This window comes from Nostoc sp. NMS8 (assembly GCF_017115045.1).
Taxonomy (GTDB): domain Bacteria; phylum Cyanobacteriota; class Cyanobacteriia; order Cyanobacteriales; family Nostocaceae; genus Nostoc.
Map to the genome: position 1 here is coordinate 1 of NZ_JABXKK010000042.1, position 53,357 is coordinate 53,357.

General features: G+C 42.2%; 49 protein-coding genes, 1 pseudogene and 1 CRISPR repeat array. Of the genes and pseudogenes, 29 read left to right on the forward strand and 21 right to left on the reverse strand.

Annotated features, from left to right (window positions below; translation table 11 throughout):
- The first annotated feature begins 179 nt into the window (after window positions 1-179).
- The 4 genes from HWQ39_RS07125 (at window position 180) to HWQ39_RS07140 (ending at window position 5,641) form a co-directional block, all read left to right on the forward strand.
- Entirely contained in the window at window positions 180-2,126 is a 1,947-nt protein-coding gene (locus tag HWQ39_RS07125; protein ID WP_292842995.1) for a hypothetical protein, read from the forward strand.
- A gap of 53 nt (window positions 2,127-2,179) precedes the next feature.
- Entirely contained in the window at window positions 2,180-3,322 is a 1,143-nt protein-coding gene (cofH, locus tag HWQ39_RS07130) for a 7,8-didemethyl-8-hydroxy-5-deazariboflavin synthase subunit CofH (protein WP_292842997.1), read from the forward strand.
- A 220-nt stretch (window positions 3,323-3,542) separates the two neighbouring features.
- Window positions 3,543-4,229 (forward strand): response regulator transcription factor, encoded by a 687-nt coding sequence (locus HWQ39_RS07135; protein WP_292842999.1) that lies wholly within the window; start codon window positions 3,543-3,545, stop codon window positions 4,227-4,229.
- Window positions 4,230-4,408: 179 nt separating this feature from the next.
- On the forward strand, window positions 4,409-5,641 hold the full coding sequence (locus HWQ39_RS07140; RefSeq protein WP_292843001.1) for a cell wall metabolism sensor histidine kinase WalK: 1,233 nt from the start codon (window positions 4,409-4,411) through the stop codon (window positions 5,639-5,641).
- A 23-nt stretch (window positions 5,642-5,664) separates the two neighbouring features.
- On the opposite strand, the gene HWQ39_RS07145 is transcribed toward HWQ39_RS07140, so the two are convergent.
- Window positions 5,665-6,150, reverse strand: a complete 486-nt coding sequence (locus HWQ39_RS07145) for a PepSY domain-containing protein (protein ID WP_292843003.1) — start codon at window positions 6,148-6,150, stop codon at window positions 5,665-5,667.
- A 303-nt stretch (window positions 6,151-6,453) separates the two neighbouring features.
- Here HWQ39_RS07145 and HWQ39_RS07150 point away from each other — a divergent pair, with 303 nt between their 5' ends.
- From HWQ39_RS07150 to HWQ39_RS07170, 5 genes are all read left to right on the forward strand, one after another.
- Window positions 6,454-7,221: a hypothetical protein gene (locus tag HWQ39_RS07150; RefSeq protein ID WP_292843005.1), complete on the forward strand. Its 768-nt coding sequence runs from the start codon at window positions 6,454-6,456 to the stop codon at window positions 7,219-7,221.
- Window positions 7,222-7,292: 71 nt separating this feature from the next.
- Window positions 7,293-8,036, forward strand: a complete 744-nt coding sequence (locus HWQ39_RS07155; protein WP_292843007.1) for a hypothetical protein — start codon at window positions 7,293-7,295, stop codon at window positions 8,034-8,036.
- A gap of 31 nt (window positions 8,037-8,067) precedes the next feature.
- The gene (locus tag HWQ39_RS07160) at window positions 8,068-8,748 is read left to right on the forward strand and encodes a phosphatase PAP2 family protein (RefSeq protein WP_292843009.1); all 681 of its coding nucleotides are present in this window, start codon (window positions 8,068-8,070) and stop codon (window positions 8,746-8,748) included.
- Between the two features lie 253 nt (window positions 8,749-9,001).
- Entirely contained in the window at window positions 9,002-9,400 is a 399-nt protein-coding gene (gene psb27 / locus HWQ39_RS07165; protein WP_292843011.1) for a photosystem II protein Psb27, read from the forward strand.
- 702 nt (window positions 9,401-10,102) lie between these two features.
- A complete protein-coding gene (locus tag HWQ39_RS07170) occupies window positions 10,103-11,599 on the forward strand; it encodes a family 10 glycosylhydrolase (RefSeq protein ID WP_292843085.1) in 1,497 nt (498 codons plus the stop codon).
- 110 nt (window positions 11,600-11,709) lie between these two features.
- Here the strand turns inward: HWQ39_RS07170 and HWQ39_RS07175 are convergent, their stop codons facing one another.
- The 4 genes from HWQ39_RS07175 to HWQ39_RS07190 form a co-directional block, all read right to left on the reverse strand.
- Entirely contained in the window at window positions 11,710-12,336 is a 627-nt protein-coding gene (locus HWQ39_RS07175; protein ID WP_292843013.1) for a hypothetical protein, read from the reverse strand.
- Window positions 12,337-12,405: 69 nt separating this feature from the next.
- Window positions 12,406-13,002: a molybdenum cofactor guanylyltransferase gene (locus HWQ39_RS07180; RefSeq protein ID WP_292843015.1), complete on the reverse strand. Its 597-nt coding sequence runs from the start codon at window positions 13,000-13,002 to the stop codon at window positions 12,406-12,408.
- Window positions 13,003-13,123: 121 nt separating this feature from the next.
- On the reverse strand, window positions 13,124-15,181 hold the full coding sequence (locus HWQ39_RS07185) for a thioredoxin domain-containing protein (protein ID WP_292843017.1): 2,058 nt from the start codon (window positions 15,179-15,181) through the stop codon (window positions 13,124-13,126).
- 252 nt (window positions 15,182-15,433) lie between these two features.
- Entirely contained in the window at window positions 15,434-15,589 is a 156-nt protein-coding gene (locus HWQ39_RS07190) for a hypothetical protein (protein WP_292843019.1), read from the reverse strand.
- 523 nt (window positions 15,590-16,112) lie between these two features.
- Between HWQ39_RS07190 and clpP the strand changes: the two genes are divergently transcribed.
- A complete protein-coding gene (gene clpP, locus HWQ39_RS07195) occupies window positions 16,113-16,724 on the forward strand; it encodes an ATP-dependent Clp endopeptidase proteolytic subunit ClpP (RefSeq protein ID WP_292843021.1) in 612 nt (203 codons plus the stop codon).
- Window positions 16,725-16,865: 141 nt separating this feature from the next.
- Here clpP and HWQ39_RS07200 read toward each other — a convergent pair.
- Window positions 16,866-17,067, reverse strand: a pseudogene (locus HWQ39_RS07200) (hypothetical protein); the annotation flags it as partial.
- 97 nt (window positions 17,068-17,164) lie between these two features.
- Complete coding sequence (locus HWQ39_RS07205) at window positions 17,165-18,052, reverse strand: hypothetical protein (RefSeq protein WP_292843023.1); 888 nt, start codon at window positions 18,050-18,052, stop codon at window positions 17,165-17,167.
- Between the two features lie 1,269 nt (window positions 18,053-19,321).
- Between HWQ39_RS07205 and HWQ39_RS07210 the strand changes: the two genes are divergently transcribed.
- The 3 genes from HWQ39_RS07210 to HWQ39_RS07220 all read left to right on the forward strand — a co-directional run bounded on the left by HWQ39_RS07210 (window position 19,322) and on the right by HWQ39_RS07220 (window position 23,183).
- Entirely contained in the window at window positions 19,322-21,679 is a 2,358-nt protein-coding gene (locus HWQ39_RS07210; RefSeq protein ID WP_292843025.1) for a ribonuclease R family protein, read from the forward strand.
- 17 nt (window positions 21,680-21,696) lie between these two features.
- Window positions 21,697-22,317: a flavin prenyltransferase UbiX gene (locus HWQ39_RS07215; protein WP_179065018.1), complete on the forward strand. Its 621-nt coding sequence runs from the start codon at window positions 21,697-21,699 to the stop codon at window positions 22,315-22,317.
- A 167-nt stretch (window positions 22,318-22,484) separates the two neighbouring features.
- The gene (locus HWQ39_RS07220; RefSeq protein ID WP_292843028.1) at window positions 22,485-23,183 is read left to right on the forward strand and encodes a LapA family protein; all 699 of its coding nucleotides are present in this window, start codon (window positions 22,485-22,487) and stop codon (window positions 23,181-23,183) included.
- Window positions 23,184-23,202: 19 nt separating this feature from the next.
- Here HWQ39_RS07220 and HWQ39_RS07225 read toward each other — a convergent pair whose 3' ends face one another.
- A complete protein-coding gene (locus tag HWQ39_RS07225) occupies window positions 23,203-23,397 on the reverse strand; it encodes a hypothetical protein (protein WP_179065016.1) in 195 nt (64 codons plus the stop codon).
- Window positions 23,398-24,125: 728 nt separating this feature from the next.
- Complete coding sequence (locus tag HWQ39_RS07230) at window positions 24,126-24,467, reverse strand: DUF433 domain-containing protein (RefSeq protein ID WP_292843031.1); 342 nt, start codon at window positions 24,465-24,467, stop codon at window positions 24,126-24,128.
- Between the two features lie 172 nt (window positions 24,468-24,639).
- Here HWQ39_RS07230 and HWQ39_RS07235 point away from each other — a divergent pair, with 172 nt between their 5' ends.
- From HWQ39_RS07235 to HWQ39_RS07245, 3 genes are read left to right on the forward strand one after another with little or no spacing between them, the layout of a single operon-like run.
- A complete protein-coding gene (locus HWQ39_RS07235; RefSeq protein WP_292843033.1) occupies window positions 24,640-25,185 on the forward strand; it encodes a shikimate kinase in 546 nt (181 codons plus the stop codon).
- Window positions 25,186-25,224: 39 nt separating this feature from the next.
- Window positions 25,225-25,641 carry a XisH family protein gene (locus tag HWQ39_RS07240; protein WP_292843035.1) on the forward strand — a complete coding sequence of 139 codons (417 nt, stop codon included), beginning with the start codon at window positions 25,225-25,227 and terminating at the stop codon, window positions 25,639-25,641.
- Window positions 25,629-25,964 (forward strand): XisI protein, encoded by a 336-nt coding sequence (locus HWQ39_RS07245; protein ID WP_292843037.1) that lies wholly within the window; start codon window positions 25,629-25,631, stop codon window positions 25,962-25,964. Before HWQ39_RS07240 ends, HWQ39_RS07245 begins: the two co-directional genes overlap by 13 nt.
- A gap of 103 nt (window positions 25,965-26,067) precedes the next feature.
- On the opposite strand, the gene HWQ39_RS07250 is transcribed toward HWQ39_RS07245, so the two are convergent.
- Window positions 26,068-26,670, reverse strand: a complete 603-nt coding sequence (locus tag HWQ39_RS07250; protein ID WP_292843039.1) for a Uma2 family endonuclease — start codon at window positions 26,668-26,670, stop codon at window positions 26,068-26,070.
- Window positions 26,671-27,211: 541 nt separating this feature from the next.
- On the opposite strand from HWQ39_RS07250, the gene argB reads away from it, so the two are divergent.
- The gene (gene argB, locus HWQ39_RS07255) at window positions 27,212-28,108 is read left to right on the forward strand and encodes an acetylglutamate kinase (protein ID WP_292843041.1); all 897 of its coding nucleotides are present in this window, start codon (window positions 27,212-27,214) and stop codon (window positions 28,106-28,108) included.
- A gap of 164 nt (window positions 28,109-28,272) precedes the next feature.
- On the opposite strand, the gene HWQ39_RS07260 is transcribed toward argB, so the two are convergent.
- A complete protein-coding gene (locus HWQ39_RS07260; RefSeq protein WP_292843043.1) occupies window positions 28,273-28,683 on the reverse strand; it encodes a hypothetical protein in 411 nt (136 codons plus the stop codon).
- 171 nt (window positions 28,684-28,854) lie between these two features.
- Between HWQ39_RS07260 and HWQ39_RS07265 the strand changes: the two genes are divergently transcribed.
- The 3 genes from HWQ39_RS07265 to pyrE all read left to right on the forward strand — a co-directional run bounded on the left by HWQ39_RS07265 (window position 28,855) and on the right by pyrE (window position 30,927).
- Window positions 28,855-29,397, forward strand: a complete 543-nt coding sequence (locus HWQ39_RS07265) for a tetratricopeptide repeat protein (protein WP_292843045.1) — start codon at window positions 28,855-28,857, stop codon at window positions 29,395-29,397.
- Window positions 29,398-29,423: 26 nt separating this feature from the next.
- Complete coding sequence (locus tag HWQ39_RS07270) at window positions 29,424-30,311, forward strand: DUF3153 domain-containing protein (RefSeq protein WP_292843047.1); 888 nt, start codon at window positions 29,424-29,426, stop codon at window positions 30,309-30,311.
- 82 nt (window positions 30,312-30,393) lie between these two features.
- Window positions 30,394-30,927 carry an orotate phosphoribosyltransferase gene (gene pyrE, locus HWQ39_RS07275; RefSeq protein ID WP_292843049.1) on the forward strand — a complete coding sequence of 178 codons (534 nt, stop codon included), beginning with the start codon at window positions 30,394-30,396 and terminating at the stop codon, window positions 30,925-30,927.
- Between the two features lie 224 nt (window positions 30,928-31,151).
- Here the strand turns inward: pyrE and HWQ39_RS07280 are convergent, their stop codons facing one another.
- From HWQ39_RS07280 to HWQ39_RS07290, 3 genes are all read right to left on the reverse strand, one after another.
- A complete protein-coding gene (locus tag HWQ39_RS07280; protein WP_292843051.1) occupies window positions 31,152-32,036 on the reverse strand; it encodes a hypothetical protein in 885 nt (294 codons plus the stop codon).
- 70 nt (window positions 32,037-32,106) lie between these two features.
- The gene (locus HWQ39_RS07285; RefSeq protein ID WP_292843053.1) at window positions 32,107-32,700 is read right to left on the reverse strand and encodes a DUF1517 domain-containing protein; all 594 of its coding nucleotides are present in this window, start codon (window positions 32,698-32,700) and stop codon (window positions 32,107-32,109) included.
- Window positions 32,701-32,764: 64 nt separating this feature from the next.
- Window positions 32,765-34,330, reverse strand: a complete 1,566-nt coding sequence (locus tag HWQ39_RS07290; protein WP_292843087.1) for a pentapeptide repeat-containing protein — start codon at window positions 34,328-34,330, stop codon at window positions 32,765-32,767.
- Window positions 34,331-34,399: 69 nt separating this feature from the next.
- Between HWQ39_RS07290 and HWQ39_RS07295 the strand changes: the two genes are divergently transcribed.
- From HWQ39_RS07295 to HWQ39_RS07310, 4 genes are all read left to right on the forward strand, one after another.
- Window positions 34,400-35,239, forward strand: a complete 840-nt coding sequence (locus tag HWQ39_RS07295) for a prephenate/arogenate dehydrogenase (protein WP_292843055.1) — start codon at window positions 34,400-34,402, stop codon at window positions 35,237-35,239.
- A gap of 332 nt (window positions 35,240-35,571) precedes the next feature.
- A complete protein-coding gene (locus tag HWQ39_RS07300; RefSeq protein ID WP_292843057.1) occupies window positions 35,572-35,862 on the forward strand; it encodes a hypothetical protein in 291 nt (96 codons plus the stop codon).
- A 489-nt stretch (window positions 35,863-36,351) separates the two neighbouring features.
- A CRISPR array of direct repeats spans window positions 36,352-36,823; the repeat unit is 37 nt; unit sequence ATTGCAATTCATCAAAATCCCTATTAGGGATTGAAAC.
- A gap of 184 nt (window positions 36,824-37,007) precedes the next feature.
- Complete coding sequence (locus HWQ39_RS07305) at window positions 37,008-37,895, forward strand: NAD(P)-dependent oxidoreductase (RefSeq protein ID WP_292843059.1); 888 nt, start codon at window positions 37,008-37,010, stop codon at window positions 37,893-37,895.
- Between the two features lie 39 nt (window positions 37,896-37,934).
- Window positions 37,935-38,600, forward strand: coding sequence for an O-methyltransferase (locus tag HWQ39_RS07310; RefSeq protein ID WP_292843061.1), 666 nt, complete (start codon window positions 37,935-37,937; stop codon window positions 38,598-38,600).
- A gap of 177 nt (window positions 38,601-38,777) precedes the next feature.
- Here HWQ39_RS07310 and HWQ39_RS07315 read toward each other — a convergent pair whose 3' ends face one another.
- Window positions 38,778-39,863, reverse strand: coding sequence for an AI-2E family transporter (locus HWQ39_RS07315; RefSeq protein WP_292843063.1), 1,086 nt, complete (start codon window positions 39,861-39,863; stop codon window positions 38,778-38,780).
- A 135-nt stretch (window positions 39,864-39,998) separates the two neighbouring features.
- Here HWQ39_RS07315 and pdxH point away from each other — a divergent pair, with 135 nt between their 5' ends.
- Window positions 39,999-40,643, forward strand: a complete 645-nt coding sequence (pdxH, locus tag HWQ39_RS07320; protein WP_292843065.1) for a pyridoxamine 5'-phosphate oxidase — start codon at window positions 39,999-40,001, stop codon at window positions 40,641-40,643.
- Between the two features lie 5 nt (window positions 40,644-40,648).
- Here pdxH and HWQ39_RS07325 read toward each other — a convergent pair whose 3' ends face one another.
- The 5 genes from HWQ39_RS07325 to HWQ39_RS07345 all read right to left on the reverse strand — a co-directional run bounded on the left by HWQ39_RS07325 (window position 40,649) and on the right by HWQ39_RS07345 (window position 45,181).
- Window positions 40,649-40,897 (reverse strand): hypothetical protein, encoded by a 249-nt coding sequence (locus HWQ39_RS07325; protein WP_292843067.1) that lies wholly within the window; start codon window positions 40,895-40,897, stop codon window positions 40,649-40,651.
- Window positions 40,898-40,918: 21 nt separating this feature from the next.
- Window positions 40,919-42,487, reverse strand: coding sequence for a hypothetical protein (locus HWQ39_RS07330; protein ID WP_292843069.1), 1,569 nt, complete (start codon window positions 42,485-42,487; stop codon window positions 40,919-40,921).
- A gap of 228 nt (window positions 42,488-42,715) precedes the next feature.
- Window positions 42,716-43,333: an FMN-dependent NADH-azoreductase gene (locus HWQ39_RS07335; RefSeq protein ID WP_292843071.1), complete on the reverse strand. Its 618-nt coding sequence runs from the start codon at window positions 43,331-43,333 to the stop codon at window positions 42,716-42,718.
- A 250-nt stretch (window positions 43,334-43,583) separates the two neighbouring features.
- Window positions 43,584-44,357, reverse strand: coding sequence for a hypothetical protein (locus HWQ39_RS07340; protein ID WP_292843073.1), 774 nt, complete (start codon window positions 44,355-44,357; stop codon window positions 43,584-43,586).
- A 416-nt stretch (window positions 44,358-44,773) separates the two neighbouring features.
- On the reverse strand, window positions 44,774-45,181 hold the full coding sequence (locus HWQ39_RS07345) for a hypothetical protein (RefSeq protein ID WP_292843089.1): 408 nt from the start codon (window positions 45,179-45,181) through the stop codon (window positions 44,774-44,776).
- A 67-nt stretch (window positions 45,182-45,248) separates the two neighbouring features.
- On the opposite strand from HWQ39_RS07345, the gene HWQ39_RS07350 reads away from it, so the two are divergent.
- From HWQ39_RS07350 to HWQ39_RS07360, 3 genes are all read left to right on the forward strand, one after another.
- The gene (locus HWQ39_RS07350) at window positions 45,249-45,914 is read left to right on the forward strand and encodes a class I SAM-dependent methyltransferase (protein WP_292843075.1); all 666 of its coding nucleotides are present in this window, start codon (window positions 45,249-45,251) and stop codon (window positions 45,912-45,914) included.
- A gap of 342 nt (window positions 45,915-46,256) precedes the next feature.
- The gene (locus HWQ39_RS07355; protein ID WP_292843077.1) at window positions 46,257-47,339 is read left to right on the forward strand and encodes a sulfonate ABC transporter substrate-binding protein; all 1,083 of its coding nucleotides are present in this window, start codon (window positions 46,257-46,259) and stop codon (window positions 47,337-47,339) included.
- A gap of 1,262 nt (window positions 47,340-48,601) precedes the next feature.
- Window positions 48,602-50,647 (forward strand): bifunctional metallophosphatase/5'-nucleotidase, encoded by a 2,046-nt coding sequence (locus HWQ39_RS07360; RefSeq protein ID WP_292843079.1) that lies wholly within the window; start codon window positions 48,602-48,604, stop codon window positions 50,645-50,647.
- Window positions 50,648-50,857: 210 nt separating this feature from the next.
- On the opposite strand, the gene HWQ39_RS07365 is transcribed toward HWQ39_RS07360, so the two are convergent.
- Window positions 50,858-52,183 carry a DUF58 domain-containing protein gene (locus HWQ39_RS07365; protein WP_292843081.1) on the reverse strand — a complete coding sequence of 442 codons (1,326 nt, stop codon included), beginning with the start codon at window positions 52,181-52,183 and terminating at the stop codon, window positions 50,858-50,860.
- A 48-nt stretch (window positions 52,184-52,231) separates the two neighbouring features.
- Between HWQ39_RS07365 and HWQ39_RS07370 the strand changes: the two genes are divergently transcribed.
- A complete protein-coding gene (locus HWQ39_RS07370) occupies window positions 52,232-53,245 on the forward strand; it encodes an NAD(P)-dependent alcohol dehydrogenase (protein WP_292843083.1) in 1,014 nt (337 codons plus the stop codon).
- Window positions 53,246-53,357 lie beyond the last annotated feature (112 nt).

Consider the following 53,357-nt stretch of genomic DNA (forward strand, 5'->3'; position numbering starts at 1 on the left):
TCATGTCCGGTTCTGAAGACCAACGGGTTGGGTGACCGATTCGTTGAGTTTAATTTCCGTATGCAGGCAAGATATACGTGAGGGATTACCAAGAAAGAATATTACCACTATGGAGTGGACATCTTGTCTACTCTTAGTTATTATGAGCGGCGAGACGCTCATCCCACAATAAAAATTGGATGTTTATAATCTTACCTCTCATTTCTTTAATTACTATTTTTTTGTTAATTAATAAAAATTCTCGTGATTGGCGCGAATCGCTGATAGTAGCCTTTACTTACTGGGGAGTTTTGCTTACTGTCATCACAGAAATTTTGAGTTTTCTTAAATTAATTACTTTTGGTGGGGTATTAGTAACTTGGGTATTAATATGTATAATATTAATTTCTATATATCTGCGGTTAAATTCTCAAAAAACTCAGATTTTAGAGCCAAACAACTTTTTTCAAGTAAATGAAAATATTAAAATCTCATCAGTTATAAAATTCTTACTATCTGGCGTGGGTTTTGTTGTAACGACAGTTGGATTAATTGCAATTATCGCACCACCCAATAACTGGGATTCTATGGACTATCACATGAGTCGTGTTGCTCATTGGATAGAAAATCATAGTGTTGCTCATTATCCAACAAGTTATACTCCACAGCTATATCAAAACCCTTGGTCAGAATTTGTAATTTTACATTTTCAAATTCTCAGTGGTGGTGACTACTTTGCTAACTTAGTTCAATGGTTCAGTATGATTGGCTGTATTATTGGAGTGTCATTAATTGCCAAACAACTCGGAGCAGATTTACGAGGTCAGGTTTTATCTGCGGTTATAACTGCAACAATTCCTATGGGAATTTTGCAAGCGTCTGGTACTCAAAATGATTATGTAATTGCCTATTGGGTAGTGTGTCTTGCCTACTATTTGCTATCAACTATCGAAGCCAAAAATAGCAATATTTGGACGAGTTCATTCAATATTGGCAGTAGCACCGGATTAGCTATTTTGAGTAAGGCAACTGCTTATTTTTATGTCTTTCCCTTCTTAGTTTGGTTTGGCTTATACCAAATTAAACGTTTGCGTTGGCAAGTATGGAAGCCTGCTTTGATGGTAGGAAGTATATCTTTATTACTTAATATTAACCACTATTTACGTAATTATAATTTATTTGCTTCACCTCTTGGTGAACCAGGTGAATATAAAAATGAATTACACGGTATTAATATACTTTTTTCTAATGTTATCAGAAATCTGGCATTGCATATAGGCACACCGATTGGTTTATGGAATGGAATAGCAAATAAACTAATTAAAATCATACATACATTGATCGGTGTAGATATTAGCGACCCCCGGATAACTTTTTCCAAAACATTTTTTGTACCAGGAGGTTGGTCAACAATTGGGATATCTGGTAATGAAAACGGTGCTGGTAATTTTGTACATCTAGCATTATTAATTACATGTATCACTATTTTAATTGCGCGAAAATCCATCCGTAAAGACAGTTATCTAGTTGCTTATTTTCTTGCTACCATATTTACATTTTTGATGTTTTGCTACTTAGTCAAATGGCAAGCTTGGAATAGTCGTCTTCATTTAACTTTTTTCGTACTAATTTCTCCCTTTTTAGGGATTATTTTATCTAAGCTGAAAAAGCAAAAAATAGCAGTTTTTTTAGTGACATTTTTGCTCATATCATCTTTGCCGTGGCTATTTTTTAATCGATATAGACCTATCATTGATAGCAACAATATATTCCAAACCAGCAGAATTGAGCAGTATTTCAGTAATAGACCATACCTCAAAGGTACTTACACAGGAGCCGTTGAGTTTTTAAATTCAAAAAAATGCTCTAATATTGGGCTATTAATGGGAAATGATCCTTGGGAATACCCTTTGTGGGTACTTTTACAGCAAAATAATCAAGAAGTAGTTAAAATTCAACACGTTAATGTCACTAATATTTCGGCAACTTTAGAAAAAGAAGATTCCTATAAAGATTTTCAGCCTTGTGGGATTATTGCAATGGAAACTAAAAAAAGTAAACAAAATAAATCTTTAGAGGTTAATTTTAAAGGTAAAACTTATACTCGCTCTTGGGATTCTCCAGAACTTGGTGTATTTATTAAGTAGAATTTGATTTCCAAGATTATAAAATTAAGGTTTAGTGAGAAAATAATAAAATAATGCTGACAAAAACTGTTGTTGAAAAAATTCTGGAACATGCCTTGATGGGGTACGACTTATCTCCCGAAGAGGGAGTAGTATTATTACAACAAACTGACCCAGAGGCGATCGCAGCAATACGTACTACATCCGACACACTCCGCCACACTCAAGCAGGCGATACTGTCACCTACATAATTAATCGTAATATCAACTTTACTAATATTTGTGAGCAGCACTGTAGTTTTTGTGCTTTCCGTCGAGATGATGGTGATGTCGGTGCATACTGGTTAGATTCGGCACAAATTTTGGAAAAAGCGACAGATGCAGTGCGACGGGGTGCGACGGAAATCTGTATGCAGGGTGGGTTAAATCCACAAGCGCAAATAAATGGTAAATCTTTGCCCTACTATCTCAAGGTAGTGGAAACCATCAAACAGGAATTTCCCCAGATACATCTGCACGCTTTCTCTCCCCAAGAAGTTCAATTTATCGCCAGACTTGACGGACTCGAATATGCTGATGTGATTATTGCTTTGCGCGATGCCGGAGTTAATTCAATGCCGGGAACAGCAGCAGAAGTATTAGACGATGAAGTTAGGCGGATACTGTGTCCAGAGAAGATTGATACAGCCACTTGGCTAGAAATTGTCAGCACCGCTCACAAATTAGGACTGCATACTACTAGTACTATGTTATCTGGGCATATTGAAACCCACGAACAGCAAATCGGACATTTAGAAAAATTGCGATCGCTCCAAAAAACCGCCATCAATCAGGGATATCCAGCAAGGATTACCGAGTTTATTCTATTACCCTTCGTAGGTCAAGAAGCCCCCAAATCTTTACGTCGCCGTGTCGGACGCGATCAACCAGTTTTAACCGATGCATTGCTATTAGGAGCTGTAGCGCGAATTTACTTAGGTAATTGGATTCCCAACCATCAGCAGAGTTGGGTAAAACTGGGGCTTGCAGGTGCGACAGAAGCCTTAGTTTGGGGTTGCAACGATATCGGTGGCACATTGATGGAGGAGCATATTACCACAATGGCAGGTGCTTTGGGTGGTACATGCATGGAAGTGGAAACTTTAGAAACTGCGATCGCTTCTTTAGGACGACCTTACCAACAACGAGATACCCTATATCAGAAAATTAGGAATTAGGAAAAAAATTTCTTTTCAATCTCCTTACTCTGCGTCTCTGTGGTTAAATAAATTACTTTTAAACCGCAGATTCCCAGACAGATCAGAGATAAAAAATAGATTTTACGAGTCAGCTTAAAAGAGCTAATCTTCAATATTTAAGCGATTTAATCTTAAGCTTGTAGGTAAGATAATCCTTGCTCAGTGTTAGCAAGCTCTAATAATTTAGAGGTGGAGCACTATGAGAATTTTGATAGTAGAAGATGACGATCGCATTGCCAAGCCATTAGCTGAATTTTTAAGAAGACAACACCATATTGTGGATATAACAACCGATGGGTTGGTAGCTTGGGAATGGTCACAATCAGCATTATATGAGCTAATCTTATTAGATTTAATGCTTCCTAAATTAGATGGAATAACTCTATGTAAACGTTTACGCGCTGCTTCATCTAATATTATGATTTTAATGCTGACGGCACGAGATACAACAGGCGATAAAATTATCGGACTTGATGCTGGTGCGGATGATTACTTAGTGAAGCCATTTGAATTAAAAGAGTTAGCAGCACGCATTAGGGCTTTAGCTCGAAGAACTCCAGAGATTCGTCCCCAGATATTAATCCACGGTGATTTGCAACTAGATCCAGCAACTCAACAGGTTACTTATGCAGGAAGCATCATATCATTAACTCCTAAAGAATATATGATATTAGAATATTTTTTCAGAAACCCAAATCAAGTTATCACTCGTTCGGCAATTCTTGATAAATTGTGGGATTTTGATAAATCTTCGGGAGAAGGAAGTATTAAAACTCATATTACAAATTTGCGGAATAAACTTAGAGCATCTGGAAGTTCCGAAGATTTGATTGAAAATATCTATGGCATTGGTTATCGTCTAGGACATACAGCAGATTGCAAGTAAGTGAGGTACAGCAGGACTGATTCATCAAACATAAAGAGTTTCTTTCTAACTCCTGCCTCCTGCCTCAAAACCCGTAACTTTGTACCTCATGTAAATGAAAACTGCTGTAAGTAAACTAACTTAAGATAAATATAATGCTAGTCATTTCTTAAAATAAAAATTTTACAGCGATAAATAATGTGTTTCAAAGAATCAGATATCGTTTGTTGTTGTCTTACTTAGTTGTGTCTGCATCGCTGCTGGGAATATTTGCGATCGCAGTCCGATTTGCTTTCACTCGCAGCTTGACTGAACAAATCACAGATAAACTCATAGCAATAGGAAAAGGTGCTGCTGCAAATGTCGAGTTGGAAAAAGGTCGCCTGACAGTTGAAAGTGACTTTCGTCCACAAGACTTAATTGCTTCTCATCAAGCTTTGCAGTGGTTTGATACTCAAGGAAATTTGATTACCCAACAGGGAAAAAATGTTTTAACTTTACCTTTTTTACCAAACAAAATAGTACAATTTCAGACTGGTAAAATCCCTATCCAAGCAGTAAATGTACCAATTATTGCTAGCGATAATGGTGAGCTAGTTGGGTATGTGAGGGTAAGTCAATCTTTAGAAGAATTTGATGAAACCCTTCAAAAATTGGATTGGGGATTGAGTGGTGGGATTATTATAACTTTGGTTCTGAGTGGTATTGGCGGAATTTTACTAACTCATCAAGCAATGCAACCCATTGAAGAGAGTTTTGAAAGACTCAAACAATTTACTGCTGATGCTTCCCACGAACTACGCAGTCCGTTAATGGCTATCAAAATTAATGCTGAGTTACCGCTGGAATATCCAGAAGAAATAAGCCCAAAAGATGCAGAAAAATTTCAGGCGATCGCCAACGCTACCAACCAAATGACTCGCCTCACAGAAGATTTACTGATGTTAGCACGCACTGATAGAGTTTCCAATCAAAATAGGGATACTCTCAATTTAACGTCAATATTAGAGAACCTAATCCAACTGTATAAACCTCAAGCTGAAGCCAAACAAATTAACTTTAAATTTCAATTAATTGCTAATCTTCAGCTAATAGGTGATTCAAGTCACTTAACGCGACTGTTTACTAATTTAATTGAAAACGCAATCTACTATACACGATCAGGAGGCGTAGTAGAAATTAAAACCAGTCGTATCGGTTCCCACCTTTATATCAACGTGCAAGATACAGGTATGGGAATTGCACCAGAGAATATCAATAAGGTTTTTGAGCGTTTTTGGCGAGCAGATCAATCTCGTTCTTATTGGTTAGGTGGTTCTGGTTTAGGACTAGCGATCGCTCAAGCGATCGCCCAAAATCACGGTGGATTAATTAGTGTTATGAGTCAATTAGGAGTTGGTAGTTGTTTTACTGTGCGTTTACCAACTTCTTAACAATTTGATTTTAAGTTCCCTACTTACTTACCATCATCATTTGTTTCGCGATCGCCATCACTAGTTTCTTTAACTTGAATACTACTCTTGGGACGAGTAACTTCATTTTTCTCATCTTGTTGATTGGCATTTTCAGCGTAGAGAACTTTGCTATTACCAGCATCGACCTTAACATCTTGCTGACCAATTTCTACAGAATAAACTAAGTTGCCATCTTCATTTTCGAGTTTGACACTTTTTGCCTTACCTCCCACAGATACTTCAACTGCTTGTTGTGCTTGTTGGGCTGTAATTTTAGCTAGGGGTTGCAGTTTTGCCGCTTCTTGTGCATCGTCGTTTGTTTCACCGTCACCATCGCTAGCTTCAGCAACTTTAGTAGCAAGATGATGGTGAGGCACAATTGCTACGAAAGATTGTGGTTGTTTTGCAGAAACAACTCTCGACAATCCAGCCAATCCCAAAGTACCAACAAAAGCTGCTGCCAAAATAATTTTTGTTGAAGTCTTCATACTTGTAAAATCCCTTGAAGTTTGGGTTTGTATTTCCACAATAGGTAATAAAAGTCAAGAAATAGTCAAGATTGGGTTGAATTCAACAAATTTAATATCAACTGGTGAAATTAATTTTTAATGAGATATTTCAGTTATTCCTAGTGCCTATATTAGGAAAAAATTACTTTTTCAATGAAATCTTGACTATTTCTTGACTTTTGCTGTGTAAAGTACAATCATTCAGCAATTTCTGACAAGACAGGTAACTTTAAGATGTGATGTAATCTCACTTATATGGAAAAATCATGAAGGAAAAAGATTATGAATAAAATTTTAAATAGGGTTCCAGAGGTTACAATTTACTTCTGGATTATTAAGGTTTTGGCAACCACAGTAGGTGAAACCGCAGCAGATTTTCTGTCAGCAACCCTGAACCTTGGTTTAGGCATTACATCTTACATTATGAGCGGTGTGTTACTGATTGCGCTGTTGAATCAGTTTAAGCTTAAACGTTATGTTCCAGCAAGTTTCTGGTTTGTGGTTGTTTTGATAAGTATCGTTGGCACACTGATCACTGATAGATTAGTAGACGAGCTTGGAGTTAGTTTGGTAACAACTACTGTAATTCTTAGTGTTTCCTTGTTGGCAGTTTTTGCGCTCTGGTATTTAAACGAAAAGACATTAGCCATGCACTCCATCAATATAGCTAAAAGAGAGCTTTTTCATTGGGTAGCTGTTTTGTTTACCTTTGCTTTGGGCACTGCAACAGGAGACCTATTAGCAGAGTATTTACGGCTGGGCTATGCACAATCAGCGCTGATATTTGGCGCTTCAATTGCAATTATAGCGAGCGCTTATTATTACTTGTGGATGAATGCAGTTTTGGCATTCTGGTTAGCTTACATCTTGACTCGTCCACTTGGAGCTTCTATAGGTGATTTACTATCCCAATCTCCTACAAATGGTGGTTTTGGTTTTGGTACTGTCGGAACCAGTATACTTTTTCTTTCTATAATCGTCAGCCTAGTTATTTACTTAAGCCTTAAGCACAAAAAATTAGCTTTACAGCCAATTGACCGACAAGACTAATTAGCGTCTAGTTAATTTAATGTCATGAGTGTTAAAAACGATGACTTACTATTTTTTATTGTGAAAAATAAATGAACAAAGTTGCAAAAGTTACAATTTTTTTCTGGATCATGAAGATCATCGCCACGACGCTCGGCGAGACGGCAGGTGACTTCATCTCAATGACTCTTGGGCTGGGATATTACATAGGCTTTGCCGTAACGTTCGCCATTCTGGCTATTCTCCTATTTTTTCAAATTCAATCCGACAGATATCGTCCAGCCCTTTACTGGGCGGCCATCATTGCAACAACTACAGCCGGAACCGAAGTTTCAGACTTGATGGATCGATCTTTCGGGCTGGGCTATGCAGTGGGATCGCTTATTCTGGTAGCTGGTCTGTTGAGTGTTCTTGCTATTTGGTACTACCGAGATCGGGACCTTAGCGTTTATCCGATCATAAGGAAAGACGCAGAGACTACCTATTGGCTGGCCATTGTATTCTCCAACAGTTTGGGAACGGCCTTTGGTGACTTTCTGACAAGCAACTTGGGACTGAGCTATATCCAGGGCGCATTCGTGACGGCCAGCGTCATTGGTGTTGTCATAGCCCTTCACTACATAACAAAGTTGAGTGATATTTTCCTATTCTGGCTCGCGTTCATCTTCACGCGACCCTTCGGAGCGACCTTCGGAGATTTTTTGACAAAACCAGTCAAAAATGGTGGTCTATCACTGCCAAGGGGTTATGCTTCGGCGATCGCCTTTATTCTACTAGCAGTTGTGTTATTCTTTTCCGTGCGAAAGGAGAAAAAAGTGCGTCACCCAATTGAGTGATGCTTTTAAGCATAATGAATAAAATTAAAGTATGCTCCGACAAATTTCTAATTTCTGGTTGCGTCATATACATCCTCGTTTGGCTCCCTTAATTGCCACAATTGGTATTGTTGGACTTGCCAGTTGTCTCCTCATCCTTTTTGTTTTAGCAAAACTGGCTGAAGAGGTTTTGGAGCAAGAAGCTTTTGCATTTGATACTATTTTTCTATTATGGCTACATCAGTTCGCCAATCCAAATTTAGATAATTTAATGCTGTTTATTACAAATCTTGGCAATCCTAATACAGTGGTTATAGTTGTAGGCGTTAATGTCTTGTTACTTTGGTGGCGACGTTACCAAGAAGAAGCGAAAGTTTTTGTACTTGCTTGTCTAGGAGGGTTAATTTTAAATACAGGGCTAAAGTTGTTTTTTTCTAAACATCGCCCAGAACTATGGCATCAATTGATTTCTGAAAAATCTTTTAGTTTTCCTAGTGGTCACGCACTAGGTTCTATGGTACTTTATGGTTTTATCGCTCACGAATTGGCAAATCACTATCCTCATTTTGCCAAAATTATTTATAGTTTGACAGTTATTTTAATTGCTGCTATTGGTATCAGCCGCTTATATTTAGGAGTCCATTGGCCCACAGACATAATTGCAGGTTATGGAGTCGGTTTTTTGTGGCTGATGATATGTATTACGATACTTAAATTGCAAAGATTGAGGTAGAAAAAGCTACTTGCTTAAATCCGATCAGCCTCTAATTCTATAACTTCGTAGAGAAGACATCGCCATGATAATTGTCCAATTAGATTTTTAATAACCCGATTTTTGTGCCCAAGATGCTTGTAGAGCGCCTTTTATGCTATAAAACAGCCCTCTGCTTACTCCCATATTCTCCACTCCTCACTGAATTGATCCCCAAGTTACCAATCCAAGATAGGATGGACGTTGATTTACGTATTCTTTTACTTAATGCATTATGAAACGCTATTGGTCGCGTTTGCTTGCGCTGGTTTTGGTTGTATCTATCGGCTTAATGGGTTGTTCTGGTAGTCCAGATAGTTTGACTGGGGATTATCGTCAAGACACCTTGGCTGTGGTCAATATTATGAGACAAGCTTTGGATCTTTCACAAGATTCGCCAGACAAAGCAGCAGTTCAAACAGAAGCGCGTCAAAAAATTAATGACTTTTCCGCTCGCTACCAGCGAGTTAACTCTGTTTCTGGTCTTGGTTCCTTTACAACCATACGAACAGCCCTCAATTCCCTAGCTGGACACTACAGTTCTTACCCAAATCGTCCTGTACCCGAAAAACTCAAAAATCGTCTAGAGAAGGAGTTAGAGCAGGTAGAGACGGCGCTGAAGCGTGGTGGTTAGCTATTAACTATTGCTTATTCCATCATCAATAGCCAAGAGTCAAAATTTTTGACTCTTGGCTATTATTGTCGAATTTATATAAACCTGAGCTTTTAATTTTTAACTATGTTAACGTGAGTCTCTGTTGGAGGCGCACCTTAATCATTGGTGTCAACTTAACATGAAAACAAGTCTAGAACTAGCTTTCAGATTGCCTCGTTCCCAGTCGGAGACTGGGAATGCTCGTCGTTGAGGCTCCGCCTCTCGAACTTGCGGCAGAGCCGCTTTTGAATTGCATTTCCAGCCGGAGGCTATAAACGAGGTTTTAAAGGAGTTTCAGCTTAAGTTGACACCAATGCACGTTAATATAAGCCGATGCATTGGTATCAAAGTATATTGCCAAATTTAATTCACTACGAATTAACGAAATACTGTATCTATGTAAAAAATATTACTATTTTTGTCAGATTTTCTCTAACTAAGGTAGGAGCAGAATCTAGCCAATAGTAGACTAAACTTGCCCTGTATTCAGGTATTCTCTAGCACCATTTATACGTTTATGTGTTTATAAAAGAATACGGCAACAGAAATATGTTCTTGGGAGTCTTAAAAAAATAGGTTTCAGAACCCTTGCTAGTTAAGTGTGTAATTATATACACATTTTCAATAGTTTTCTGATTTGGGATTGATTTGAAGTTTGAATTTGTTCATCTACTGCTAGGTATGTCTAACCGTCCCTTGAACTTTATAAGATCGATATTATTTTGGCGGCGCTTATTCGCTGTTGTTTTCACTAGTAGTTCGTTGCTTTCCAACTTTGGGAGCGAACCAGCAAGGGCGCAAGTGAGTGAGTATTGCCAGTTATCATCAGCGGCAGTGCAAGAAAAAGAAAGCTTACGTTTGTCAGCCCTTAAAGGCAATGAAAATGCTCAAACGCGTTACCAAAATATGCTACAAGAGCAGGCACAGAAATTACAGGAGTGCCGGACTCGGACTTGGCCGCAAGTTCAAGCTATTTGGTTGCGCTTGTATCCTTGTGACATTCAGCCAGGAACAATCGATCAGATTATGGATCGGATTGTGAATCGTGGCTATAACCAAGTTTATGTAGAAGTATTTTACGACGGGCAGGTTTTATTACCAGCAAAAGCTAATCCGACAGTTTGGCCTGCCGTGATTCGCACTCCAGGGGCAGAAAACACTGATATACTCGCCACAGCAATTAAAAAAGGTCGGCAACGTGGTTTGAAAGTCTACGCCTGGATGTTTACCACAAATTTCGGCTATACTTACGCCCAGCGTCCAGATAGAGAAAGTGCGATCGCTCGTAATGGCAAAGGTCAAACGAGTTTATATGTTGTAGACAACGGCTCTCAAGTATTTATCGACCCCTACAACTTGCAAGCAAAACGCGACTACTATCAATTGGTACAAGAAATTTTGCGTCGTCGTCCAGATGGCTTGTTATTAGACTATGTGCGTTATCCTCGACAAGCTGGAAGTGATTCCATCGCCACTAAAGTTTCAGATTTATGGCTATTTACTCCTGCAACCCAAGAAGCTTTATTTAAACGGGCACAAAATTACAAAGGGCTGGAGTTGATTCGCCGCTTTTTGAGTAAGGGATTTGTCACTGGTGGAGATATAACCGAAGTCGATAAACTTTATCCCCAGGAAGGAGAACCCCTCTGGCAAGGACGCCCTCTTCCACCAGAAAAATCAATCCTGCCTGCAACCGATAGACAGCCGCTTTTACAATGGGAGTTGTGGCAGCTTGCCGTTGCCCACGCCATGCAAGGAATTCTAGATTTTGTCACCATCGCTAGTTACCCAGCAAAGCAGCAAGGTATTTCCACAGGAGTGGTATTTTTCCCAGATGGCAACCAAACTGTAGGACAAGGGTATGACTCCCGCTTGCAACCTTGGGATCGGTTCCCCACTACATTAGAGTGGCATCCGATGGCTTATGGAAATTGCGGTGATGTTAGTTGTATTGTGTCGCAAGTGCAGCGGGTTTTGAGTATGGCAAAACCAGGTACACAGATTATCCCAGCTTTAGCTGGGAAATGGGGAGAATCCATCAGTAATCGTCCATCCCTAGAAGTACAAATGCAGGCACTCCGAAAATTTGCCCCCCAACTTAAGGGAGTGAGCCATTTTGCTTATTCTTGGCAATATCCTGAGAGTGATAGCGATCGCAAATTCTGCCGAGTTAAGTAGACTTATTGTAGAAGTAATGAAGAGTGCTGAGTGTTGAGTAGCGAGTGCTGAGTATGGTTAAAAGGGGATTGAATTTCCCTTTCAACTTCTCAAATCACACGCAGTCATAATTACGTATAGTGTGCCGCGAGTCGTTGGAATGCCGACGGTGCTGGATTATCTGCGAGGTGCTGGCGGATCACCTCAGCACACGCACCTGGGCTTAACAACGAGGTATCAACTTCCAGGTCATAGATGCCAGGGATGTGGACTTCACGTTGCCATAACTGAACCGGATGTGGTATCGGGGAGTCGGCTGTACTTCCCACCTTCCACCCCGTTTTTTGTCGTCGTTCCATAATAATCTCGATGGGGCAGCGAACACCTACAAACAAAACCGGCAATCCGTTCAAACGTCGGGCACTATCAGCCAGAATGCCCCGCTCCATTGCGTAGGCATCATGGTGTCCGACATCAACCACAACATTCAGACCCAAACGACTATGGGCGGCGATGGACTCATACATAGCGCTGTACAGAATGGGAACCACGGGTTCAATATCCTGGCGTTCTCCCCCTGGACGCAGACCGATCCCAGGCAGGTATCGTGGGGGAGTCATTTGCATAAACCTATCGACACCCAAGTTCATCCATAGACCATCAAATGTCTCCTGGATAACTGCGACAATGCTTGATTTACCCGATCGCGGGACACCATTCAGGATGATAATCTGTCCTAGTTCCCGTGTCTGCCCCATAATCGCTCCTCGCGTTCTTGATAATTCCAGTTCATATAGTTAGCACGATTCAATCCCCAGTCCGCAAACTCAACTTAAAGCTAAGTCTTCTGGTGTATTACAGTTAAACAGCATTTCGGGTTCTGCCAAGGGCAAAACTTCTACCGGATATTGCCGCAACCACTGCTGAAACGATCGCCCCCCTTGGTTGATAAACTCTAAAAGTTGTGGCAAACAACGGCGGCGATAGAAACCACACAGAGGTTCCCAACCTTTGGGATGATGAGTTAAAGCTGCGATCGCATTATCTCCTACATCATCAAGTCTAGTTACCCATTCTTGCAACACCTCAACCCGCAATCTCGGTAAATCGCAAGCTAGCGACAGCACCCATTCTGTCTGTACTTGCTCTAATCCTTGAGCAAATCCAACTAAAGGCCCGTGGGCGAGGGATTCGCCAGATAAAGGTACTTCTCGGATAAATTGACAACCAGGTAAAAGCAAATCTTGATAGCGTTCTGGCCAGGGAGTGACAATATAAATAGTATCTGCACAACCTTTGGCGATCGCACAAACTCGTTGCAACAACGGCACTCCTTGAATGGGAATCAAGGCTTTGTCTTGACCCATGCGAGAACTTTTACCGCCAGCTAATACAATTGCGGTTAATTCGCTTCGGTTCTTCATAGTTATACATCGAATTTAGTTCTAAGGACTAAGTGCAGAATTTTGTAAGTTCGTAGCGAATTCCCTTAAAAAAACTCTGCGTACCTCTGCGCTTTCCTCTGCGTCCCTCTGCGTTTAAAAATCATCCTCTATTCTGACTTTTCTCTACTTGCTGCCATAAATGCTCTAAACTTTCTGCTGGTGCAAGGCACTTCAAACCTTGACAAACTAATCCAACGCTTCCCTCTGGTAAATCAGATATGATGGCAAACACAGCCGCCGGCAGAAACTTGGGGATCAGCGAGTTTATTTGCTCAGTTGTACTGCGAATCAAGGTAGAGTTACGATACCAATCTAAAGCTGTAAATAAACTAGGACAAGCTTGGGGAGCGCGATGCATTACGCTCTTAAAAGCTTTTAAACCAAGTTCCGCTAAATCTAAATAATCTAGATTATCGGTGAGTAGGGCGAGACGGACAAGGTTAGCGATCGCAACTCCATTAGCTGATGGTGTCGCATTATCTGCGTAACTACGTTCTCTGACAATTAAATCTTGACTAAAATCGCGTGATGTGTTACTATAACCACCTAATTCTACACTCCAGAGAAATTCGTTGAATTGATCTTGGATAGCGATCGCATTTTCTAACCATTGCTCCTGCTCAGGGTTGGAAGCTTGTAAATCAAGCAGAGCTTTAATAAACAAAGCGTAATCTTCAGACTGAGCTAAAACACTTGGTTCTCCTTGATAGTTGAGTCGCTGAAAACGCCCATCTACAAATTGATTTTCCAAGATAAAATTCGCTGCTCGTGCTGCTAATTCCAGATACAAAGGTTCTTGGAAAACGCCAGCAGCCTTAGCCAGACCGGAAATCATCAAGCTATTCCAGGCGACAATCATCTTCGTATCTGTCACCGAAGGAATGCGACCCGACCAATTAGTGGTTTTTGCTTCCTGGTTGTTACGAGCAGGGGGAAAAGTTTCTAGTGACTCAGAACTAACACCATAACGAGCGGTAAACAGCTTACTAAGCGAAGTTTCTAGCGTTGCACTCAGTTTGCCAGAATTCCTTCTTTGCAAAACATTACGTCCTTCAAAGTTGCCGCTAGAGGTAACAGTAAATTGCTGTTGTAATTCCGTTAATTCTTCAGGTGTTAACAGTTGTTGTAATTCGCTGTAACTCCAAACATAAAAAGCTCCTTCTTCTGGTTCTACTGCCGTGGGTTGGGTGAAGCTATCGGCATCTTGAGAAGCATAGAAGTAACCTTCAGGCGCAGTCATTTCCCGCTTTAGCCATTGTACAGTACCAGCGATCGCCCTTTCAAAGGCTGGCTCTTGTACTCCGGCACTCCATAAAGAAGCCAGATACTCCACAATCTGTCCATTGTCGTAGAGCATCTTTTCAAAATGCGGTACTGTCCAAGTTGGGTCAACAGTATAGCGATGAAAACCACCGCCTACATGGTCATAAATACCTCCCAGGGCTAAGTCTAGTCCTCGCTGGGTACAAACTTGCTTGCCATCATAGCGAGATTCAAAATTAAATCGAGTTCCCCGCAGTGCTAATTCTGTGTAGGGAATCATCGGAAAGCTATTGCCAGATTGACTAGGAGTAATTATGCCTGTACTAGTTTCCCAACCTTGGCGGAGTAATTCATGGTCTTCAAGCTCATCTGTTGTACCGTCTTGCAACACCGCAGACGTGAGCAGAGACTCAACAATCAAGGCTTTGCGTTGCTGTAAATCTGCTTTTTCTGTATCGTAATAACGGCGAAGAGCTTGCAAGACTTGCAAAAATCCCGGACGACCATAGCGCGGGTCTACAGGGAAATAAGTACCAGCGTAAAACGGCACTAAATCTTCTGGAGAAAGAAAAATATTTAAAGGCCAACCACCTTGACCGCTCATCATCTGCAAAGCCTGCATATAGATGCTATCAAGGTCAGGTCTTTCTTCCCTGTCTACTTTGATGGGAAGATAATTGGCATTCATGTAGTCAGCGATCGCAATATCAGAAAAAGCCTCGCCTTCCATGACAGTACACCAGTGACAACTAGAATAGCCAATGGAGAGAAAAATCGGTTTATTTTGCGCCCTTGCAGTTGCAAGTGCTTCGTCACACCAAGGCCACCAATCAATGGGGTTTTCGGCGTGTTTACGGAGATAGAGGCTCTTAGCTTCAGCAAGGCGATTAGTCATGATCAAACGCAAATAGTTGCCTTCTTTGCTCAGTCTAGCCTGTTCCCAAGGGTGTTAGCCTAGACGGCTATCTACATAAGCAAGAAACCCTTGAGTTAGAAGGTAGCACTGGTTTTGATATCGCCTAAGTAAGTTTATGCAAAAAATTACAGGTTTGTAGTCAGCCAGCACTGACTACAAGGCAATAATCATTTAGATAACTGGGTTTATTTGCGCCGACTTACTTACACCTGTGCAACTTATGAAACATTCTTATTGAAAAGATCGCAACAGCAAGCTAACAATATTTGGTGGCGTTTCTTGCATAGGTGATGCTGTCTTTGTCTGAATCAAAGTATTTGGGCTAAGTCCTGCTATCAGATGGAGCAAGAAGGTGATGAGGGCGGCTTGTATAAGTTTTTCTAGCATGGCACGTCTCTCTCTGAGTGGATAGCATTTTCAATTAGGACTAGTTATTCTAAATACACCTCGTACTATCGACTTACCGAATCTAACAAAAATAACTTGATAATTGCGGAGGGAAATCCTAAAAAAATGTTTAAAATGTTACCGAAAATTAACATAATTCCCTAAGCAAGTCGGGTAGTAATGGCGCTCCGGGACTAGGGACTGGGGACTAGGAAGAGTTTTTTCTCTAGGAGACGCTACGCGAACAAAACTTGGGTAGTGGTCTGAATCCCCGAACAATTTTCCCAGTCCCCAGTCCCTAATCCACAGCCCCTTTTTAAATCGGGATATCTTCTTAGACAGCTTTTGCCGCTAAAAAGTGCCCTTAAAAGTTGAATCCATTGCAAAATGTGCTTTTACTCCCTCGTTGGATAAGGCAGAATGGGAAAGATTTACTTTTATCTACCTGGGAATAGTAGAGATAAACCCCAGTTTCGTGCCGCCACCGATAAAATGTATTTAAAGTAGCCACAAACACGCTTCCATGATTCCTATCGTTATTGAACAATCGGGTCGAGGTGAACGCGCCTTTGACATCTACTCACGGCTGTTACGTGAGCGCATCATCTTTTTGGGACAACAAGTTGATAACAATATTGCCAACTTGATTGTTGCCCAACTGCTGTATTTGGATGCTGAAGACCCGGAGAAAGACATTTATATGTACATCAATTCTCCCGGTGGTTCGGTGACGGCTGGTATGGGCATTTTTGACACTATGAAACATATTCGCCCTGATGTCTGTACAATTTGTACCGGATTGGCGGCGAGTATGGGCGCTTTCCTCCTCAGCGCGGGTGCTAAGGGTAAGCGGATGAGTCTACCCCATTCTCGGATTATGATTCATCAACCTCTAGGCGGCGCTCAAGGACAGGCGACTGATATTGAAATTCAGGCGCGGGAAATTTTGTACCACAAGAAGCGGCTAAACGACTATTTAGCTGACCATACAGGTCAACCAATTGAGCGGATTGCTGAAGATACTGAACGTGACTTTTTCATGTCGCCAGAGGAAGCCAGGGAATACGGTTTGATTGACCAAGTGATTGACCGTCACGCCGCCGGTAGCCGTCCAGCCGTTGCGGTTCTTAATTAATAGTCACGATTGTAAATGATGATTTACCACTTTAAATTCTCTTAAACCACAAAAATAACCCCTCTTTACTTATGAAGAGGGGTTATTTTGGGAATGGATGGTCTGCTCAAGTACTTAATACCGATTTGGACAAATGAATAACTAAAATCCCGCTATTGGGTTTGGCTGAGATTGTAAGTATTTGAGGAATTCATGTAATTCTTCTTCAGTAAGCAAAGTACGCGATCGCTTACCGTAGACTTTAATCAGATGTTCTCGTCCCTGTTCTGGTGTCCAGTTTAAACGCTGAAGTTCGACATCTGTTTTAGCATTGAGCAATTACTTCAGAAAAATTCACAGTTTCCATAGCTTCGTTACTGTTTCAAGAGCCTATGTTATTAGTCATTAGTCCTTACAAATGACTAATGACCAATGACAAATGACAAATGACAAATGACTAATCAAAATCCCGCTATTGGGTCTGGCTGCGATTGTAAGTATTTGAGGAATCCGTGTAATTCTTCTTCAGTAAGCAAAGTACGCCCTCGCTTACCGTAGGTTTTAATCAGATGCTCCCGTCCCTGGTCTGGTGTCCAGTTTAAACGCTGAAGTTCGACATCTGTTTTGGCAATTACATCTGATAAATCCACAGGTTCAGCTTTCTTGTTTCTCTTTCCTTTCCCTGATGGGGTGGCGACATTTTCTTGAGGGCTGTAACTCCGGGGTGTAAATGGTGTGACATTATTGGCAGAAATTGCTGGAAAGGTTTGATTTTCTAACTGGTTATCAAAGGTTATTTCCAAGCTTTCAACTGGAGGATCAAATTCTAGCTCCTGGTTGGCAGTCACAGGAAAGTTTTGACTTAAATTCTGGCTATAGGTATCGTCATTTAGGGGCGCAGCATTGCTGTATCCATACTGTTCGTTACTGCTTGTTACTACTTCTGGTTTGATGTTCAGTCCTTTGGAGGGCGGCGTAGATATTTCTTTGTCGCTGACTGCTGACCACTGATTACTAACAAACTCCTCATCTTTTACAGAGGAATAGGCAGCAGGCTCATTTAATCCTACTTTGGTATTCAAGGAAGGGTTTTGCTGCGCTGGGGAAACTGGATTTGAGGTAAATGCCACTGATTCCTGTAGCGCATTATTAATACCCAAAACTATCAACGCCCTGGTTCTGGCTTGGTCTTCTGCTGCTTCTACTGTTTCGGCTGCTGCCATACCCGTAGCACGGGTTACGCCTTCAATTTGCACGCTTGCCCGAACAATATATTTTCCTTGAAAAATTTGCACTAATTCAGAAATCAGACTACCTTTGGGATACAAGCTCTGGAATTGAGCCAACATAATACTGCTACCAATCTAAAGGGGAATGGGGACTGGGGACTAGGGACTAGGAGTTTTCCAAGGGAGCAATGCTCTAACAGTGAGGTTGAGAAGCAGGGGAGGCAGGGGAGGCAAGGGAGAGAAATAAATAAGTGTATTTAGGATTATTCGGGTCGTAAAAAATACTAAAATTTTCTCTTCACTTCCCCTGCTCCCCGTGCCTCCCCTGCTCTTTTCACGATGATCTCACTTTTTTGCGTTGCTCCCTTTTCCAATGTCCAATGCCCAGTCTCTTTTAAAGTAATATTCTTGCTTTGCCTTGTGTCCTAATTGTAGCAGTAGGTGTTTTTTGACGAAACTTTTGGCTAGTGCTAACTTGTCTGGGTAGTCTTGCTTGCAATGCTATACTGATTACCCAAGTCGATATCTAGAACTATTTTCTGGAAGTGCGCTCTAAATCTACAATAATGGAGATAAGGTTCACCCTCGCTGCTTATTAAGCTGCTCACCTAATTGTTACCGATTCTACATGTGGGAAAATTGGGTTCACCGGCAGTTCCTCCTAGTTAAACATCAGAGTCTAATGGCGTAAAATTACCTTCACTCTAGACAATTAAACACTTGTAGTTTCCACGCCACTTGACGGCAGTTGCTCCACTTGGGGAGACCCCAAGACCGCACTGCCTCCTCCACTTGGGGAGACCCCAGACGCTCGCAGACTCGCTATCGGTTTTAGCGTCTCCCCTTCTCCCAAAGGAGAGGCTAACGCCAAGGGAGAAGACCTCCGGGTTCGGCAGTCCCCCAGACGCTCGGTCTGACGCTCGATGACTCGCTATCGCTGCGCCATCGCGCTTCGCGTCTCCCCTTGGGAGAAGACGGGGGCTGCCTCACCGCAGTGGCTCACCTGCATAGCGCTTTTGGGCAGCATGGATTCTCTAAACCCAGCTTCTCAAAAACCCGTCGCGTAATTACCTAGCGGGGCTAAATTCTAATCAGGCGTGCAATCTTAAGTTTGGTTTAGGTGAAGGGACTTGAATGCAGGGAAATTCTGAGAGCATCTTGCAGTGAGAAGTTCGTAGACACCCAGAGTTGTCCGTGGGTCGGCTTCCTTTGCTCGAAACTGTGGGAGTATTTTCCCGCTTTTGCTAGGTCGGGCTTCCTTCTCTTAGAACTTAGGAAGTCTTGCTTCAGGGCAATTAGTTTCAACTTATTTCTGTAAGCCGTGAGGGTATACAGGAAAGAACCAGATTAAACAACAAATGATGTTTTGACCAAAGGTCGGTTCACTGCATGGAATTTTCAATCGCTACACTCCTTGCCAATTTCACCGATGATAAATTGGTAGCTCGGAAGGTTTTAGAAAAGAAGCTTGGCTGTGAAGATGAAAAAAGTTTACAAAAACTTCACATTGCCTTAGATGTTCTCGAAAAAATCGGTATTTTAGTGAAGGAACGGGGCAAGTACCGCCGTGTCTCAGAAGAGGGAATAATCGAGGCAAAACTCCGTTGTTCTAGTAAGGGCTTTTGCTTTGCTATTCAAGATGTAGAAGGCGCTGAGGATATTTACATCCGCGAAAGTCATCTGAGTAATGCTTGGAATGGCGATCGCGTTTTGGTAAGAGTTCTCAAAGAAGGCAGTCGCCGTCGCTCTCCTGAAGGGGAAGTAAAGCTGATTCTGGAACGTTCTAACCACACGTTACTGGCACGAATTAAGCAGGTGGAAACAGGTTTCCGGGCTGTGCCTTTAGACGATCGATTGCTGTTTGAACTCAAGATCCAACCTAACGAGGCAAAGTTAGAAGAAGCGATCGATCACCTGGTTCATGTGGAAGTTTTGCGTTATCCGTTGGCACAATATCCTCCCCTCGGTCGAGTCGTGCAAATCCTCGGTAGCGATGCCGAAGCTGCTGCTGATATAGATTTAGTTACGTGCAAACACGACCTTTCCCGGACTTTTCCAGATAATGTCGTTGAAGCAGCCGCCAGGTTGCCCAAAAAGCTGCTGAAAGCAGACCTGAAAAATCGGCTAGATTTACGTAATTTGTTTACTCTCACCATTGAAGGAGTAAATGGCGGCGACACCAAATTTATCGAAAACGCTTTTAGTTTAGAAAAAAACTTAGCCGGAAATTGGCTTTTAGGCGTTCACATCACTGATGTTTCTCACTATGTCCAACCTGATGAACCCCTAGATAGAGAAGCACTCAAACGCGGTAAATCAGTGTATTTGGGAGAATTGGTGTTGCCAATCTTGCCCCCAACGGTGGCAGAACGCTGTTCTTTAGTACCTGGGAGCGATCGCTTAACCATCTCTTTTTTAATTACCATTGATCCCAAATCGGGAGAAGTGTTGGAGTGGGAAATTCAACCCAGTGTAATCAATGTAGAGACTGCACTAAGTACTGAACTTGCTCAAGCAATTCTTACAGGTGAATCTCAAGATGAATCTCCCCAGGTTTCCCAAATACTGCAAGACCTCCAAGGCTTGCAAACAGCTGTGAAACAAGTGCGGTTAACTCGTGGTAGCCTTCAGTTAAATCTACCGCCTAGCCAAAACGCCTATTATGATGAGGGGATTTTAGGCACTGTGGTGGTGAATGATTTACCAGTGCGATCGCTACTCACGGAGTTGGTACTGTTAGTTAACCAACTATTTGCAACTCACTTAAATGCCCTTGGGGTTCCTGCTATCTGGCGAGTCCAAGGCACTCCTGATGTTGAAGATGTCCAAGAAATGCTGAAATTGGCAGTCAATTTAGGCGTTGACCTCACACTAGATCCAGAAGTTGATATCCAACCCTTAGATTACCAACATTTGACCACAGCTTTTGCCGAATCTCCCTCTGAGCAAGTTCTTACCTACTTATTACAAGATACACTTAAACCGTCTGCGTACAGCACCACCAAAGGATCTCACTTTGGTCTGGCACTACCGCAATATGTCCACTTTAGCGCTCCCTTGCGGCGTTACCCAGATTTGCTGATGCAGAGAGTGTATTACACCCTACTCGAAAACGGGCGCGATCGCCGCAATACCCGTGTGAGAGAACGTGTCAACCTGCGCCACTCCTCCAGCCACGAGGAAATTAACTGGAACGTTTTACCCCCAGAATTGCAACAAGAATTGCAAAGCGATTTGACTAGGGTAATTGTCCAAATCAACGACCGAGAAAAAGAAGTCCAAGAAGCTGAAGCTGATTTAGCCGGACTGCAAAAAGCCCAACTGATGAAGCAACGCATCGGTCAGGTATTTCAAGGCGTGATTACTGGGGTGCAATCCTACGGTTTCTTTGTGGAAATTGAAGTACCAGCCGCCGAGGTCGAGTCCAGCAGTAATCCGGGTGTGCCTTTGCGGGTAGAAGGATTGGTACACGTGAGTTCCCTCAAAGATGATTGGTATGAATATCGCGCCAGACAACAAGCACTTTTTGGTCGCAAAAATCGCGCTTCTTATCGATTAGGCGATCGCGTCGCCGTGCAAGTTAAGAGTGTCGATTACTACCGTCAGCAAATCGATTTGGTAACGGTTGGCAGCGATGGCGTAGCTAAAAATCTAACTGCCAATGATTCCAATGAAGAGCTTTCAGACCTCTATTTACCAAATGACATTGAGCCTGATGACCTAGATTCTTACTCTGATGATGAGTAAAATTAACTACGTTTTACGTGTCAAATAACACTAAGCCTTTAATTTTAGGCGTATCGGGCGCATCTGGCCTGATTTACGCTGTTCGCGCGATCAAATTTTTGCTAGAAGCGGAGTATAGCATTGAATTGGTCGCCTCTAAATCAACTTACATGGTTTGGCAGTCAGAACAGGAAATTCGGATGCCACCAGAACCAACCGGGCAAGAACAATTCTGGCGAGAGCAAGCTGGTGTTGCACTTGCGGGTAAACTACGCTGTCATCCTTGGAGCGATGTTGGAGCCGGGATTGCTAGTGGTTCCTTTGCCACTCTGGGGATGATGATTATTCCATGCAGCATGAGTACAGTGGCAAAACTAGCAGTTGGCTTGAGTTCCGATTTACTAGAACGGGCTGCGGATGTCCAACTCAAAGAAGGGCGAAAGCTGGTCATTGTCCCGCGTGAAACCCCTTTTAGCCTCATCCACCTACGTAACTTAACTTCTTTAGCAGAAGTTGGAGTTAGAGTTGTCCCCGCTATTCCCGCCTGGTATCACAATCCCCAAACCATCGAGGATTTAGTTGATTTTGTAGTTGCCCGTGCTTTAGATCAACTAGATATTGACTGTATCCCAATTCAGCGGTGGCAAGGTCGTCGCTAACGTCCTGAATGGATTCTATTGTAAATTTCACAATAGTCCTAAAAAGGTAATGATAGAGATGGCTGATAGTGTCAGTAGTCAGTGAACAGTAATTAGCGAAGAGTAATCAGACTGATAACTGACAACTGACAACTGACCACTGATAATTGACAACTGACAAAATTGCTATGGCTGTAATTCGCTTAATTCTATTGGTGGCAGTACTGGGAGGACTCACGCTGTTGTTAGTCCAAAATTTCTCACCTGCCCTATCGCTAGTATTTTTGGGCGCGCGAACTCAACCATTACCACTAGCGATATGGATTTTGTTCAGTACTACCACTGGTGCTTTCACATCTATATTGATTGCTACCTTATTCAAATTATCGAATTATTTTCCGGGAGGACAACGCCAAACCCCTAACAGGGCAACCGCCGCTTCAACTCGTACCAAGGCAACCCGGAGAGAAGAACCGACATCTCGTCCTGCCAGTCCTCCACCACCAGCTAGTAAAAAAGAAGAGCCTAGCAGTGAGGTATTTGATGATTGGGAGACAAATAGTAGTGGAGATGATTGGAACTTTGATGAAAATTCCGAGGAAGCGCCTACCCCTAATCCTCAAGCTCAACAGCCTAGAGATTCAACAACTTACGAACGTCAATCAGAAGCCAAAAGTACTTCTCGGTCTGGTTCAGTTTACTCCTATAGCTACCGCGAGCCAAAAAATACAGCTGCGGGAAAAACTGAATCAATTTACGATGCTGATTATCGGGTAATCATCCCCCCTCATCAGCCGCCGGCTACCAATCAAGCGGATGATGATGATTGGGAATTTTTTGAAGATGATGATGATTTTGAGGATGATGGTAAACGCCCCCGTCGGTGAGATATAGCAGGCTACATCTCTACTTAATGCCACACCGCTCTCTAGACTCCTGCTTGACCTTACCAGTCATGGCAGCTTCCTGCAAAGTCATGAAAGCATTAAAATCTTCCAGGTCATATCGGGTAGTCAACAGTTGTCGTAGTTGATCTTCAGCTTCCAGTGTCAAATAGCCAGTTGCTAAAGCTCTTTCTACAACGTCACGAATTCGAGTCATGGTTGACACCTCATTCATACTATATTTATTCATTCAGGCTTATTGGGGTGAAATATGCAGTAGTCTTTGTGTCGAAACTTCAATTTTGTAAGTTGTTTTAGAGCGATCGCAGCAAATAAGTCATGGTTTACACCTTTATCAAAAACATTTAATTGAGCAAGGCTTGTTATAACTGAACTTTTAGAAAAACCATACTGTCCTTTTAGAAACACAGTATTGTGTATACTTAAAATTATCCACCAGAGAAAAAACCCTGATTATTTAGATAGACAGATATTGTTTGGATAAAGTTTCAAACAAGCTACGTTAATTTTTTTGTTAAGTATCGCGATCGCTATCCAGCAATTACCAAGTTACCTCAGGAAATTTACTATATTCTTTACTAAATCATCATTTATTACTTATGAAAATTTCACAGAAGAATGGTTAATTTTTTGTACGAGTTACTTTAAATACATTAATAGCAGTAATAACAGCAGTTAATTCCGATCAAATAAGAGGTGAATTTGTATTATTTAAAAATAATTGAAAGTTATAAAAGTTATACGTAAATTTGATATCCGCAAAGGAAAAAGCCTTGAGATACGTTGAAAATAAATTTCTCAGAGGTTTAGTTTATGGTTGTATTCCTGCGGAAATTGCTAATGTCGCAGTTGAAAATCGTAGTAGCAATACTATGTAGAGTTATCTTTTGAATTGATTATATAATACGCGTAGGTATGACATTTTCATCTAAGTGGGATCGAATTTTTTGTATTATTTCGATTCTTTAGTTTTTCTTGCAGAATCGAAGGAGTTTGAGCCTGTACTTCTCTGATGAAGGCTTCTCTTTCTGCAATTTCTTGCCTGATATCATTTTGATGATCGTGGTAATAAGCTAGAGTAGCATAGACATCAGCTAAAGTGATACTGGGATAATGATCAACGATTTCGTCAGGGGAAAGTCCCATCCCTTCATGCCAAATCACAATATCTTGCACTCTAATTCGGTGTCCAGCAATGCGCGGTTTACCCCCGCACACACCTAGAGTAATTTCGATGTGTTCTGAGATTACTGGTATCTTAGACATCTTATCGAGAAACACTCCTATAAGAACAAATTATATTCTAATTATCAGCTTATTAGCGATCGCTTTTTCAGTCGCAGCTTAAGCCAGGCATTGCTTGAATACGCACGTATGAGTCGTTAAGTCTATAATTTGAAACTGTGACTCAAAACTCATAATTGGAGCGAATCGACTGGTGAGCAGCTTATTACAAGGAGTCAACCTGTACTTAATTGGGATTATGGGCGTTGGTAAGACGACAGTAGGGCGCTTACTAGCAAAGGAATTGGGTTATGGATTTGTGGATACCGATGATGTCATTGCCCAAGCGACAGGTAAATCTATCAATCAGTTATTTGCCCAAGTTGGTGAAGCAGAGTTTCGGCAGTTAGAAAGCGACGTACTTTCACAAATTTGTGCTTTTACAAAGTTGACTATAGCAACTGGTGGGGGAATTGTTCTGCGGCGAGAAAACTGGGGTTACTTGCACCACGGTTTGATAGTGTGGCTAGATGCGCCAGTGGATATAATTTACAACCGTTTAGCTGAGGATACCACAAGACCACTGCTACAAGACGTTGATCCTCAAGGTAAATTGCGATCGCTCCTCGAACAACGAACACCACTTTATTCTCAAGCCGATTTGCACATCATTGAGCGAGAAGGAGATAAACCTGAAGATGTTGCCAAGCGAATACTTGAGGGAATTCCTAGCATCCTGAAAACACAAGTTTCTCATTAATGGGGAATATCAAATTTAAAAAGGATATTTTTACTAACTGTGTCTGCAAAAGATATTTTTCATGAATCAGTTAAAAAAGCTTTGCAAAAAGAACAATGGATCATTACAAGCGATCCATTAAAGTTTAAATTTGGGGAAGTCAACTTCCAAATTGATTTAGGTGCTGAGAAAATAATTGCCGCAGAAAAAGGAAATGAAAAAATAGCAATTGAAATAAAAAGTTTTTTAAATCCCTCCGCAATTACAGATTTTTACTCCGCTTTGGGACAATTCCTTAGTTACCGTATAGCATTAGCAGGACATGAACCAGAGCGAGTATTATATTTAGCAGTTCCATTGGATACTTACAAAATATTTTTTCAACTTGAATTTACTAAAACTGCGATAAAACAGTATCAGGTGTTGTTAATTGTTTATGATCCGGAAAATGAGGTGATTGTACAGTGGATAAACTAGCAAAATATCAAGAGTACGTTAAAACATTGTTGACAAACTATGCCAGTGATGATGTCTCGGATAACAATGTAGAAGTCCAACTGATTTTAGACACAGAACGCAATCATTATCAATGGATGAATGTCGGTTGGCAAGGATTTAATCGTATTTATCGATGCGTGATCCATTTTGATATTAAAGATGGCAAAATCTGGCTGCAACAGAACTTAACCGATCGCAATCCAGCAGAGGAATTAGTGATGATGGGAGTAGCACGAGAGGATATTGTCTTGGGTTTACAAGCTCCATACAAGCGTCAGTATACAGATTATGGCGTAGCGTAGTGCGATCGCTCCTCTAACAACGAAGATCACTTTACTCTCAGCGAATACTTGAAGCAATTCCTAATGTTCTCAAAACACAAGTTTCTCATTAAGAATACTTAAGTTACCAAATTTTGCCCATCCGTAAGATAAACCCTGGTAATTCTGGATTACCCGTAACTGCTTCGGGATTTTCCAAAACTTCAACTTCTTGATTCGGACGGTAAATGTAGACTTTTCGATTCTGCCGATCAATTAACCAGCCTAGTGATGCACCGTTATCGATGTACTCCTGCATTTTCTCTTGTAATTTTATTAGGCGGTCGCTGGAAGAACGTAACTCAATCACAAAGCTGGGACAAATTGGTGCAAATGAGGCTTTTTGTGCATCTGTTAAGGTATTCCAACGCTCCAGTTCAATCCAAGAAGCATCAGGGGAACGCATCGCTCCATTGGGTAGCGTAAAACCTGTACTGGAGTCAAAGCCTATGCCAGTGCCATCTTGTTCAGTCCAATACCCAAGCTGTGCAGCAATGTTAAAGTTACGGTTGCCCGTATCTGAGAAAGCTGGTGGCATAATGATGACTTCCCCATTAGCAGTGCGCTCGATTCGCAAATCTCCATTGGCTTGGCAGAATTCGTAGAACTGCTCATTTGTCATCTGCACAAGAGAGGGGAAATTTACCGTTAGGGGTGTGCTTTCAGTTTGAATTAGCAGCGTGGTCATTTTCATTCCCTAGCTTCAGCCGAATGATTTCAATTTTAGAGGTTTGAAGGAGCGATCGCTTGCTTGTTATGTCGGGTAATCTGGCAACAGTGATTTATTTAGTATTAGTTATTCCCAACACTACCATCAGGCATAATAGTTGTACTGAAATATTGCTCCTTCCAGATTTGCACCATCTAAACTTGATATTGCAAGTCTTCAGGCATAACTTTTAATTCTTCAATTAGCCGCAGGGTAATCGGTGTATCCATATATATCTTGATAATTTTCGATTCGGCTTGCTAGTCTTTCTTTTATGGTGGTAAAATCGCAATTCCTTGTAGGTTAGGTGGAACGGAGTGTAACCCAACATTAAGCAGTTTATTTATAATGTTGGGTTCCGCTAACGCTATACCTAATCTTGTATCTTAAAAATAAGTTTTTGTAAGTGATACTTATACAAAAAGCTTATTTTGCTCTCGGCAGCCATGAGACATTGTTACAGGTTACAAAGTCTTCTACACTGACTGAAATAGGTTTTAACTCTTAACGGCGGCTCCTCATGACGGACAACGATTCTGAATACATCAGGCAAACTGAAGCTACTCGTGTGCGTGTACTAAGCGAAGCACTACCTTATATTCAACAATTCGCCGGTCGCACTGTTGTTGTCAAATATGGTGGCGCAGCGATGAAAGATAGCGCACTCAAAGACAAAGTTATCCGCGACATTGTATTCTTATCCTGCGTCGGTTTGCGTCCGATTGTAGTTCACGGCGGTGGCCCAGAAATTAACAGTTGGTTAGATAAGCTGGGCATCGAACCACAATTTAAAAATGGTCTGCGAGTCACTGATGCCGCCACAATGGATGTGGTGGAAATGGTTTTAGTTGGTCGAGTTAACAAAGAAATTGTCGCGCTAATTAACCAAGCTGGTGGATTAGCTGTAGGGCTTTGCGGTAAAGACGGTAATCTATTTACAGCCCGTCCCCAAGGTCAAGAAGGCATCGGTTTTGTGGGGGAAGTCAGTAATGTGAATATCAAGATTTTGGACACCCTTGCTAGCAATGGCTATATTCCGGTGGTGTCCAGCGTCGCCGCAGATGAGACGGGGCAAGCCTATAACATTAACGCCGATACTGTAGCCGGAGAAATCGCTGCTGCGTTAGGTGCAGAAAAGTTAATTTTACTGACCGATACCAGTGGAATTTTAAAAGATTACAAAGACCAATCTACTTTGATTCCGAAAGTAGATATCCGCGAAGCCCGCGAGTTGATTACCAATGGTATTGTTAGCGGTGGGATGATTCCCAAAGTGAGTTGTTGTGTACGATCGCTTGCTCAAGGAGTCCGTGCAGCACACATCATTGATGGTCGCATTCCCCACGCCCTATTACTAGAAATCTTTACCGATGTTGGGATTGGGACAATGATTCTCGGTTCGCAGTTTGCTTCCTAGAGGAAGAGATGCAGGGGAGGCAGAGGGAGTAGGGGGAACAGAGGGAGGTGAATATTAAAGACTCGTCCACGAGTAAAAAACGAATTTTAATTTAGACCAAATTACAGTTACAAATCATTTCCCCTGCCCCCTGCTCCCTGCCCCCTGCCCCTGCTCCCTGCCTCCTAACGCGGATAGGTAATAATAACCCGCGATCGCCCGCCACTAAATGGTGTACGACGCCATGAATTATTGATAATCACCGGATTAACTATGGTTGAGTCTCGAATTGACGGATTAACCAGAGTTGGATTAATTAGGGTGGAATTTCTCACATTTTGCCTGACTTGGGGATAGGAATAATCGCGGAAATGATTGCGTTGTGGGATTAATCCTGTTGCTGGGTCTACAGGCATAGGTGTGGGAATCGGGCTACCATAAATAAAGGAACCGACAGATGGCGACCGCCTGACTCCATAACCGCCATCAATCACGATCGCACGCTGGGCAGAAGCCGGAGCAATAGTTACACCCATCACTGCTAAAGTCATACCTGCTAAGAGCCAATTCAGTTGCGAATGCTTGATTTTCAACATAATTTTGCTCACCTGCATAAGATACCGGAATTTTTAATTAGAAAATAGTCGCAGCTACTTAGTTAAAATTTTAGAAGTTTATCCACTTTCAGATTGCCAGCTTTTAAAAAGATTCCAAAAAGATTGCTGATATTGGCAAAATTAAAATAGTGCTGATTTTTTATAGAAAACGTGAGTACAGAAAGTTTAGAAATTGCTCAAACCCTCTACGAGACTGGGAAATTTGCCTTTGAAAATGGGCAATACCGCGAAGCTGTAGAAAATTTAGAAAAGGCCAGTGCCCTGTTAGCTCGTAATTCTCGCCTTGGGGGCGAAGTAGAAATTCATCTGGTGACAGCTTATGAAGCGGCTGGACGCACAGATGATGCGATCGCTCTTTGCGAAAGACTCAAACGCCATCCCCATTTTGAAATCGGCAAACAAGCGCGGCAGATGCTTTACATCTTAAAAGCACCGAAGCTGAAAAGACCCAGCGAATGGATGACCCAAATTCCCGATTTAGGCGCATTATCTGATAATGAACTCAAAATTTCTATCGCTGCTAAACCTACTAAATCTTCTGTCCAGCAAAAGCCTAAACCTACGGAGCCAGAATTTGTTGACCTTAGTCAGGTCAATACCAGAGATAATCGCTTTATCTGGGTGGCGCTGATTGCTATCGGTTTAACCATCTCGTACTTGCTTTGGTTGAATTTTTCAGGAACCCCTAGCTGATAACATGTTGACTTTTGGGGAGATTTATGGTTTCAAATTCTTCAATTTTTGGAAAGATTTTCTTGTGGTTAATCAGACCATTCCGTTTTATATTTACACTGAATGGTCGAAATCGGATGAACCGCGTCTTTCCCATGCGAAATCCTATTCTATGGCTAGTGCTATTAACTTCACTGTTACTGACTGGTTGTGTTAAGTACGATGTGGGGCTTAACTTTGATAATTCAAATAGTGGTGAACTAGTACAGCATATTAAATTGGGAGAACGGCTAACCAGTTTTAGCGGCGATTCTGTATATGAATGGTTGAATAGCATAGAGCGCCGCGCCCGTCAACTAGAAGGAAAAACGCAGCGAGTTTCCCAAGAAGAAATCATTGTCACAATTCCTTTTAGTAGTGGTAGGGAATTGCAAGAAAAGTTCAACGAATTTTTTAACCCCCGTGCAAATCAACCCTCTGAGTCTGTGCAGAGCGAATCTGACTCAGAACTGCCGAAAATTGAATCAAACGTCCTCTTGGAGGAAAACAATTTTTTACTTTTAGTTAGAAATCGGTTAATTTATGATTTAGATTTGCGATCGCTCTCTCTAATTGCCAGTAAAGGTAACGTTCTGGCTAATGCTGGTTCAATTCTTGACTTAGAATTTAGCTTGAAGACTCCTTGGGGAGCCAAGAATATTCAACTCACTGAAACTGCAATTGAGCCAGAAAAAAATGGCAATCAATTAGTATGGAAACTCCAGCCTGGTGAGCTAAACCATATAGAAGCTATTTTCTGGCTTCCTAGCCCCCTTGGTATTGGTGGGTTGTTAATTATCCTGTTTGTATCGGGAGGATTGTACTTGAGATACAATTTCATGCCAGATCCCAGAATTCAGTTTCCTCCCAAAGCAGCAGCAATTCAAGAACAGTAGACTATTCATCTGTTGAATATTATCATTTAAGCCGATGAATAATGCATCGGCTTTTTTATACTTTATCCAGCTTTTTGTAAAAATGAGTTACAGCGAATTAGCCAAAGAAATTGTTCGTACTTCCTATTTGAAAGGCGAGTTTCGGTTACGTTCTGGTCAGGTATCTTCCCATTACTTTGATAAATACCAGTTTGAATCTAATCCTTTGTTACTGAAGCGGCTAGCTAAAGAAATGGTAAAAAAGATTCCCCCAGATACAGAAATTCTAGCAGGATTGGAATTAGGGGGAGTTCCTTTAGCGACAGCAATTTCATTAGAAATTGAATTACCAGTTGTCTTTGTTCGGAAAACAAAAAAAGAATATGGAACTGAAAAAATAGCAGAAGGAATTAATATTCAAGGAAAAAAGTTGTGTATTATTGAAGATGTTATTACAACAGGTGGTCAAGTTATAAATAGTACTGAAGCGCTACGTAATGAGGGTGCGATCGTGGACTTCGTAATTTGCGTAATCTGGCGCGGAAGTACACAAGACAATACTCTCGAAAAAGCTGGTATTCAAAAACTTGCTCTGTTTGATATGGAACAACTTTCAGTGTGGATGGAACTGTCTTAGAGAACTCCAAGAAATAAATTATCCAATATTGTGGGGTGGGCATCTTGCCCAGCATATAAGCTGGGCAAGATGCCCACCCCACAGGAGTTAATTGGATATTTTTTATTTGGAAGTTCCTAAGCAGATTAAAAAACCCTTGATTTTGCATTATTTAGTCCACGGAGGTGGACTTTGCTTGTGTAGCCGCGACTTCTAGTCGCCCGACTTATTAAGCTTAGAATTTCCTAACGGCGTCTGCTGCCAAAACCAGTTGAACGACGAGGGGCTGTACTACGCCCACTACCAAAGCCACTACCAGAATTGCGTCTGGTAGTGCTGGAGTTACCAGAAGGTCTTAAGTTACTGCCGCCAAAACCAGAACCAGAAGGACGGTTATTACCTGTAGTGCTACGCGGTGTATTGCGTACATTTGAATTTCCAGGATATGACCTTCTAATTGTCCCTGTATTACGGAACGCAGTACGGTTTGTTACGGCTGCGGGTGGCGCGTTGTAGCGAGTTTGGTAGTTTTGAACTGCTTGGCCATAGCTTCCGCCATATCCACCGAAGCCACTTAATCCTTGTCCTGATTGATAGACAGGGGGTACATAATACTGGGGTCTAAACAACAGACTACCAATTGCCTGACCCGCCAAGCTACCAGCCACAGACCCCGCAAAGGGTGCCCAGAAACTATTTTCTCGACGGACTACAGTCGTCTCTTGTTGTCCTGTTTGGGGATTGGTTTTATTTTCGGTAACGTTGTGGACGTACTCAAGTTTAAAGTCTTCCGTTAGATATAAAATCGGTTGTCCTTTTTCTACCTTCAGATAGGTTTTCTTACCCTGCTTTATTTCATCATCAGTTAACCGTGCCATTTGCAAATTTTCGGTTGAAAATGTCGGTGGCTTATTGTTAAGTAAAAACAAGCTGTACTCACCGCTTGCATCATCATAAGTAGCTTGTTGTATTTGATACTGTCCGTCACTCAGCTTAGTGGTATTAGAAGTTTGGTTAACGTTCTTAGCTGGAGGAGTAGTTTGATTTTCGCCACCACAGGCGACAGTTGTGATACACAAACTCAGAGCTAAAAAAACGGCTGTAAATTTACGTACTATGGTCATGATCATTGGATTATTGTCCTACCTCTGAGCTTAACAATTTCTCGATGTGAGTAGTAAGTACGGACTACCCAACAGATTACAAAGGAATCAATTCGGGATAATATTGCAACAGTTGATCGCTAGTGAGTTCATCGCCTAACTGTGCTGGCGAGAAATGCACCTGGATTGCCTGGAGCTTATGTTTATAGTGTAGGTTGATTAAGGCTTTCAAAGCTTCCTTGAGTGCCTGAACGTTAGAAAGGTCAGTTTCCAACTCTGGTACTTCTCCTTCATAAGCTACTGTAAGCATCACAATGACATTACGGGTTACAGGTATTGATAAAGGTTCATTCAATCCAGAGTCAGAATTGTAATTGGGTTCACTGAGATATCTTTGGGCAGAGTCAGTAAATAATTCATTGACATAATCACCCGCCTCGCCTTCACTCCAAAACACATCACCTTCGTTAGCAGCAGAAAGCCAATATTCATCATATTGCAGCAGGGTTTGGCTAATTTCTGCTAATCCTTCTCCCAAAACTTCTAAGTCACCATCGACATCGATCGCATCTCGCCCAGCACTATTTAATACTCCCAAAATTGGCGCTACTTCGCCTCCCCCTAAGTGCAGAAATAGGCGGAATACTACATAGCGGGTTCGACCGATCATTTTATTAAAAATGTTACTCATTTTCTTTTTCCATGTTTTTTTTCATTAGTCATGAGTCATTGGTCATTAGTTTAATACCCCATAACTAATGACTAATATAGTGAAATCCTTTAATGAAATCTATCACCATGTCTAAAGAAGGTAATATATATTTTGTTGGTTCACTGGATATATCATCATAAGCTGAAGCCTTGAGAGCAGAACGATTAATAAATCTTTTCCCAAAGTTGGGATGATCATGGACTATCAAAAGGTGAGCGCTGGAATTCGTTAAAATTATTTGAGTTGGGGCTTTACAAAAATTTAACTTTGCGGCAACTTCAATATTTTTTTTCACCTGTTTAATTGTTGTAGCCTGACTTATGGCTTGTTCTAAAAAAATATTTAATTGTTTCACCATATCGGGTGATTTTAAATCTTGGTTCCCAACAATTTGACTATTAATCATTTCCACCAGGCTGGAAATATTATTTTGAGTAGATGCGGCATCTAAAAAGGGAAGAATCACAATGTAAGCAGTGGAAAATAATGCTTCGTCGCTATCTACATGAAAAGTGAAAATAGTTCGACGACGACCACTTTCGATGCTTGGGGGTTGTTTTAGCCCTCGATATTCTTGAGCAATTTGGTAGTAAGCACCTGCGATCGCAAAATTGGCTTCGTGTTCTAATGCTGCATCAACTATAATCCTTATTGTTGGCGGTGTTTCGTTAAAAAAATCTCGTGACTCTTCAGAATGGAAGTTTTGGATAATGGAGCGATCGCCATTTGGACTCAGATCAACCCATTCACAAATCATCCCTTCGGTTTTTAAACCAAATCTGGAGGTAGCATAAAGCTTGGCTCCAGTTAAAGTTGCTCCTGTTAAGTCAGCACCAACCCATTCCGCTCTAATTAATTTTGCCTGAGTTAAGTTGGCGTGGACTAAACTCGTATTCGTTAAGTTGGCATTGCTTAAATCTGCGCCAATTAAATCAGCGCCGCTTAATTTTGCCCCGCTCAAATCTGCCCATCGGAGATTTGCACCGCTTAAATCTGCCCAACGGAGATTTGCACCGCTCAAGTCTGCCCCGCTCAAGTTAGCATGGCTGAGATTGGCTTGTCTGAGTTCAGCTTCTCGTAAATTTGCACCGCTTAGATCGGAACGACTCAGATCACTGGCATTTAAATTAGCCATCTCCAAATTAGCTCCCGTTAAGGAAGCACCTTTCAAGACAGTCTCATTCAAGTTAGCGTGACGGAGATTCGCTTGGCGGAGTGTCGCCTCTCGCAAATCGGCACTGGTGAGATCGGCTTCCAACAGATCAGCGCGACTGAGATCGGCACGAATTAACTCGGCGCGGATCAATGAGGCTCCTCTTAGTTGAGCGCGACTGAGATCCGCTCGAATCAAATTAGCGACGTTGAGACTAGCATTGTTCAAGATAGCGCTGCATAGATTCGCGCCACTTAGTCTTGCTACATTTAGCTTGGCATTGCTCAAGTTAGCTTCACTCAGATTCGCGCCACTCAGGTTAACTATACTCAAATTAGCATCCCTAAGATTCACACCACTGAGTTTGACCCCACTCAAGTTAGCTTCTGGGAGGTCAACACCACTAAAGTTTAAGACTCCTGCTGCATATTTTTCCAGTAATTCCTCTACAGTCATTGATGCTACCCCTTGGATGCCAACTTTAATAGTTGGTAAAGTCATAAAAACAGAATGTCAAAATCAAAAATGAATATTGGAATTTTAGGATTGGGACTGATTGGCGGATCTTTGGGTTTTGATTTGCGATCGCAAGGACATCATATCTTAGGAGTCAGTCGCCGTGAAGCCACCTGTCAAAAGGCAATTAGTCTCGGCAGTGTTGATGAAGCATCTGTTGATCTGAGTCTTTTAGCAGCCGCAGAAGTTGTATTTATTTGTACACCCCTAGCCCTTATTGTGCCCCAATTTGAACAGTTAATCGCTCATTTGTCTGTCGCTACAGTCGTAACTGATGTGGGTTCGGCGAAAGCACAGATAGTTAAGGAAATTTCTCCCCTTTGGGATAATTTTATCGGCGGTCATCCAATGGCGGGAAGAACAGACAATGGCATCGAAGCTGCACAACGGCATTTATTTGTCGATAAACCTTATGTTCTAACACCAACGACTGCAACACCAATTAGTGCAATTACAGTTGTGGAAGAAATTGTGCGATCGCTAGGAGCAAATATCTATTATTGTCAACCTGAGCAACATGACCGCGCTGTGAGTTGGATTTCCCATTTACCTGTAATGATCAGTTCCTCGTTGATTGCTGCTTGTTTGAGTGAAAGTGACCCCGATGTTTTGCAATTAGCCCAAAAGTTAGCTAGTTCCGGTTTTCGGGATACCAGCCGTGTGGGAGGCGGGAATCCAGAGTTGGGCGTGATGATGGCGCGGTATAATCGTCAAGCATTGCTGCGATCGCTGCAACAATATCGTCATCATCTTGATGAGTTGACTAACTTAATCGAGCAAGAAAATTGGGCAGTTTTAGAAGAAAAGTTTAAATCAAGGCAACAGGCACGACCTGATTTTGTTAAATAGTTGTTGGGTGCGTTAACGATAGCTGAACGCACCCATTTTTATATTTGGTGAGTTAATGATTGAGTTTGTTGGCTGCTTTTCTAGCAAGATAACTCTCCAGAGCTACTCAGGAATTCTAAGGAACGTGGATTAAATAAGATGCAAAACCTCATCCTGTCTCTAGCTCCACTCTCTTTTATAAGGAGAGGGATTGAGGGTAAGGTAAACCAGGGACAGAAATTGCATGTTATTTAATTCTTATTCCTAAGGATAAAATCTTTAAAAAATGCTACTCAACAGTTTGATAGCCACCAAACCGATGTACTATACAGATAAATTTACAAAAATCAACAATGGTAGAACGCCCAATCAAAAAATCGGAACGTCAGTCTCAAGAAAGTACTGACAAAAATTCCGAGAACACGGATTCTGTAACTCCGATTGAATCCAACCCCAAAAACTCAAAACCGAGCCGTAATCGCTCGGCTGATAAAGGGAAAAAATCATTAGGGGATGAAAACAGGCATCAGGGAAATCCTGCCCTAGCGCGTGGTCCAAAACCCGTTAAACCTCCAGCCCCCAAAGTCCAAACAGAAGAACTTGAAACCGAATCAGAATCCGTTTCTGAGGAGTCTCAAGAGTAGTATTACTATTGTTGCGTGTGATGTGGGAGGCTATAAGTATATCAAGACTGGGATTTCTGGCTTTGAAAGCAGCGATCGTGCCCCCCATCACCATTAGTACCGCAAGGCGGAATTAAAAATTAAAAATGAATACAACGTAAGAGTTTCATTGATTTGGAATGGGTGGTTTACTTGCGCTGTGCTGTATTAGGTTATTTTTAGCGATCGTATCATCTTACAGGTTTTCTGTATGTAAAATGCGCGGAAGGGTAGGTGTACAAATTCCACAGCCTCAAAAAAGTGCTTTTATCTCAACACCAGCGAGCATTTCACCCCATTAATGACTCGTTCATCATCCGCGAGATGTCTGAAAAGCTTACAAAAACTGGGTGTCAGCCTTCAATCTTTCCCGAAACTCTTCTCAAAGAAATTCTCTAATGCTATGATTGCTCTAGATTCGCGCAACCGCACCTTGAAAACTAAATATAGCTTGGCTTTCAGCCTGCCGCGATTGCAATTCATCAAAATCCCTATTAGGGATTGAAACGAACAATACCTGTTTTTTTCTTACCTGCTTCGTCAATTGCAATTCATCAAAATCCCTATTAGGGATTGAAACTTGTTCATGACAGTGAAGGATGCACTGCTGAAGAAAATTGCAATTCATCAAAATCCCTATTAGGGATTGAAACTTGTAAAGGGGACTGAGGACATTCTCAACAAATGATTGCAATTCATCAAAATCCCTATTAGGGATTGAAACCCGTAAGCCTGTTGCAGCGTTAGTGGCTTAATAAACATTGCAATTCATCAAAATCCCTATTAGGGATTGAAACAAAAATACTTCCAGCGTCGGTTTGATATTTTAATCTATTGCAATTCATCAAAATCCCTATTAGGGATTGAAACTCCCTTACCCGTTGCTGATAGTCCAAAATTTGCGCTATTGCAATTCTCAAAGTACCAATTAAGCGTGAGAGAAATTGCTTAATAGTAACTCTCTTTCCTCCCCTGCTTCCCCTACCTATATCTCAGCAGATGGCTTGCTTGTAAAGCTGATCCGTGGTTTGATTAAAATACGGCATCTGAATCAACTTAGTGTATTTTATTGACGAATCAATTATCTGAATTAACTTGTCAGCCACAAAGTAAATATAAAACTTTCCATGCCTATCCAAACCATCGGTATTTTAAGTCCTGGTGATATGGGACAGGCGATCGGAGCTGTTCTCAATCAACATGGATTGAAAACTATTGCAGCCCTAAACGATCGCAGTGAACGAACTCGGCAACTAGCAGCCGCAGCCAACATTCAAGATGTGGGTTCTCTCACGCAACTGGTAATTGAATCTGATGTAGTGTTATCAGTTCTAGTACCCGCAGCGGCTACCCAAGCAGCGCAGCAAGTAGCTGAGGCGATCGGTAATGTTGGTAAACCCATTCTCTATGTTGACTGTAATGCGATCGCACCCCAGAAAGTCATCAGTATCGGCCAACTCATTGAATCAGTTGGGGGAACATTCGTAGATGGATCAATTATTGGCCCACCACCGCGAGTTCCCAATCGCACCCGCATTTACACTTCAGGAAAACAAGCAAATCAACTCCTACAACTGCGGGATCATGGCTTAGATGTGCGGGTGATTGGTGATGAAATTGGTCAGGCTTCCGGGTTGAAAATGTCCTACGCCGCCCTGACAAAAGGACTTACAGCAATCAGCACAGAATTACTAATTGCAGCCCATCGTTTAGGTTTGGATAAAGAACTATGGGATGAAGTATCTAGTAGCCAACCAGAACTTGCCAGCATATTAACCCGTTCCATTCCATCGATGACACCAAAAGCCCATCGTTGGATAGGAGAAATGGAAGAGATTGCAGAAACCTTTAAAGAGTTGGGTCTAACAGAGCGCATTTTTTACGGAGCAGCCGACGTTTACCGTTTGGTGAAAGAAACCTCCTTGGGTAAAGAAACACCAGAGGAGTCTAATCGCGATCGCCCGTTGCATGAAATCATTACCATTCTTTCCGATGAAGCAAGCTCTGACACCTGATCTTGAGTATTTTAAAGATGAGGTAAAAAGCGATAATCTATGACTCAAGAGCAATGGACTGCGGTTGATCGTTACTTTACCGATTTGCTTGTACCGTCAGATCCCGCACTAGATACAGCCCTCCAGACTAGCGCCGCCGCCGGACTGCCGCCATACAACGTTTCACCGAACCAAGGCAAGCTGCTGCTACTATTGGCGCAAATCCAAGGGGCGCGAAGCATTCTGGAGATTGGTACGCTGGGCGGCTATAGTACAATCTGGCTGGCGCGGGCGTTACCCAGCGACGGTCGCCTAATCACGCTGGAGGCTGACCCAAAACACGCTGAAGTCGCCCGTGCCAATATCGCCCACGCTGGTTTGTCTAAACTGGTTGACCTCCGGCTCGGACAGGCACTTTCTACGCTGCCACAGATTGCCGCCGAGAATCAGGGGCCATTTGACTTGATTTTCATTGACGCTGACAAGCCAAACAATCCCGAATATTTCGCGTGGGCGCTCAAACTTTCCCGTCGCGGCAGCCTCATCATCGCCGATAATGTTGTGCGTAACGGAGCCGTGATTGATTCTGCCAGCACCGATCCTAGCGTCCAGGGAGTGCGCCGCTTCAATGAACTACTGGCCTCTGAGCCGCGTGTCAATGCTACAGCAATCCAGACTGTGGGCAGCAAAGGATACGATGGTTTTGCGATCGCGATCGTGATCTAGAGGAATAGGAAAAACGTTGAAGTTGGAAACCGCGTCTACACAAATAAAACCCACCTCCGTGGGTTTCAAAACCTTGATTTGACCTTAGTCCGCGGAGGTGGACAATCCCTGTGTAGCCGCGAATTCCATTCGCCAGGGCTGTGCTTTATTTGGAAGTTCCTAAAACACATTTAAGTCTTAATCAGGCGGTGGATCGTTGGCAATAGTGAAATTTGAGACAAAATCACTCGACTTGCCGCTCTTGATCGCATCAAAAGTACCTTTAATGGTTCCAGCAATGGGAACAGCAACCAGCGTCCCCAACAACCCAGCAATCTCAAATCCCATCAAAATAGCTACAAAAATCCAGATAGGATTTAGCCCGATAAAGTTGCCGAGTAACCTGGGAGCTAACAGGTTATCTTTAAGCTGCTGCATCAAAATCGCCGCGATCGCAACCTGAACTGCCAACCACCAATTTTGCAACAGTACTAAAATCGTCACTAGACCAATACCTAAAGACGCCCCAATGAAGGGAATAAGTTCTGAAATACCGATTAATATGGCAAATAACAGAGCAAAAGGTACCTTCATTATTAAGAAAATTGGCGTTAGGGTTAGCACCATGAATAGTCCTAGCAACAACTGGCTGAGAAAGAAATTCTGGAAATTTAGGCGCAAGGATGCGGTCAGAGGATCTGCAATATTAGAGGGCAAAAGATTGACTAGACCATACCAGACGCGATCGCCATATAAAAGCATATAAAATGCAAGCACAATGACTAACACTATGTCAAGTAATCCTGAGAGCAGTGTTCCAGCAAATCCCACTGCACCAGAAGCTAGCTGTTGCACCAAATTCTGAATATTGGCATTGATTTGACTACTTACAATCCTCAAATCAATTGGCAAACGTCGTTGTTTGGCCACCATTTCAAACTGCTCTAGGTTTGCTTGACTAGCGGTTAACCAATCAGGAATCTTATTTAACAGTTGGATGGTTTGCTCAATGATCAACGGCACTAAGGTAACGCCTAGAATCCCAAGCAGGGTTAAGGTTGCAAGTAAAACGATGATCACCGCCTGAGTGCGAGTAATCTGAGCGCGTTCAAAGAACTTAACCGGGTAATTTAGGAGAAAAGCCAGAATCGCCGCAATACTCAAGATGGTAATGGGATGCTGGAAATAGCGAAAAAGTACGGACAGTAGCCAGACATTGAGAGCGATAATCGGGCCACTCAGACCATAAATTAACAGGCGTTGAAGGGAGGCTGAACGGCGCATCTTATGCAACCTATTTTAGGTATTCCTTGAGAGAACTTGTAAAATTCTTGATGGCACTGATTATTATCTGATCATCATAGATATTTTTAACAAAGATATGTATAAGCGTATCTGATAGGAAGGAAACAAATCAAAATGGACAAAACTGTAGCTGACCTTCGCAAAGACTACACCTTGGAAGGTTTAAGCGAACTCGAAGTAGACCTCAATCCTTTTATCCAATTTAAAAAATGGTTCGATCAGGCACTAGCAGCACAACTCCCCGAACCCAATGCTATGACCATTGCCACTGTTACACCAGATGGTAAGCCTTCAGCCAGAATGGTGTTACTTAAGGATTTTGATGAACGCGGCTTCGCCTTCTTTACCAACTACAACAGTCACAAAGGACAACAACTAGCAGAAAATCCCCAGGCGGCTTTAGTCTTTTGGTGGGCAGAACTGGAACGTCAAGTCAGAATTTCGGGGTATGTGGAGAAAGTATCCGTTACTGAATCTGACCAGTATTTTGAAAGTCGCCCTGCCAAGAGTCGCCTGGGCGCGTGGGTATCGAATCAAAGTGAGGTGATAGCAAGCCGAGAAATCCTGGAGCGACGCTTGCAAGAATTCTACAGCAAATATGAAAATCAGGAGATTCCTCGACCGCCTCATTGGGGAGGCTTACGAGTGATCCCCACAGAAATTGAGTTTTGGCAAGGACGCCCTAGCCGTCTGCACGATCGCTTGCTTTATAGCCGTTTAGATAATGGCACTTGGAAAATTGAGCGGTTGTCACCTTAATTGTTTTACTCTGAAGTAGGCTTTTGACCGCTTCCCCAAGGCGGTATTTCGCTTGCTCTGGGTGACAATTTTGGTTCTGTAAATTCTGTTTTACGTGGTTTTCCTAAGTTTTTAGGGGGTTGTGGTCTTGTTTCTGTCAGTTTTTGATCGGGTTCTTTGGATTCACTTTCACCTAGTTTCCCTACTATGTTAGGAGGTTGTTGTTTTTCTTCTGTTGGTTGTTGATCGGATTTTAGGTTCTCGTTTTCGCTCATTTTGATTTATCTCCTTTGTAACTATAACCATTTAGCTGTTTTGAGGACTTCTTCTATAGATTTGGCAAAGTCCTTCTGAGTTAGTGTCGAAAGTTGGGGAACTTCATTAAATTTCTTCAACAGATGGAACTTTAATTCCGTAATACCTTCACAAATGCCTTGCAACTCTGGATCTTGGTCTGCCCAGTCCCAGAAAATGCGCTCCCCGTCTCTAGCAAGAGCATAAATTAAGTAACGACGGGCTTTTAGAAGTGCAGCTTCTACTCCTGCATTTTGACGGTGAGCGATCGCATACCAACACGCTAAGTTATATAAAAAGCGGTGGTTTAGCTCCGATGTTTCGTCCCAACCCGTCAAGACCTTTTCTATTTCCTGTTTTGCTTCTTGAACTAAATTATCTATTTCATTTTTCTTGTCTTGAGCTAAATCATCTATTTTCACTAGCCCAGTTATTGCTTTACCAACCCTAATTCTGCGCTTGACAGATTCATCTTGACATCTTTCAAGCGCCTTATCATATTGCAAAATTGCTTCACGCCGCCAATACAGACCTTCCTTAAAACTGTATATGTCAGCCAGATTTTCGTAAGGTTGATACCAGTTTGGGTAGAGAACTATTGCATGTTGCAAATCCTCAATAGCCAACTCGCCGAAGAAACTGCCATGAGTTTGAGCGCTGGCTTGATTGAGAGCGCCAAAAAAGTTATGAACCTGTCCTTGATAGCGGTTACGTCTGTCACCAAAGTAAGTCCAAGGTATAACTGTTAACATTTCACGCCGACAAAGTTCTAATGCCAGCCAACGGGTAGCTGATTTTAAAAGCTTCCTATAGCGGTCTTTAAGTACCTGTGTTGACGAATCATTCTGAGCATCAAACTCCCAGATAGTGTAAAGCTTAGAGGATAAGCGACCTTCTATATTCGTGATTTCAAATGTAATTCCCAACCTACTGTGTTCTTTGCCTTGACTTTGAAGGATACTGGTAACTTTAGTGCCAAAGGGTGGGAATATCACCTTGAGCAGATGCACGATAGGGTCGATTTGGTCAGGTGTAAACTCGCTCAGGGAAGCAACTAAGTCAGCAAGTCGTTGTTCTGGAGTTGCTTGTGGTAGCGGCAATTGATCGCGAGAGCGATAGGTTTCTGGCCCTGCACTTTTTATGTGTTCCTTCATCCGCTGGCGCACATCTTTCATCTCCTGTACCAGCATTTCTCGCGCTAATTGACTCAGCCCTGGTAACACTTTATCAAGTTCTTCATCAGCACCAGAATAATTGCTAAAGTTATCAATGATCAGTTGGGATGAGCGATAAGCAATCAGTAACAGCAGCCGATAGAGTACGAGAATACTCAATACAGCAATCACTGCCTTTGCCAAAGTGAAAGCGATCGCAGTTAAGCTTTTATCAAGCGCTTCTAGATCCTCTGCAAATTTACTAATAGGAACTGTCTTGTTTGGCTTACTGGGTGTTGATGTTGCAGTAGGTTTGGGAGTAGCAGTAATCTGTGGCGTAGATATACGCGTTTGAGCAAAAGCTGGGGTATCGATGAGCAGCAATAAAGCGAACAATAAGAAAATGCGAGCTTTCACAACTTCAATATTTTTAGCTTCTGGTGAGAGAGAAATGTTACTTGTTGATTATAAGCGACCAAGAGTTTCCCAGAATTTATTAGTGATTGATTTCTAAAATGAATACTTCACCGATAAACTGCCAGTAACCTATCCATCAGGAACCTCTAAATGGATTAGTAGCCTTGAGGGGTAACTAATCAGACTTCTATTTGTGTTGCCATGTCTGTTGAATGGAAATGCACTGCATTACCACTGAGCGATCGCATCTTGAATTGCTGCCCGTGCTTCTGATAAAGATTTGGTACGGGCATCATCTTCGTTTAGACTATTAGCGTTAATAAATTGAATGTCTGTAATCCCAATAAAACCAAATACCGTTCGTAGGTATGGTTCTTGGAAGTCATAAGCAATGAAAGGAGATGTGGCGCTAAAGTCACCGCCGCGAGATGTGATGATAACTGCCTTTTTACCCTGGACTAACCCCTTAAAACCTTGAGCATCTAGAGCAACAGTCCGGTTTATGCGAACAATTTGGTCAATGTAAGCCTTGAAGGTGGAAGGTATAGTAAAGTTATACATTGGCACTCCAAAGACGTAGCGATCGGCTGCCAAAAACTCATCTACTAACTCATCAGAAATCCTGATGGCTTCTGTTAATTCTGGGGTATGGGTTTCTGGTGGTGAGAACGACGCTGCAATCCAAGCTTCATCAACGTGAGGAACTGGATGATGCCCTAAATCTCGGTAGGCGATCGCATCTTCAGGATGCGCGGCTTTCCAAGCACTGACAAATTCCTTAGATAGTTCTCTGGAGTGCGATCGTTCAGCACGGGGGCTGGAATCAATATGTAGAATGTTTACCATCAAATATCTCCTGATTAGCTAGAATTTCTGCTTTGACTGTTTTTGAGTCTAAATTTGAAAGCATTACAGCAGATACTAAAAGTAACTAGTTACTAAAGTAAAGTAGTTACCATAAAGTAACTGTAGAAAGGGATAGACAATAGTTTCATTAGACATCTCCAGAAATTCAATATGCGTTACCCATAACCCTTGTAGAGAGGTAGCACTGCTACGTCTCTACATTCTTTTTCGGAAATGTCTATTGTAATAATTAAGCGGTCTTAAAAAATCGAATGATTTCGCGGACATGATCGAGAAATTGCCCGTCGGTGGAAAGTTGCGCGATCGCATTTCTGGCTTCTCTTGCCAAACGCTCATGTTCGGTTTGATTTGTCGCTCGTAATTCCTCGAAGTTAGCCGCAATTCGGGCTAAGTCTCTGCGAGTCTCTTCAGCAAAGCGTTGTTGAGTTGCAGAGAACGAATAGGGCTGTTCTGGGTTGAGTTGATCTTCCAACGACTGAATCTTTTGTTCCAATGTAGAGAAGCGATCGCGCAGTTCAAAAATATCTTCGCGGGGATACTTCCATTCTTGGCGAATCATCGCTAACCGCGCATATAAATACTCATAAGCGCGAATCGCGGGACGCAGAATTGTTAATAACAAAGCTGCACCAGAACTTATATACCCTACCGTACTAATACCAGTGGCAGCCAAAGTATAAAGACCAACGGTTGAGAATAAGTGTAAAGCAATGGCAACCCAGAGCGATCGCTTGGCCAAAAGTGTGACATACTTCACTTGTTTTCCATCGACTGGAATTCCTTTCTCAGTTGATTGTGCTGCTTCTGCTAAGACTTCTTTGGCTTGAAAATGCACATTCCACGGTACGGTAACAATTACCAACAGCCACCAAAAACTTGCACCACCAATCACCCAATCAAGAAAGTTACCCGCAGGGATGTGCAACCATTGCAGTAGTCCAAAAGCCGCCAGCACTACAACTACAATTCCAGCTATAGAACTGATAAAAAAGTTAATATACATCTTGCCCTGTCTCCGGTGAAACTATTACCTCGATCATGACTGTAACCCAGCATTTGTACGTAAATTATTGTGATGGTTTTTCTCTTTGCACACACCAGCTTTTCGATCAGATAGCTACGGCAATTACAGCAAATTTTAGGTAAATAGACCACACAGAACCAAGGCGGTTTATAACCGCCGATTTAACTTGAGTTTGATAAACCTCTCCTTGGCTTGAACTTTAGTTCAAGGCTGTCCCTCTCCGACTCGGAGAAGGACGGTTTTGGGTAGTAAAACTAGGGAGAGGTCTTTTATTACAGCTAATTGACACTATATGACTCGTCGAACTCACGGTGATTTAACGTTGGGTTGACTACCTTTTTATGGAAAATAGCAACAGGAAGGATTGTGATGGTTTTGATAGTTGCACATACCAGCTATTGAATGAGATAGCTACGCCAAATTGATTGAGTATTTTTACTACCTTTTTCTGGAAGCAGCAATCGCCAGGTTTTACCTTCTTGCTGAATTTGCAGGTAAACATCAAAGGGTTTTTGTGGTTGCGTCAAGCTTCGTTTTGGTAACTTAACAATCAAGTCATAAGTTCCCCGAACGTGGAAAGCTGGTAAATTTTCAATGGTTAGGGGTTGTTCCTGGGTAATTGATAGCCGCTTGATTTCAAATCCTTGAAAATCTAAATCCAACTGTTGGCTAAGTTTTTGTTGAGTTTGTTCTAGCCCAAGTGCGATCGCTTTTTGCACTAACTCGCTAGTCGGTAGCAGTCCAATACTGCCACAAGCTGTTACTAACACTAGCAATATTGCTGTCAAAACTAACCGCACCATGTTATTCCTGAGATTCCACTTATCAGCGATAGTATAACTGTAGATTCTCTTAATTTTCTCATCTACCATGCCAAAACAGTCTATAGGTCTTGATAACCAACTCTACAATTATCTTTTATCCGTTTCGCTGCGGGAACCAGAGATTCTTAGGAAGTTGCGCCAAGAAACTGCCAATCATCCCCGGAGTGGAATGCAGATTTCACCAGAACAAGGGCAGTTTATGAGACTTCTGGTACAGTTAATTGGAGCGAAAAAAACCTTGGAAGTGGGAGTGTTTACAGGTTATAGCTCACTTTCTGTTGCTTTGACATTACCAGCTGATGGGAAAATCATTGCTGCGGATGTGAGTGAAGAATTTACTGCGATCGCCCGCCGATATTGGCAAGAAGCTGGGGTTGCCGATAAAATCGATTTGCGATTAGCACCAGGTTTAGAAACTTTAGATCAGTTATTGGCAACTGGGCAAGCTGAGACATTTGATTTTGCTTTTATTGATGCCGATAAAGAAAATTATGATGGATATTATGAGCGATCGCTGCAATTAGTCCGTCCAGGTGGATTAATTGCGATTGACAATGTTTTATGGTCAGGAAAAGTTGCTGACGAGCAAATTCAAGATGAAAGCACCCAAGCACTCCGGGCGCTCAACAAAAAGTTACATCATGACGAACGGATAACACTCTCTCTTGTCCCCATCGCCGATGGACTTACTTTAGCTATCAAGCGACCTTAGATGAGTGCTGAGTGCTGAGTAAGAAGAAGAGTACTCAGCACTGAGTATGGTAAAAGAAGTTTGGAAATCTTGAGAGGTTAATGTTGGGTTTCACTACGTTCCACCCAACCTTATATCTTAGAAATAGTAGTAGACCTTTAGGCGATAAAACAGTTCTGCACTTGAAAAGGGGGTAAAAGATGGTTAGAAGCAGGTTTTTTTCAGGATTTTGCGTAAATTAAGCTGCTAGCCAATGTTTTGTGTCCAAAGTCCAATATAATACGGTAAATCAATAAACTTATCGGGCATTGCCGTAGGTTTACTGAAATCTAATATTTATTGATCCCTGAAAGCAGAGTAATAATGTTGACTAAGTTCTCTCCAACCCAACTGTTAGGTATGGCTTTTGCCTTCCTCCAGAGGTTCCAACAACGAAGAATCCGCACTTTTTCCATACTGTTTGTAGTAGGACTTGGCTTAACTTTAGCTCTCTCTGCTTGTTCTCCAAGTGCAAGCGACAACTCTAACTCTGGCACACCAGAGACAACCCAAACCCCCACCGCTAGTCCAGCAGCTACCGGTATTACAGTTCGCATCGGCTATCAGAAAGCCTCAACTGTCCTCTATGCGCTGAAGGGAAGAGGGGAATTAGAGAAAGCTTTCGCGGCTTCAGGATCTTCCGTAACTTGGTCGGAATTTCCGGCTGGTCCCCCAATGCTAGAGGCATTGAATGCAGGGAGTATTGATTTTGGCTATACCGGAGAATCACCACCTATATTTGCTCAAGCTGGGGGTATTCCTTTGGTTTATGTTGCCTACGATCCTTGGAGTTCCAAGGCTGAAGCCATTTTAGTACCGAAGAATTCACCTATTAAAAGTGTAGCTGAACTCAAGGGCAAAAAAGTTGCCTTTGCCAAAGGTTCTAATGCTAACTATCTATTAGTGAAAGCGCTGGAAAAAGCAGGGATACAATACAGTGACATCAAGCCAGCAACTCTGCCCCCAGCCGATGCTCGTGCTGCTTTTGAGGGAAATAACGTTGATGCTTGGGCAATTTGGGACCCTTACTTAGCCGCAGCAGAAGCAGCAACAGGCGCACGTACTTTAGTAGACGCGACGGGATTAGCCCCCAATCGTGGTTATTATTTGGCTGCAAAATCTTTTGTTGATGCCAAGCCGGATGCTTTGAAAATAGTTTTGGATGGAGTCAAGAAAGTTAGTGACTGGGCAAAAAATAATCCTACTGAAGTTGCTAAGTTTCTTTCCCCAGCTTTGGGTATAGATGCTCCTGTGTTGGAAACAGCAGAAAAGCGGCGTCAATATGATGTACTTCCGCTCACTGATGAAGTGATTACTAAACAACAAGAAGTTGCAGATACCTTCTACAAAATTAAATTGATTCCAAAAGAAATCAATGTTAAGGAAATTGTTTGGCAAGGCAAGTAAATAATTCGTAATGACGCTCTCTACGTTCGCGCAGCGTGTCGCAGACAGACGCTAAAAGCGTAGCTTGCTTCTCTGAAAGAGTACGCGGACTAGCTACCGCTGCGCTAACGTAATTCGTAATTTTTGAATTACGAATTACTGTGAAGAATAATCATAGCTAAGTAAGTATATACAACTAAACCTCATCTATGTTGAAATCTAGAGTTTTTTAAAAGATATATATATTTATGTAGGTTGGGTGGAGTGAAATGCAACCCAACATTACCACAAAATTTTATGTTGGGTTACGCTATCGCTGCACCCAACTTACAAAACTACGGTTCTCAAGGTAGACGAGGTTTAATTTTAATTTTTTTAAGAGCGATTTAAATATTCTTTAGATTCATATCCAACTATTCGTAAAATTCACCAATCGTGTATTTGTCATCCAGTCTTTATTGCTGCACAACCACATTTGCAACCAGACGCTTCTGAATACAGCCCTGAAGATGAATAGTGAAGTACTCCGGCTTGCTACGCTGAAGCCGGAGCTTCAAAATAACAACCATCATCGTTTCGCGTCTCGTTCGTCGTTGCCACGTTGGGTATATCACAGGGATATTCGGGACTAAACCCGATAATGGTCTTACACGGCGTTTCTGGTATTGCTACCTTTATCTCTTCATGGAGAGAACCCGCGCAGCCGTCCGCCTTCCGCAGACAGTTTTATTACTTTTCCGTACACCTCTGTATGGCTTATTTTTACCGCAGGACGTAACCTTGCGAACCAGTGACCGAAGTCTTTCCCCTTTTCTCTCGCTCTTAGTCTAGGCAAGCGTATTACCGCTACTGTAGCCGTTTGTTATATGAGTCGAGTGGGCGGGTCAACAACCATTTATATATTACCTATAGATGTATCCATTCTGATGATACATTATGAAAGAAAAATCCATTAGAGTTAGGCTTTCCCAAAAACGAAATGACAAACTAAAAGCTCATGCGAGCAGCAAAGAAAAAACAGTTACGCAGTTGGTTGAAGACTTGATCGATAGGTTGCCTAGCCCCAAGATTGACGACTCCTTATCCAACCCACTCCCCGATCAATCTGACGATTGATATTGGTCGGAGTTGGAATCATCGCCGTCCGCTCCCTATCCCCACCCTACTAAGAGTTGAGGGTGGGGACTTCCGCGATACGTTAAAATTAACTTATGAAATACTTGCTATGGAATATTGATAATACACTAAAGATTATTCACCGCTGATGAACTCCAAAATTTATTATGGCTTTGTTAGGTCAGAAAAATCGATTTATCAGTAAGCTTAATCGCCGAGATTTAAATGCCAGCCAGTTAAGTGTGCTAATTATATCTAGCATCTTTTTATTTCTAGGAACTACTGGTGGCGTGGCGCAAGTCAGAACAGCACATAAGTCAGGATTCACACTGCAACTTTTACATACTTCCGACCAAGAAGCCGGTGTCCCCGCGCTGAAGGATGCACCGAACTTTTCGGCGGTGTTGAATGCACTCAAAAATCAAGATGCTAATGGTGACGGGAAACCTGATTATCCGAATACCTTAATTCTTTCATCTGGAGATACCTATATTCCCAGTCCCTTCTTATTTGCCAGTGACACAGTTTTTGGTGGTCAGGGACGAGGAGATATTTTAATTCTAAATGCTCTTGGTTTTAGTGCGATCGCCTTTGGCAATCACGAATTTGACTTGGGTACGGGTGTTGTTGCTGACTTAATCCGCGCTAAAGAAGATTACCCAGGTACAAAATTTCCCTATCTCAGCTCGAATCTCGATTTCAGCACTGATAAAGACCTAGCAAAATTAGTTACTGCTGATGGACAAGAAGCAAGTAAAATTTCTAATAAAATTGCCCGTAACACCATCATTACCGTCAATGGTGAAAAAATTGCTGTAATTGGGGCGACAACTCCCACGCTGCGAACTATCTCTTCTCCCGGCGGTGTGACGGTGTTACCCAAAGAATTTAATGACCGTAATGCCGCAGACATCGCCGCCTTAGCTGCTGAAATTCAAACTTCTGTTGATACACTGCTGACAAAAAACCCAGAAATTAATAAAGTCATTTTATTGGCACACATGCAGCAAATTGCCATTGAGCAAAAGCTAGCAGAATTACTTAAGGGAGTAGATATCATTGTTGCTGGTGGTTCCAATACTTTACTAGCCGACAAAACAGACCGTCTTCGAGTGGGTGATAAATCTGCCGGAACTTATCCAATCATCAAAAAAGCAGCAGATGGAAATCCGATAGCGATAGTTAATACCGATGGAAACTATGGCTATGTTGGTCGTTTAGTAGTTAACTTTGATGCTAATGGAGTAATTATTCCTCAGAGTATTGACCCCAAAATTAGCGGTGCTTATGCGACTGATTCCCCAGGAGTCGCGGCTGTAGGCGGGAAACCTGACCCCAAAATTGTCGCCATTACAGAAGCACTCAAAAAAGTGATTATTGCCCAAGATGGCCAAATTTTTGGGAAAACCAACGTTTTTCTCAATGGCTGGCGGGGTGATGTCCGCACCCAAGAAACGAATTTAGGAAATTTGACAGCCGAAGCTAATTTAGCGATCGCTAAACGATACGATCCTAAAACTGTCATTTCCATTAAAAACGGCGGTGGTATTCGTGACAATATCGGTATATATACTTTTCCCCCAGGTTCGACTCGCTCACAAGATGCGATCAAACTACCACCGCAAGCAAATCCTGTGGCAGGCAAGAAAGAAAAAGAAATTTCCCAACTTGATATCACCAATGCTTTACGATTTAACAATGGCTTGACTTTAGTTACTCTGAATGCCATAGAATTGCTGACGGTAATTGAACACAGCGTCGCAGCCATAGCACCAGGTTCTACACCTGGCAGTTTTCCCCAAGTAGCGGGATTAGCCTTTAGCTTTGACCCAGACTTGCCAGCAGGTAAGCGTGTCAAATCCCTTGCTATCAAAGATGGAAAAGGCAAAATTATTGATGTAGTAGTTAAAAATGCAGAGTTAGTGGGCGATCCTAATCGGGTTTTCCGCACTGTTACTCTCAACTTTCTAGCAAGTGGTGGTGATGGCTATCCTTTTCCTAAAAGAGAACGAGTTGATTTGACATCAAAAGATGCTGATAAGAGTAAACGCACAGGTTTAGCTACCTTTGCTGCTGATGGTTCTGAGCAAGATGCATTAGCAGAATATCTAGCTGCTAACTTTAAGCAGATTCCCTTTGCTCAAGAGGATGTACCACCGGCTGAAGATACTCGCATTCAAAATCTTAAATTCCGTAAAGATGGGGTGTTTTGACTTGGGGATTGGGGACTGGGGACTGGGGATTATGAAATTTCTTGCCCAGTCGCTAATACAGTTCAGAATGAGCAACAAAACACTTGCAGAGACGGCGATTTATCGCGTCTCGAAAACCCAAAATTGTTGCCAGTCGTCCTTAACCCAAGCGTATTGTCCTAGTCTCTAGTAAAGAGTCTTGAAGCACCCATTACTTACCCTCAAGTTTGGTCAAAGTTGATTTCGCGCTTTTAGTTGCAGATATCGCTCAACTAACTGATCGGCAATTTGATTTGCTGGTGCATCTAGTACCAATACACCTTTTTGTTTTAGTTGGGCATAAGCCACTTGTCGTTGCATTAATAAATCTAGTGATACTGCACGGGCATAAGCACCTGTAACATCATCGGTGAAGGTGTTTGCTAGACGATCGACTTGTGGATCTCGCAGAGTAACGCAAAAGGGGAGATAGCGGGGCGCTAGTTTGGAGAGTGCGGCTAGGAGTTCTGTAGAGGCGGTGGCATCAACTAAATCGGTAATCACTACTACCAGCGCCCTCCGAGTTTGTCGCTGCAAAACATTTGTCACCGCCCCCAAATAATCAGATTCAAATAACACTGGTTGAATGGGAGTCAGGCGATCGATTAGCTGATTCAGATGATGTTGACCGCGTTCTGGGGGAATCCACGTATGCATCTGGCGGTCAAATACACCAACACCAACGCGATCGCCTCGATGTAAACCTGCCAAAGCTAAGGATAAAGTTGCATTTAAACCCCAGTCAAATCGCTGCAAACTCTGCACTTTAGCCGTCATCAACCGTCCGCGATCGAGTAATATCAGTAGTGTTTGTTCCTGTTCTGGTTCTAGAACTCTCACCAGTGGCATAGCATTACCATAAGCGCCAACCCGACGGGCAGTAGCTTTCCAATCAATAAACCGCAAATCGTCACCGATGCGATAGTTTCGCAGTTCAGCAAACTCTGTACCAATACCAATTTTGCGAGATTGGCGTATTGATCCCGATGATTGCAGTGTCAGACGAATTGTGAGCGATCGCAATCCGACTAAATCAGGATAAACTTTCACTGGCAGACTTTGAGGGATTTGCCAATCATCCCAAGCTAATCCCCAAATCCCCAACTGTCGAACTTGGATATTCCCCCAAGGAAACTCTCCGCGCTGTGTCGGGTGGACAGTATACGTCAATTCCTCGGTGCTGTTACTGGGAATAATCGCGTTTAGTGTAGGTGCAGAAACGCCAAATCCTGTTGGGTAATAGTCGCAGATTTCAATTTGGGCGTTGGTATTTGGCGATGTCACCTTCAGCACCACGGGATTATCCCGCCCAATGGATAACCGTGATGGTAATTCGCGGGTAATTTGCACGCGAGAACGCCGCACCTGTAAACCATCTATAACCATCAGTCCGAGAACGATGGCATCAAATAGCACAGTAATGGCGATGGCTGCTCTAACGTTCAGAAATAAGGATAGGATCGGAGCGATCGCTATACCCAAAACCAATAATAAATAAACTCGTTTGGAAGGAACCATTTTTTAAAGCGAGAAGATAATTTAAAGCGGGAATAGGACAGAAATTATATGAAAGTTTACGAAATTCAAAGCAACGCCGGGATTGATGCCCTAGCGTTAGTCGATCGCCCCCAAGCAAAACCCGCAGCTGGACAAGTTCTCATTCAAATCAAAGCAATATCCTTAAATTACCGCGATCTGCTTGTTATTGAAGGATCTTACGGTACTCGACAGAAATATCCGTTAATTCCGGTATCTGACGGTGCAGGGGAAGTGGTGGCGGTGGGGGAAGGTGTGACACGGGTAAAAATAGGCGATCGCGTGGCTGGTATTTTCTTCCAAGACTGGATTTATGGCTCTTTAACTAAAGAGAAAATGAAATCTGATCTCGGAGGTGGGATCGATGGAATGCTGGCTGAGTATGTTGTATTACACCAAGATGGTTTAGTGATATTACCTGAATACTTATCCTATATTGAAGGTGCAACTTTACCTTGTGCAGCAGTTACAGCTTGGCACGGACTAGTGACAAAAGGCAATATTGGCGCAGGTGATAGTATTTTATTACTCGGTACTGGAGGAGTTTCAATTTTTGCTCTCCAGTTTGCTAAGATACATGGTGCGAGAGCAATTATTACTTCCAGCAATGATCAGAAGTTGGCACGGGCGAAACAACTTGGCGCTGACGAGACAATCAACTATAAAACAACACCAGATTGGGAAAAGCAAGTTTATCAATTAACTAATCGCACAGGTGTAGATCATGTAGTTGAAGTAGGCGGTGCAGGTACTCTACCAAAATCGCTACAAGCAGTCCGGATTGGGGGACATATTAGTTTGATTGGCGTATTGTCAGGTAGAGGAAATGAGATTGACCCCATGCCAATACTTTTTAAGAGTTTAACAGTTCAGGGAATTTATGTTGGCAGTCGTGAAATGTTTGAGGCGATGAATCAGGCGATGCAACAACATCAAATTAAACCGATTATTGATCGAGTTTTCCCCTTCACTGAGGCACGAGAGGCTTATCATTACCTCAAAAGCGCGGCTCACTTTGGAAAAGTCGTAATTCGTAATTCGTAATTAGGACTTACGCAGTGAAAACCTGAAACCTCGATCCCCCCTAACCCCCCTTAAAAAGGCAGGGCTGTTTCATTCCCTAAAACAGGTAAAATTGCAAGGGTAGAAGGGGGGG

Bases quoted from the DNA above. Each gene is read 5' to 3' on its own strand.
- pdxH (WP_292843065.1), top strand. From the start codon at position 39,999: ATGGACAAAACTGTAGCTGACCTTCGCAAAGACTACACCTTGGAAGGT.
- HWQ39_RS07305 (WP_292843059.1), top strand. From the start codon at position 37,008: ATGCCTATCCAAACCATCGGTATTTTAAGTCCTGGTGATATGGGACAG.
- HWQ39_RS07350 (WP_292843075.1), top strand. From the start codon at position 45,249: ATGCCAAAACAGTCTATAGGTCTTGATAACCAACTCTACAATTATCTT.
- HWQ39_RS07340 (WP_292843073.1), bottom strand. From the start codon at position 44,357: ATGTATATTAACTTTTTTATCAGTTCTATAGCTGGAATTGTAGTTGTA.
- HWQ39_RS07220 (WP_292843028.1), top strand. From the start codon at position 22,485: ATGGCTGTAATTCGCTTAATTCTATTGGTGGCAGTACTGGGAGGACTC.
- HWQ39_RS07125 (WP_292842995.1), top strand. From the start codon at position 180: ATGTTTATAATCTTACCTCTCATTTCTTTAATTACTATTTTTTTGTTA.
- HWQ39_RS07190 (WP_292843019.1), bottom strand. From the start codon at position 15,589: ATGCTAGAAAAACTTATACAAGCCGCCCTCATCACCTTCTTGCTCCAT.
- HWQ39_RS07315 (WP_292843063.1), bottom strand. From the start codon at position 39,863: ATGCGCCGTTCAGCCTCCCTTCAACGCCTGTTAATTTATGGTCTGAGT.
- HWQ39_RS07210 (WP_292843025.1), top strand. From the start codon at position 19,322: ATGGAATTTTCAATCGCTACACTCCTTGCCAATTTCACCGATGATAAA.
- clpP (WP_292843021.1), top strand. From the start codon at position 16,113: ATGATTCCTATCGTTATTGAACAATCGGGTCGAGGTGAACGCGCCTTT.
- HWQ39_RS07280 (WP_292843051.1), bottom strand. From the start codon at position 32,036: ATGATCATGACCATAGTACGTAAATTTACAGCCGTTTTTTTAGCTCTG.
- HWQ39_RS07325 (WP_292843067.1), bottom strand. From the start codon at position 40,897: ATGAGCGAAAACGAGAACCTAAAATCCGATCAACAACCAACAGAAGAA.
- HWQ39_RS07290 (WP_292843087.1), bottom strand. From the start codon at position 34,330: ATGACTGTAGAGGAATTACTGGAAAAATATGCAGCAGGAGTCTTAAAC.
- HWQ39_RS07360 (WP_292843079.1), top strand. From the start codon at position 48,602: ATGGCTTTGTTAGGTCAGAAAAATCGATTTATCAGTAAGCTTAATCGC.
- HWQ39_RS07135 (WP_292842999.1), top strand. From the start codon at position 3,543: ATGAGAATTTTGATAGTAGAAGATGACGATCGCATTGCCAAGCCATTA.
- psb27 (WP_292843011.1), top strand. From the start codon at position 9,002: ATGAAACGCTATTGGTCGCGTTTGCTTGCGCTGGTTTTGGTTGTATCT.
- HWQ39_RS07370 (WP_292843083.1), top strand. From the start codon at position 52,232: ATGAAAGTTTACGAAATTCAAAGCAACGCCGGGATTGATGCCCTAGCG.
- HWQ39_RS07175 (WP_292843013.1), bottom strand. From the start codon at position 12,336: ATGGGGCAGACACGGGAACTAGGACAGATTATCATCCTGAATGGTGTC.
- pyrE (WP_292843049.1), top strand. From the start codon at position 30,394: ATGAGTTACAGCGAATTAGCCAAAGAAATTGTTCGTACTTCCTATTTG.
- cofH (WP_292842997.1), top strand. From the start codon at position 2,180: ATGCTGACAAAAACTGTTGTTGAAAAAATTCTGGAACATGCCTTGATG.
- HWQ39_RS07150 (WP_292843005.1), top strand. From the start codon at position 6,454: ATGAATAAAATTTTAAATAGGGTTCCAGAGGTTACAATTTACTTCTGG.
- HWQ39_RS07295 (WP_292843055.1), top strand. From the start codon at position 34,400: ATGAATATTGGAATTTTAGGATTGGGACTGATTGGCGGATCTTTGGGT.
- HWQ39_RS07345 (WP_292843089.1), bottom strand. From the start codon at position 45,181: ATGGTGCGGTTAGTTTTGACAGCAATATTGCTAGTGTTAGTAACAGCT.
- HWQ39_RS07230 (WP_292843031.1), bottom strand. From the start codon at position 24,467: ATGTCTAAGATACCAGTAATCTCAGAACACATCGAAATTACTCTAGGT.
- HWQ39_RS07270 (WP_292843047.1), top strand. From the start codon at position 29,424: ATGGTTTCAAATTCTTCAATTTTTGGAAAGATTTTCTTGTGGTTAATC.
- HWQ39_RS07185 (WP_292843017.1), bottom strand. From the start codon at position 15,181: ATGACTAATCGCCTTGCTGAAGCTAAGAGCCTCTATCTCCGTAAACAC.
- HWQ39_RS07180 (WP_292843015.1), bottom strand. From the start codon at position 13,002: ATGAAGAACCGAAGCGAATTAACCGCAATTGTATTAGCTGGCGGTAAA.
- argB (WP_292843041.1), top strand. From the start codon at position 27,212: ATGACGGACAACGATTCTGAATACATCAGGCAAACTGAAGCTACTCGT.
- HWQ39_RS07160 (WP_292843009.1), top strand. From the start codon at position 8,068: ATGCTCCGACAAATTTCTAATTTCTGGTTGCGTCATATACATCCTCGT.
- HWQ39_RS07155 (WP_292843007.1), top strand. From the start codon at position 7,293: ATGAACAAAGTTGCAAAAGTTACAATTTTTTTCTGGATCATGAAGATC.
- HWQ39_RS07365 (WP_292843081.1), bottom strand. From the start codon at position 52,183: ATGGTTCCTTCCAAACGAGTTTATTTATTATTGGTTTTGGGTATAGCG.
- HWQ39_RS07260 (WP_292843043.1), bottom strand. From the start codon at position 28,683: ATGTTGAAAATCAAGCATTCGCAACTGAATTGGCTCTTAGCAGGTATG.
- HWQ39_RS07285 (WP_292843053.1), bottom strand. From the start codon at position 32,700: ATGAGTAACATTTTTAATAAAATGATCGGTCGAACCCGCTATGTAGTA.
- HWQ39_RS07310 (WP_292843061.1), top strand. From the start codon at position 37,935: ATGACTCAAGAGCAATGGACTGCGGTTGATCGTTACTTTACCGATTTG.
- HWQ39_RS07355 (WP_292843077.1), top strand. From the start codon at position 46,257: ATGTTGACTAAGTTCTCTCCAACCCAACTGTTAGGTATGGCTTTTGCC.
- HWQ39_RS07335 (WP_292843071.1), bottom strand. From the start codon at position 43,333: ATGGTAAACATTCTACATATTGATTCCAGCCCCCGTGCTGAACGATCG.
- HWQ39_RS07250 (WP_292843039.1), bottom strand. From the start codon at position 26,670: ATGACCACGCTGCTAATTCAAACTGAAAGCACACCCCTAACGGTAAAT.
- HWQ39_RS07170 (WP_292843085.1), top strand. From the start codon at position 10,103: ATGTCTAACCGTCCCTTGAACTTTATAAGATCGATATTATTTTGGCGG.
- HWQ39_RS07300 (WP_292843057.1), top strand. From the start codon at position 35,572: ATGGTAGAACGCCCAATCAAAAAATCGGAACGTCAGTCTCAAGAAAGT.
- HWQ39_RS07145 (WP_292843003.1), bottom strand. From the start codon at position 6,150: ATGAAGACTTCAACAAAAATTATTTTGGCAGCAGCTTTTGTTGGTACT.
- HWQ39_RS07225 (WP_179065016.1), bottom strand. From the start codon at position 23,397: ATGACTCGAATTCGTGACGTTGTAGAAAGAGCTTTAGCAACTGGCTAT.
- HWQ39_RS07205 (WP_292843023.1), bottom strand. From the start codon at position 18,052: ATGTTGGCTCAATTCCAGAGCTTGTATCCCAAAGGTAGTCTGATTTCT.